This window comes from Nocardia araoensis NBRC 100135, assembly GCF_000308435.1.
GTDB lineage: Bacteria > Actinomycetota > Actinomycetes > Mycobacteriales > Mycobacteriaceae > Nocardia > Nocardia araoensis.
The window spans coordinates 1-54,844 of record NZ_BAFR01000132.1; the positions used below are offsets into that span (position 1 = coordinate 1).

Annotated in this window: 60 protein-coding genes and 2 tRNA genes (1 of these 62 cut by a window edge); 23 read left to right on the forward strand and 39 right to left on the reverse strand. The window is 69.4% G+C overall.

All coding sequences use genetic code 11. From position 1 onward, the window contains the following. The 4 genes from ON21_RS37185 to pgsA all read right to left on the reverse strand — a co-directional run. The coding region (locus ON21_RS37185; protein ID WP_174372180.1) for a PspA/IM30 family protein at positions 1 to 205 on the reverse strand (205 nt) is incomplete at its 3' end. Between the two features lie 199 nt (positions 206 to 404). Continuing rightward, complete coding sequence (locus ON21_RS17910; RefSeq protein ID WP_039799309.1) at positions 405 to 857, reverse strand: helix-turn-helix domain-containing protein; 453 nt, start codon at positions 855 to 857, stop codon at positions 405 to 407. A gap of 112 nt (positions 858 to 969) precedes the next feature. Further along, positions 970 to 1,497, reverse strand: a complete 528-nt coding sequence (locus ON21_RS17915; protein WP_039799310.1) for a CinA family protein — start codon at positions 1,495 to 1,497, stop codon at positions 970 to 972. Then, positions 1,494 to 2,153, reverse strand: a complete 660-nt coding sequence (gene pgsA, locus ON21_RS17920) for a CDP-diacylglycerol--glycerol-3-phosphate 3-phosphatidyltransferase (RefSeq protein ID WP_039799311.1) — start codon at positions 2,151 to 2,153, stop codon at positions 1,494 to 1,496. Before pgsA ends, ON21_RS17915 begins: the two co-directional genes overlap by 4 nt. A 142-nt stretch (positions 2,154 to 2,295) precedes the next feature. Between pgsA and ON21_RS17925 the strand changes: the two genes are divergently transcribed. Both ON21_RS17925 and ON21_RS17930 read left to right on the forward strand, forming a co-directional pair. Continuing rightward, positions 2,296 to 2,862 carry an amino-acid N-acetyltransferase gene (locus ON21_RS17925; RefSeq protein ID WP_083880702.1) on the forward strand — a complete coding sequence of 189 codons (567 nt, stop codon included), beginning with the start codon at positions 2,296 to 2,298 and terminating at the stop codon, positions 2,860 to 2,862. Between the two features lie 26 nt (positions 2,863 to 2,888). Then, entirely contained in the window at positions 2,889 to 3,173 is a 285-nt protein-coding gene (locus tag ON21_RS17930) for a YciI family protein (RefSeq protein WP_039799314.1), read from the forward strand. Between the two features lie 3 nt (positions 3,174 to 3,176). Here the strand turns inward: ON21_RS17930 and ON21_RS17935 are convergent, their stop codons facing one another. Next, positions 3,177 to 4,157: a TerC family protein gene (locus tag ON21_RS17935; protein ID WP_039799315.1), complete on the reverse strand. Its 981-nt coding sequence runs from the start codon at positions 4,155 to 4,157 to the stop codon at positions 3,177 to 3,179. A 128-nt stretch (positions 4,158 to 4,285) separates the two neighbouring features. Between ON21_RS17935 and ON21_RS17940 the strand changes: the two genes are divergently transcribed. Beyond that, positions 4,286 to 5,110, forward strand: a complete 825-nt coding sequence (locus ON21_RS17940; protein WP_039799317.1) for a class I SAM-dependent methyltransferase — start codon at positions 4,286 to 4,288, stop codon at positions 5,108 to 5,110. Positions 5,111 to 5,403: 293 nt separating this feature from the next. Then, positions 5,404 to 5,480: transfer RNA gene (locus tag ON21_RS17945), tRNA-Leu, on the forward strand. Between the two features lie 6 nt (positions 5,481 to 5,486). Here ON21_RS17945 and ON21_RS17950 read toward each other — a convergent pair. Together ON21_RS17950 and ON21_RS17955 are read right to left on the reverse strand one after the other, a co-directional pair. Then, positions 5,487 to 8,066: a DNA translocase FtsK gene (locus ON21_RS17950; protein WP_039799319.1), complete on the reverse strand. Its 2,580-nt coding sequence runs from the start codon at positions 8,064 to 8,066 to the stop codon at positions 5,487 to 5,489. A 116-nt stretch (positions 8,067 to 8,182) separates the two neighbouring features. Then, positions 8,183 to 8,806, reverse strand: coding sequence for a TIGR03085 family metal-binding protein (locus ON21_RS17955; protein ID WP_039799321.1), 624 nt, complete (start codon positions 8,804 to 8,806; stop codon positions 8,183 to 8,185). A gap of 411 nt (positions 8,807 to 9,217) precedes the next feature. Here ON21_RS17955 and ON21_RS17965 point away from each other — a divergent pair, with 411 nt between their 5' ends. Continuing rightward, entirely contained in the window at positions 9,218 to 9,598 is a 381-nt protein-coding gene (locus ON21_RS17965; protein ID WP_245562643.1) for a DUF4189 domain-containing protein, read from the forward strand. 294 nt (positions 9,599 to 9,892) lie between these two features. Next, on the forward strand, positions 9,893 to 10,186 hold the full coding sequence (locus tag ON21_RS40180; RefSeq protein ID WP_245562644.1) for an MTB12 C-terminal domain-containing protein: 294 nt from the start codon (positions 9,893 to 9,895) through the stop codon (positions 10,184 to 10,186). A 64-nt stretch (positions 10,187 to 10,250) separates the two neighbouring features. Here ON21_RS40180 and ON21_RS17975 read toward each other — a convergent pair whose 3' ends face one another. Both ON21_RS17975 and dapA read right to left on the reverse strand, forming a co-directional pair. Continuing rightward, positions 10,251 to 12,221 (reverse strand): ribonuclease J, encoded by a 1,971-nt coding sequence (locus tag ON21_RS17975; protein ID WP_039799327.1) that lies wholly within the window; start codon positions 12,219 to 12,221, stop codon positions 10,251 to 10,253. Then, positions 12,218 to 13,126: a 4-hydroxy-tetrahydrodipicolinate synthase gene (gene dapA, locus ON21_RS17980; RefSeq protein ID WP_039799328.1), complete on the reverse strand. Its 909-nt coding sequence runs from the start codon at positions 13,124 to 13,126 to the stop codon at positions 12,218 to 12,220. The genes ON21_RS17975 and dapA overlap by 4 nt, the downstream gene beginning before the upstream one ends. Positions 13,127 to 13,274: 148 nt before the next feature. Between dapA and ON21_RS17985 the strand changes: the two genes are divergently transcribed. After that, positions 13,275 to 13,718, forward strand: a complete 444-nt coding sequence (locus ON21_RS17985; RefSeq protein ID WP_039799330.1) for a hypothetical protein — start codon at positions 13,275 to 13,277, stop codon at positions 13,716 to 13,718. Positions 13,719 to 13,727: 9 nt separating this feature from the next. On the opposite strand, the gene ON21_RS17990 is transcribed toward ON21_RS17985, so the two are convergent. The 8 genes from ON21_RS17990 to ON21_RS18025 all read right to left on the reverse strand — a co-directional run bounded on the left by ON21_RS17990 (position 13,728) and on the right by ON21_RS18025 (position 20,327). Further along, the gene (locus tag ON21_RS17990) at positions 13,728 to 14,927 is read right to left on the reverse strand and encodes a winged helix-turn-helix domain-containing protein (RefSeq protein WP_039799370.1); all 1,200 of its coding nucleotides are present in this window, start codon (positions 14,925 to 14,927) and stop codon (positions 13,728 to 13,730) included. Positions 14,928 to 14,958: 31 nt separating this feature from the next. Further along, complete coding sequence (locus ON21_RS17995) at positions 14,959 to 15,978, reverse strand: DUF8320 family protein (RefSeq protein WP_039799331.1); 1,020 nt, start codon at positions 15,976 to 15,978, stop codon at positions 14,959 to 14,961. Continuing rightward, a complete protein-coding gene (locus ON21_RS18000) occupies positions 15,971 to 17,263 on the reverse strand; it encodes an ATP-binding protein (RefSeq protein ID WP_039799333.1) in 1,293 nt (430 codons plus the stop codon). The genes ON21_RS17995 and ON21_RS18000 overlap by 8 nt, the downstream gene beginning before the upstream one ends. Then, positions 17,260 to 17,979, reverse strand: coding sequence for a response regulator transcription factor (locus ON21_RS18005; RefSeq protein WP_051020914.1), 720 nt, complete (start codon positions 17,977 to 17,979; stop codon positions 17,260 to 17,262). Before ON21_RS18005 ends, ON21_RS18000 begins: the two co-directional genes overlap by 4 nt. A 75-nt stretch (positions 17,980 to 18,054) precedes the next feature. Beyond that, positions 18,055 to 18,507, reverse strand: coding sequence for a flavodoxin family protein (locus ON21_RS18010; RefSeq protein ID WP_039799335.1), 453 nt, complete (start codon positions 18,505 to 18,507; stop codon positions 18,055 to 18,057). Positions 18,508 to 18,535: 28 nt separating this feature from the next. Next, on the reverse strand, positions 18,536 to 19,036 hold the full coding sequence (locus ON21_RS18015) for a hypothetical protein (RefSeq protein ID WP_083880703.1): 501 nt from the start codon (positions 19,034 to 19,036) through the stop codon (positions 18,536 to 18,538). Between the two features lie 52 nt (positions 19,037 to 19,088). Continuing rightward, a complete protein-coding gene (gene dapB, locus ON21_RS18020) occupies positions 19,089 to 19,835 on the reverse strand; it encodes a 4-hydroxy-tetrahydrodipicolinate reductase (RefSeq protein ID WP_039799337.1) in 747 nt (248 codons plus the stop codon). 81 nt (positions 19,836 to 19,916) lie between these two features. Beyond that, positions 19,917 to 20,327: a winged helix DNA-binding protein gene (locus tag ON21_RS18025; protein WP_039799372.1), complete on the reverse strand. Its 411-nt coding sequence runs from the start codon at positions 20,325 to 20,327 to the stop codon at positions 19,917 to 19,919. A 76-nt stretch (positions 20,328 to 20,403) separates the two neighbouring features. Here ON21_RS18025 and ON21_RS18030 point away from each other — a divergent pair, with 76 nt between their 5' ends. Beyond that, positions 20,404 to 20,838, forward strand: coding sequence for a MarR family winged helix-turn-helix transcriptional regulator (locus tag ON21_RS18030; protein WP_039799338.1), 435 nt, complete (start codon positions 20,404 to 20,406; stop codon positions 20,836 to 20,838). 34 nt (positions 20,839 to 20,872) lie between these two features. Here the strand turns inward: ON21_RS18030 and ON21_RS18035 are convergent, their stop codons facing one another. Next, complete coding sequence (locus tag ON21_RS18035) at positions 20,873 to 21,985, reverse strand: alcohol dehydrogenase catalytic domain-containing protein (protein ID WP_039799340.1); 1,113 nt, start codon at positions 21,983 to 21,985, stop codon at positions 20,873 to 20,875. A 91-nt stretch (positions 21,986 to 22,076) separates the two neighbouring features. Between ON21_RS18035 and ON21_RS18040 the strand changes: the two genes are divergently transcribed. Continuing rightward, complete coding sequence (locus ON21_RS18040) at positions 22,077 to 22,469, forward strand: DUF4440 domain-containing protein (protein WP_039799374.1); 393 nt, start codon at positions 22,077 to 22,079, stop codon at positions 22,467 to 22,469. A 350-nt stretch (positions 22,470 to 22,819) separates the two neighbouring features. On the opposite strand, the gene ON21_RS18045 is transcribed toward ON21_RS18040, so the two are convergent. After that, on the reverse strand, positions 22,820 to 23,308 hold the full coding sequence (locus tag ON21_RS18045) for an FBP domain-containing protein (protein ID WP_039799341.1): 489 nt from the start codon (positions 23,306 to 23,308) through the stop codon (positions 22,820 to 22,822). Positions 23,309 to 23,506: 198 nt separating this feature from the next. Between ON21_RS18045 and ON21_RS18050 the strand changes: the two genes are divergently transcribed. Both ON21_RS18050 and ON21_RS18055 read left to right on the forward strand, forming a co-directional pair. After that, positions 23,507 to 24,463: a YihY/virulence factor BrkB family protein gene (locus tag ON21_RS18050; protein ID WP_086006442.1), complete on the forward strand. Its 957-nt coding sequence runs from the start codon at positions 23,507 to 23,509 to the stop codon at positions 24,461 to 24,463. Between the two features lie 173 nt (positions 24,464 to 24,636). Further along, positions 24,637 to 25,020: a low affinity iron permease family protein gene (locus ON21_RS18055; RefSeq protein ID WP_039799377.1), complete on the forward strand. Its 384-nt coding sequence runs from the start codon at positions 24,637 to 24,639 to the stop codon at positions 25,018 to 25,020. Between the two features lie 49 nt (positions 25,021 to 25,069). On the opposite strand, the gene ON21_RS38490 is transcribed toward ON21_RS18055, so the two are convergent. After that, positions 25,070 to 25,219, reverse strand: a complete 150-nt coding sequence (locus tag ON21_RS38490) for a hypothetical protein (RefSeq protein WP_157170868.1) — start codon at positions 25,217 to 25,219, stop codon at positions 25,070 to 25,072. Positions 25,220 to 25,590: 371 nt separating this feature from the next. Here ON21_RS38490 and ON21_RS18060 point away from each other — a divergent pair, with 371 nt between their 5' ends. After that, positions 25,591 to 26,544 (forward strand): helix-turn-helix transcriptional regulator, encoded by a 954-nt coding sequence (locus ON21_RS18060; RefSeq protein ID WP_039799342.1) that lies wholly within the window; start codon positions 25,591 to 25,593, stop codon positions 26,542 to 26,544. A gap of 18 nt (positions 26,545 to 26,562) precedes the next feature. Here the strand turns inward: ON21_RS18060 and ON21_RS18065 are convergent, their stop codons facing one another. The 5 genes from ON21_RS18065 to ON21_RS18085 all read right to left on the reverse strand — a co-directional run bounded on the left by ON21_RS18065 (position 26,563) and on the right by ON21_RS18085 (position 30,300). Then, positions 26,563 to 27,384 (reverse strand): RNA polymerase sigma factor SigF, encoded by an 822-nt coding sequence (locus tag ON21_RS18065; protein ID WP_051020916.1) that lies wholly within the window; start codon positions 27,382 to 27,384, stop codon positions 26,563 to 26,565. An 87-nt stretch (positions 27,385 to 27,471) separates the two neighbouring features. Beyond that, on the reverse strand, positions 27,472 to 27,762 hold the full coding sequence (locus tag ON21_RS18070; protein ID WP_039799344.1) for a hypothetical protein: 291 nt from the start codon (positions 27,760 to 27,762) through the stop codon (positions 27,472 to 27,474). A 163-nt stretch (positions 27,763 to 27,925) separates the two neighbouring features. Then, positions 27,926 to 28,603, reverse strand: a complete 678-nt coding sequence (locus ON21_RS18075) for a PAS and ANTAR domain-containing protein (protein ID WP_245562645.1) — start codon at positions 28,601 to 28,603, stop codon at positions 27,926 to 27,928. A gap of 414 nt (positions 28,604 to 29,017) precedes the next feature. Further along, complete coding sequence (locus ON21_RS18080; protein ID WP_157170869.1) at positions 29,018 to 30,019, reverse strand: PfkB family carbohydrate kinase; 1,002 nt, start codon at positions 30,017 to 30,019, stop codon at positions 29,018 to 29,020. After that, positions 30,019 to 30,300 carry a hypothetical protein gene (locus ON21_RS18085; protein ID WP_039799346.1) on the reverse strand — a complete coding sequence of 94 codons (282 nt, stop codon included), beginning with the start codon at positions 30,298 to 30,300 and terminating at the stop codon, positions 30,019 to 30,021. Before ON21_RS18085 ends, ON21_RS18080 begins: the two co-directional genes overlap by 1 nt. Before the next feature lie 203 nt (positions 30,301 to 30,503). Between ON21_RS18085 and ON21_RS18090 the strand changes: the two genes are divergently transcribed. After that, complete coding sequence (locus ON21_RS18090; protein ID WP_051020918.1) at positions 30,504 to 31,601, forward strand: glycosyltransferase family 9 protein; 1,098 nt, start codon at positions 30,504 to 30,506, stop codon at positions 31,599 to 31,601. A 168-nt stretch (positions 31,602 to 31,769) separates the two neighbouring features. Here ON21_RS18090 and ON21_RS18095 read toward each other — a convergent pair. Both ON21_RS18095 and ON21_RS18100 read right to left on the reverse strand, forming a co-directional pair. Then, positions 31,770 to 31,845, reverse strand: a tRNA-Gly gene (locus tag ON21_RS18095). Between the two features lie 71 nt (positions 31,846 to 31,916). Beyond that, positions 31,917 to 33,185 (reverse strand): MFS transporter, encoded by a 1,269-nt coding sequence (locus ON21_RS18100; protein ID WP_157170870.1) that lies wholly within the window; start codon positions 33,183 to 33,185, stop codon positions 31,917 to 31,919. 39 nt (positions 33,186 to 33,224) lie between these two features. On the opposite strand from ON21_RS18100, the gene ON21_RS18105 reads away from it, so the two are divergent. Next, positions 33,225 to 33,554 carry an ArsR/SmtB family transcription factor gene (locus ON21_RS18105; protein WP_051020926.1) on the forward strand — a complete coding sequence of 110 codons (330 nt, stop codon included), beginning with the start codon at positions 33,225 to 33,227 and terminating at the stop codon, positions 33,552 to 33,554. A gap of 21 nt (positions 33,555 to 33,575) precedes the next feature. Here the strand turns inward: ON21_RS18105 and ON21_RS18110 are convergent, their stop codons facing one another. The 5 genes from ON21_RS18110 to ON21_RS18130 all read right to left on the reverse strand — a co-directional run bounded on the left by ON21_RS18110 (position 33,576) and on the right by ON21_RS18130 (position 39,959). Continuing rightward, complete coding sequence (locus tag ON21_RS18110; RefSeq protein WP_157170871.1) at positions 33,576 to 33,992, reverse strand: hypothetical protein; 417 nt, start codon at positions 33,990 to 33,992, stop codon at positions 33,576 to 33,578. A 145-nt stretch (positions 33,993 to 34,137) separates the two neighbouring features. Next, a complete protein-coding gene (locus ON21_RS18115; RefSeq protein ID WP_051020919.1) occupies positions 34,138 to 35,436 on the reverse strand; it encodes a M16 family metallopeptidase in 1,299 nt (432 codons plus the stop codon). An 80-nt stretch (positions 35,437 to 35,516) separates the two neighbouring features. After that, positions 35,517 to 37,793, reverse strand: coding sequence for a polyribonucleotide nucleotidyltransferase (locus ON21_RS18120; RefSeq protein WP_039799350.1), 2,277 nt, complete (start codon positions 37,791 to 37,793; stop codon positions 35,517 to 35,519). A 653-nt stretch (positions 37,794 to 38,446) separates the two neighbouring features. Next, on the reverse strand, positions 38,447 to 38,716 hold the full coding sequence (gene rpsO / locus ON21_RS18125) for a 30S ribosomal protein S15 (RefSeq protein ID WP_039799352.1): 270 nt from the start codon (positions 38,714 to 38,716) through the stop codon (positions 38,447 to 38,449). Between the two features lie 271 nt (positions 38,717 to 38,987). Continuing rightward, positions 38,988 to 39,959: a bifunctional riboflavin kinase/FAD synthetase gene (locus tag ON21_RS18130; protein WP_051020927.1), complete on the reverse strand. Its 972-nt coding sequence runs from the start codon at positions 39,957 to 39,959 to the stop codon at positions 38,988 to 38,990. Positions 39,960 to 40,350: 391 nt separating this feature from the next. Here ON21_RS18130 and ON21_RS18135 point away from each other — a divergent pair, with 391 nt between their 5' ends. The 4 genes from ON21_RS18135 to ON21_RS18150 all read left to right on the forward strand — a co-directional run bounded on the left by ON21_RS18135 (position 40,351) and on the right by ON21_RS18150 (position 43,298). Next, a complete protein-coding gene (locus ON21_RS18135; protein ID WP_051020920.1) occupies positions 40,351 to 40,803 on the forward strand; it encodes a cupin domain-containing protein in 453 nt (150 codons plus the stop codon). 1 nt (position 40,804) lies between these two features. Then, a complete protein-coding gene (locus ON21_RS18140) occupies positions 40,805 to 41,992 on the forward strand; it encodes an aminotransferase-like domain-containing protein (RefSeq protein ID WP_039799385.1) in 1,188 nt (395 codons plus the stop codon). Positions 41,993 to 42,029: 37 nt separating this feature from the next. After that, entirely contained in the window at positions 42,030 to 42,449 is a 420-nt protein-coding gene (locus ON21_RS18145; protein ID WP_051020921.1) for a hypothetical protein, read from the forward strand. Between the two features lie 180 nt (positions 42,450 to 42,629). Beyond that, positions 42,630 to 43,298, forward strand: a complete 669-nt coding sequence (locus ON21_RS18150) for a metal-dependent transcriptional regulator (RefSeq protein ID WP_174372183.1) — start codon at positions 42,630 to 42,632, stop codon at positions 43,296 to 43,298. 151 nt (positions 43,299 to 43,449) lie between these two features. Here ON21_RS18150 and ON21_RS18155 read toward each other — a convergent pair whose 3' ends face one another. Together ON21_RS18155 and ON21_RS18160 are read right to left on the reverse strand one after the other, a co-directional pair. Next, positions 43,450 to 44,583 carry a tartrate dehydrogenase gene (locus tag ON21_RS18155; protein WP_051020923.1) on the reverse strand — a complete coding sequence of 378 codons (1,134 nt, stop codon included), beginning with the start codon at positions 44,581 to 44,583 and terminating at the stop codon, positions 43,450 to 43,452. Then, positions 44,543 to 46,015 (reverse strand): NAD-dependent succinate-semialdehyde dehydrogenase, encoded by a 1,473-nt coding sequence (locus tag ON21_RS18160; RefSeq protein ID WP_086006441.1) that lies wholly within the window; start codon positions 46,013 to 46,015, stop codon positions 44,543 to 44,545. Before ON21_RS18160 ends, ON21_RS18155 begins: the two co-directional genes overlap by 41 nt. A gap of 135 nt (positions 46,016 to 46,150) precedes the next feature. Here ON21_RS18160 and ON21_RS18165 point away from each other — a divergent pair, with 135 nt between their 5' ends. After that, entirely contained in the window at positions 46,151 to 47,392 is a 1,242-nt protein-coding gene (locus ON21_RS18165; protein ID WP_039799355.1) for an aspartate aminotransferase family protein, read from the forward strand. A gap of 63 nt (positions 47,393 to 47,455) precedes the next feature. Beyond that, complete coding sequence (locus tag ON21_RS18170) at positions 47,456 to 47,950, forward strand: DUF3830 family protein (protein WP_039799357.1); 495 nt, start codon at positions 47,456 to 47,458, stop codon at positions 47,948 to 47,950. A gap of 48 nt (positions 47,951 to 47,998) precedes the next feature. Here the strand turns inward: ON21_RS18170 and ON21_RS18175 are convergent, their stop codons facing one another. Both ON21_RS18175 and ON21_RS18180 read right to left on the reverse strand, forming a co-directional pair. Beyond that, positions 47,999 to 49,399, reverse strand: a complete 1,401-nt coding sequence (locus ON21_RS18175; RefSeq protein WP_083880705.1) for an amidase — start codon at positions 49,397 to 49,399, stop codon at positions 47,999 to 48,001. 12 nt (positions 49,400 to 49,411) lie between these two features. Further along, complete coding sequence (locus ON21_RS18180; RefSeq protein ID WP_039799358.1) at positions 49,412 to 50,377, reverse strand: D-2-hydroxyacid dehydrogenase; 966 nt, start codon at positions 50,375 to 50,377, stop codon at positions 49,412 to 49,414. Positions 50,378 to 50,463: 86 nt separating this feature from the next. On the opposite strand from ON21_RS18180, the gene ON21_RS18185 reads away from it, so the two are divergent. The 3 genes from ON21_RS18185 to ON21_RS18195 are packed head-to-tail and all read left to right on the forward strand — an operon-like array spanning position 50,464 to position 52,602. After that, positions 50,464 to 51,204, forward strand: a complete 741-nt coding sequence (locus ON21_RS18185; RefSeq protein ID WP_039799359.1) for a maleate cis-trans isomerase family protein — start codon at positions 50,464 to 50,466, stop codon at positions 51,202 to 51,204. Between the two features lie 14 nt (positions 51,205 to 51,218). Beyond that, positions 51,219 to 51,950 carry a maleate cis-trans isomerase family protein gene (locus ON21_RS18190; RefSeq protein ID WP_039799360.1) on the forward strand — a complete coding sequence of 244 codons (732 nt, stop codon included), beginning with the start codon at positions 51,219 to 51,221 and terminating at the stop codon, positions 51,948 to 51,950. Then, the gene (locus tag ON21_RS18195; protein WP_039799361.1) at positions 51,937 to 52,602 is read left to right on the forward strand and encodes a GntR family transcriptional regulator; all 666 of its coding nucleotides are present in this window, start codon (positions 51,937 to 51,939) and stop codon (positions 52,600 to 52,602) included. Before ON21_RS18190 ends, ON21_RS18195 begins: the two co-directional genes overlap by 14 nt. A gap of 110 nt (positions 52,603 to 52,712) precedes the next feature. Here the strand turns inward: ON21_RS18195 and truB are convergent, their stop codons facing one another. The 3 genes in view from truB to ON21_RS18210 are tightly spaced (at most 57 nt apart) and all read right to left on the reverse strand, a layout consistent with a single transcriptional unit that may run on beyond the window. Continuing rightward, a complete protein-coding gene (gene truB, locus ON21_RS18200; RefSeq protein ID WP_039799362.1) occupies positions 52,713 to 53,612 on the reverse strand; it encodes a tRNA pseudouridine(55) synthase TruB in 900 nt (299 codons plus the stop codon). Continuing rightward, positions 53,612 to 54,280, reverse strand: coding sequence for a 4'-phosphopantetheinyl transferase Npt (gene npt, locus ON21_RS18205; protein WP_039799363.1), 669 nt, complete (start codon positions 54,278 to 54,280; stop codon positions 53,612 to 53,614). The genes truB and npt overlap by 1 nt, the downstream gene beginning before the upstream one ends. 57 nt (positions 54,281 to 54,337) lie before the next feature. Next, positions 54,338 to 54,844 carry the 3' portion of a metallophosphoesterase family protein gene (locus tag ON21_RS18210; protein ID WP_086006443.1) on the reverse strand. Its footprint extends 453 nt past the window's final position, so 507 of the gene's 960 nt are visible here — the last part of the coding sequence; its start codon lies beyond the right edge, outside the window — the gene reads right to left on this strand; the stop codon is at positions 54,338 to 54,340.

Below are 54,844 nucleotides of genomic sequence, written 5' to 3' on the forward strand. Positions count from 1 at the left end.
CTTCGTCCAGCTGCCGGTTCAGCTTCATCTCCAGCTGACGCTGGTTGCCGATGACCGACGCGGCCTGCTGCGAAAGGGCCTGGTGCTGCCGCTGGGCTTCCTCGATAGCCTGCTGAATCTGGACCTTCGGATCCGCGTGCTCCTCGATCTTCGCATCGAAGAGGGCCATCAGGTATTTCCAGGCCTTGACGAACGGATTAGCCATCGATTGATCCCGCCTCCATCTGACATGCCGCGCTCGGGCGCGACTCCAGTGCGCGACCGTCACGCACTCGATATGTGCCTATCCTCCACCATCCGGCACCCGGGCCGGGCGAACCCGGCCCAACCGACGCCTACGGAGAATCTATCCGCTTTCCGCCCCCGCCCGCAGCGTTGCCGGCGTGGCCGCGCCCCTTCGCCCGTCACGCACCCTTCACCAGGACCAACATGTCCGATCGTGGCGCGGGGATGACGATCCGGGTGTCCTCCGCCAGCGGCAGCGGCCGCGCGGGCGCATCGGCCACCGACATGGTGGCCGTCGCGGGCGCGGGCTCGGCCTGCGCGGCGGGTTCGGCCGCCGTCCGCTCCGGCTCGGACGCGGGCGTGGCAGCCGCGTCCGCGGGCGCACCGGCCGTCGCACCGTCGATGCCGGCCATGATCGTGCTCACATCCCACAGCACCCGCGATAGCGGCACGTCCAGCGCTTCGCAGATGGCGGCCAGCAATTCGCTGGAGGCCTCCTTGCGGCCCCGCTCGACTTCGGAGAGATAGCCGAGGCTCACCCGCGCCGACGTCGACACCTCGCGCAAGGTCCGGTTCTGGGCGAGACGCGCACGCCGCAGACTGTCCCCGATCGCCTCTCGCAGCAGCGTCATCTCGTTCTCCTTCGCTCCCGGTCGCCGGGCCGACGCGATTCTCGACCCCACGCATGCCGTTCTTTCTGGCACAACGTCGGAACCGGGGCGGATGGTTCCCGCCGGGGTCACCTCAGCCGCTCCGCCCGACGCGGTCGGCCGAGTCCGTGCCCGCCTCCCGCACACACCGCAGCAATTCCGCCACCGCCGTGCGCGTCGCACCGATTCTGATCGTCCACCGGTCGCCGGGGAGTTTCAACCGCATCACCTCGGTGTGCCCGGGACCGGCCAGTCCGAGGAAGACCGTGCCGACCGGGTGCCCGTCCTGCGAATCGGGACCCGCCACGCCGGTCAGCCCGACACCCCAGTCCGCGCCGCAGCGCGTGCGAGCGCCGACGGCCAGCTGTTCGGCGGTGCTCGCCGCCACCGGACCTTCGGCCGCGAGGACCTCCGCGTCGACGCCCGCCAGGCTGTGCTTGAGATCTGTGGCGTACACCACCAGGCCGCCACGCAGCACGGCACTCGCGCCCGGCACCCCGGCGATTGTCGCGGCGAGCAGGCCCGCGGTCAGCGATTCCGCGGTAGCCACTGTTTGCCGCACGGTCACCAGCGCACGAACGAGTTCGATGGCGGGCACCTCGGCGACCAGTGGATCGCTCATGCGCCGCGGTTCCGCCCCTGGCCGCCTGCGAACCACACCCGCCCCGCCTGACCGACGTAGTCCAGGCCGGTGGCCACGGTCAGCGCGACCGCCGAGTACATCAGCAGCATGCCGAGCCCGGCGATCCAGCCCGAAAGCGGCAGCAGCAACATGGCGATGGCCAGTGATTGCACCAGTGTCTTCAGCTTGCCGCCGCGCCCGGCGGGGATCACTCCGCGCCGCACGACGATCAAGCGCAGCAATGTGACGCCGATCTCCCGGCCGCAGATCACCAAGGTGATCCACCAGGCCAGATCCCCGAGTACCGACAGGCCGATCACCGCGGAACCGATCAGCGCTTTGTCCGCGATGGGATCGGCCAGTTTCCCGAAATCGGTCACCAACCCGTATTTGCGAGCCAATTGCCCGTCGAACCGGTCGGTGATCGCGGCGAGGCCGAACAGCGCCGCGGCGGCGATTCGCCAACCGGTCTGGTGACCATCTACCGCGAACAGCGCGAGGACGAACAGCGGCACGATCGCGATGCGCAGCATGGTGAGCACGTTCGCGATGTTGAACAACGGCGGCCCGCTCTCCGCCTGCGCGGGCGCGAAGCCCGGACGGGCCGGGGCGGGCGCGCTCCAGGGGCGGTCCGTCTCGTCGGGTTGCACGCTCATGCCTTCGCCCCACCGGCGGTCGGCGCGCTCACGGCCGCCTCGTCATACCGCCGCACCGCCCGGCGCGATGCGGTGAGCTGAACGAGTGGATCTGCGGCACACGTTCAGACTATCGGTAGCCGGGCCGACTACTGTGCACCCCATGACCTCTCGGGGACCACTAGGTGGTTCGACCAGCGACGCGTATCGGGGCGCGGCTTCGGCCGCGCAGAGTTCCCTCCCGGTCGTCCGACGCGCGCGAACCTCCGACGTGCCCGAGATCAAGCGCCTCGTCGACGTCTACGCGGGCCGCATCCTGCTGGAGAAGAACCTGGTCACCCTCTACGAGGCGGTGCAGGAGTTCTGGGTCGCCGAACTCGACGGTCACGTGGTCGGCTGCGGTGCGCTGCATGTGCTGTGGGCGGATCTCGGGGAGGTGCGCACGGTCGCGGTGCACCCCGATGTCAAGGGCGCCGGTGTGGGCAAACTCATCGTGCAGCGGCTGATCGCGGTGGCCCGCGAGCTCGAACTGGAACGGGTGTTCGTGCTGACCTTCGAGGTGGAGTTCTTCGGCAGGCACGGCTTCGTCGAGATCGACGGCACGCCGGTCACCGCCGAGGTGTACGCCGAGATGTGCCGGTCCTACGACACCGGTGTGGCCGAGTTCCTCGATTTGAGCTACGTGAAGCCGAACACGCTCGGCAATACTCGGATGCTGCTGACGCTCTGAGTCCGTCCCGACAGGAAGCGATACCCGTGCCGATCTTCGCCGTCCACTACGTCTACTCCGATGCCACCGTCGCGGGCCGCGACGTCCACCGCCCCGAGCACCGAGCCTGGCTGGCCGGTCTGCTCGAGGCGGGCGTCCTGCTCAGCAGCGGTCCGTACCCGGACGGGTCCGGAGCGCTGCTGCTGTTCCGCTCGCAGGACGAGGGACAGTTGAAGGACCTGCTCGCCCAGGATCCGTTCGCCCGGCAGAACCTCATCGATGACGTCCGCGCCGTGGAATGGGCCCCGGTCTTCGGCGCCTTCGCGCCCTGACGGCTACCGGTCCGCTCGGACCCGTGTGCGCAGCAGGCTGGCGACCGTCGCGACCACCAGGATGACCAGGATCACGCCCAGCGAGACGGGCGTGGAGATCTCCGGGACCGCGACGTGCTCGCCGCCGTTGACGAACGGCAGCGTGTTCTCGTGCAGGGCGTGCAGCACCAGCTTCACGCCGATGAACGCGAGGATCGCCGCCAGCCCGTAGGACAGGTACACCAGCCGGTCGAGCAATCCGCCGATCAGGAAGTACAGCTGTCGCAAGCCCATGAGCGCGAACGCGTTGGCGGTGAAGACCAGGTACGGCTGCTCGGTCAGGCCGTAGATGGCCGGGATCGAATCCAGCGCGAAGAGCAGGTCGGCGAACCCGATGGCGAGCAGCGCCAGCAACAGCGGCGTGACCACCCGGCGTCCGTCGACCCTGGTGATCAGCTTGTCGCCGTCGTACTCGTCGGTCGTGGGCAGCACCCGCTTGGCCAGCGCGACGATCCGGCTGTCGCGTTTCTCCTCGACCTCGACCTCGTGTCCGCTCTCGCGCAACAACTTGACCGCGGTGTAGACGAGGAACAGACCGAACAGATAGAACACCCAGCTGAACGCGCTGATCGCGGCCGCGCCGACGGCGATGAACGCACCGCGCATGGCCAAGGCGAGCACGATGCCGATCAACAGCACCTTCTGCTGGTAGATCCGCGGCACCGCGAAGGTGGACATGATGATCAGAAAGACGAACAGATTGTCCACCGAGAGCGCCTTCTCGGTGACGAAGCCCGCGTAGTACTCCCCGGCGTAGGTCGAGCCCCACTGCCAGGCGACCACGCCGCCGAACACCAGCGCCAGCCCGATGTAGACCGCGGACCAGAACCCGGATTCCCGGAACGTCGGTTCGTGCGGGGTGCGGACATGGGCGAAGAAGTCGAAGACGAACAGGCCGAGGATCACCACGACGGTGATCGCCCATTCGAGTGCGGTTACGTGCATACGGTGTGCCGATCGAAGAACATGATGTCCATAATGCCCGATTTGTCCGTTACTGCGTGATAGCGGATTGATTGCCGCCCATAATTCCACATGCGTTCACCCGGTCGTTCGTGCCACAGTCGTCGCTTGTGGCCGACGACTACCGCACCCTCAACCGCGCCAACTGGGACGAGCGCGCTCCCGCGCACGCCGCCTCCCGCGAATACGCGGTCGACCGCTTCGTCACCGACCCCGCCTTCCTCAGCGACGTCGTGCGCTTCGATCTTCCGCTGCTCGGTGACATCTCCGGCCTGCGCGGCGTGCACCTGCAGTGCCACATCGGCACCGACACGCTGTCCTTGGCGCGGCTCGGCGCGACGATGACCGGACTCGACTTCTCTCCCTCCTCCTTGGCGCAGGCTCGGTTGCTGGCCGAGCGGACCGCGACGCCGATCGATTTCGCCGAAGCGGACGTCTACGACGCGGTCGACGCACTCGGCGGCGCGCGATTCGACCTGGTGTTCACCGGCATCGGCGCGCTGTGCTGGCTGCCGAGCGTCGCCAGGTGGGCGGAGGTCGTCGCCGAACTGTTGCGGCCGGGCGGACGGCTGTTCCTGCGGGAAGGCCATCCCGCGCTGTGGTCGATGGACGACGACCACGGCGGCAGGCTCGTCGTCGGCTACCCGTACTTCGAGACGCCCGAGCCGATGGTCTTCCAGGACGGCACCACCTACGTCGAGACCGATGTCCGGTTCACCCGGATCACCACGCACGAATGGAACCACGGGCTCGGCGAGGTCGTCAGCGCACTGCTGGCGGCGGGCCTCACCCTGACCGGCCTGGTCGAACATCGCAGTGTCCCGTGGAACGCGTTGCCCGGCTTGATGTCAGCGGGCCAGGACGGTGAATGGCGGCTGACCCGGCATCCGGAGAGGCTGCCGTTGAGCTATACCCTCCAGGCACGCAAGAACTGAACCGGGTAGGGTCGTCCGCGACGCAAAAGCGGTTCCCAACACCGGCATCCGGTGCTAATTTCTGAGCCGCGAAGATCACAGACCACAGGAAGGCGCGACGATGACCACGACGGCTGGGCGGCAGGGGTTGCCGAGCGGTGCGTCGTATGCCCGCGCCGGGCTATGGGTCTCGTCCGTCCTCCGGCGGATGAGCGCGCGGAGCCGCCCCTGAAACGTGTCTTTCGCAGACCCGTAGCGAGAAGGGGTCACTCCGCGGCGAACAGCCTGGAGTGACCCCTTTTTCGTGCGACCGATCCCTCGTAGCCCAACAGGTAGAGGCGCCGGACCTAGATTCCGGTAGATGCGAGTTCGAATCTCGCCGAGGGAACCAGCCGGATCACTCCGATGACTCGGCGGGGTCGCCGCCGTCCCCGCCGCCGCGGATCGACCACAGCAACCCTTCCAGCTCATCGGGTTTCACCAGCACGCCGCGCGCCTTGGAACCCTCGCTCGGGCCGACCACGCCTCGGGTCTCCATGAGGTCCATCAGCCGCCCCGCCTTGGCGAAGCCGACGCGCAACTTGCGCTGCAGCATGGAGGTGGACCCGAACTGCGAAGTGACCACGAGTTCCACCGCCTGCAGGAAGACGTCGAGATCGTCGCCGATGTCGGGGTCGACGTCCTTCTTCTCGCCCGCCTTCGCTGCGGTGACGCCCTCTTGGTACTCCGGCGCCGCCTGATTCTTGGTGAACTCGACGACGCCGTGGATCTCCTCGTCGCTGATGAACGCGCCCTGCAACCGGGTCGGCTTGCCCGCCCCCATCGGCAGGAACAAGCCGTCGCCCATGCCGATCAACTTCTCCGCGCCGGGCTGGTCGAGGATGACGCGCGAATCGGTCAGCGAGGAGGTGGCGAAGGCGAGCCGGGAGGGGACGTTGGTCTTGATCAGACCGGTCACCACGTCCACCGAGGGCCGCTGGGTGGCCAGCACGAGGTGGATACCGGCCGCACGGGCCTTCTGGGTGATGCGGACGATGGCGTCCTCCACGTCGCGCGGAGCGGTCATCATGAGATCGGCCAACTCGTCGACGATGGCCAGGATGTACGGGTAGGGCCGGTAGACCCGTTCGCTGCCCAGCGGCGCGGTGATCGCCCCCGACTTCACCTTCTTGTTGAAGTCGTCGATGTGGCGCACCTTGTTGGCCTGCATGTCCTGGTAGCGCTGCTCCATCTCCTCGACCAGCCAGGCCAGCGCGGCCGCCGCCTTCTTCGGCTGCGTGATGATCGGCGTGATCAGGTGCGGAATGCCCTCGTAGGGAGTCAGTTCCACCATCTTCGGGTCGATCAGGATCATCCGGACCTCGTCCGGTGTCGCCCGCTGCAACAGCGACACCAGCATCGAGTTCACGAAGCTGGATTTACCCGAGCCGGTGGAACCCGCGACCAGCAGGTGCGGCATCTTGGCCAGATTCGCGGAGACGAACTCGCCCTCGATGTTCTTGCCCAGACCGATCACCAGCGGATGGTGGTCGTTGCGGGTGGCGGGCGCCTTGAGCACGTCGGCGAGACGGACCAGCTCACGGTCGGCGTTGGGCACCTCGATGCCGACGGCGGACTTGCCGGGGATCGGGGCGAGCAGCCGGACGTTCTCGGTCGCGACGGCGTAGGCGATGTTGCGCGCCAGCGCGGTGATCTTCTCCACCTTCACGCCGGGACCGAGCTCGACCTCGTAGCGCGTCACCGTCGGGCCGCGGACGAACCCCGTCACCGCGGCGTCGATCTTGAACTGCACCAGCACCTCGGTGATCGCCTCGATCATCGATTCGTTGGCGGCGCTGCGTTTCTTGGGCGGATCCCCGTCGGTCAGCAGCGACAACGGCGGCAGCGTGTAGTCGCCTTCGACCTCGCGGTCGGTGACGAACTCCAGCTGTTTCGGCGGCGGCGGTGTCTGATCCTCCACCACCGCGGCGGGGCGCTGCTTCTTCGGCTTCGGTTTCGGCGCGGGTTCCTCGGCCGCGATCTGCTTGGCGTCGCGCAGCGGTGGTTCGCCGAGCGATTCGGTGACCGCGTCGGGATCGCCGAACTCGTCGGGCGGGTAGTTCTCCGCGGGCGTGCGGCCGCGACGCTTGGTGGTGGCGCGATGCACCGGGAATCCGTCGGCGTCGTAGTCGGCCGGGTCGTAGTCCCTGCGCTCGCCGTCGAATTCGCCGGTCTCGGTACCGAGGTAGCGACGCAGCTTGGCGGGCACCTCGCGCACCGTCGTCCCGGTCACCAGCAGCGCGCCGAAGACGATGGCCAGCAACAGGATCGGTACCGAGAGCCAGGCGGTGAGGCCGTCGGTCAGCGGACCGCCGGTCACGAGGCCGACGAAACCGGCCGCCCTGGAACGCCCGTGCGCGTCGGTGGGGGCGCCCGCGGCGATGTGCCACAGCCCGAGGACCGGCAGGCCGATCAGTAGGCCACCCAGCACCAGCCGCGGCCGGATCTCGGGGCGCGGTTCGGTGCGCATCAGGACGACGGCGATGCCGGAGGCGACGAACGGCAGGGCGGCGGAGGCCGATCCGGAGATCGCGCGGATCACGTCCTCCACCAGGTGGCCGATGGGGCCGCCTGCCGACAACCAGACCGCCGCCGCGATCACGGCGCTCAGCGCGATCAGCGCGAGCGCGACGCCGTCGCGCCGATGTCCGTGTTCGATCTCGCCCGCGCGGCTCAGGGCGCGCGTGGTCGCACCGAGCCCGCGGGCCAACATCGTCCAGCCGCTGCCGATGCCCTGGGTGATCACCGTGAGCGGAGCCGTGTTGGAAGGACGGCGCACCGGGCGCCGGGCCGAGGTGGTGCGCCTGCGGGGCGTGGCGGTCGCCCTGGGCGTCGCCGTGCGGGGGGTGGCCGCGCGAGACCGCGCCGTGGTAGTCCTCCCCCGCGCCGATCCCGCCCGCGCCCGACTGGTCGTGGTGCTGCGGGACTTACCTGCCATGGCCCCAGGCTAGCCGCAATCGCCCCATCCGGACCATCCGCAACACTGGTGCCGTTCCGCCTCGCACGGCTTTTCGCCGGTCACCGGTTCCCCGGGACGGGGCGATGGCAGTGAAATCAGACCGATCGGTCCGACTCGGCCAGCGCCCGGACCGCCTCCGGGGATCCGGCGGTCTGCAGCCGCACTTCGTCCCGGCCGAAGGCGTGCAACACCAGTTCCGACGGCCTTCCGGTGAGCGTGACGACGTCGTCGGACGCGGACCGCACCACCGTGCGTCTGCCGTCCGGCGTCACCAACTCGACCGTGACCGGCGCCTTGCGGTAGGCCATCCTGGCCATCTTGCGCAGCACCGACCACAGTTGATCCTCGTCGGCGGCGGGCAGTTCGCGCGGCTGCCAACCGGGCTCGGCGCGGCGCACGTCCTCGTGATGGACGAACATCTCCGACAGATTGACCACGGCGTCGACCGGCCGCAGCGGCGACCACCACGGCGGGCCGATACGCACCTGCTCCAGCAGTTCGGGGAACGGCTTGCCTGCCGCCTTCGCCCGTACACGCTCGAGATACCCCGCGAACGGCTTCAGCAGGATGCCCGGCGCGGCATCCGGCCGCCGTTCGCGGACCACCAAGTGCGCGGCCAGATCCCGCACCGTCCAGGTGCCGCAGAGCGTCCGCGCCTCCGGTCCCGCCGCCGCCATCGCCTCGACGATTCCCCGGCGTTCCCGCTGTGCCATGGTCACACCCCGAACATACCGACCACTCGGCCGAGCCGTCGCGCGGCACGACGCACCGCGCTCACCGCAACCGCGGCGCACCGGGCGATCCCGGCATCGGGATCTCCCCGCGGCGCGCGGCCGACCACGGCACCGAGGGCCGTGCCGCGCTGCGGCGCCGTTCGGAACGGAGATCCGATGACGTTGCACAACATCGAGTTTCACCCGCAGGAGGGCCGCGGAAGCATCGGCGTCCCAGTTGCGGGGCGGGTGCCCGTGCGCCACACTGGGCACCACGCCGACCGATACGCGTCCGTATCACGACGTTCGCCACTCTCCCTGCCGGGAAATCTCCGGCTAGCGTAATGAGAATCGGCTCTGTACCTTGTCACTCGGTCCATCGGGTCGTGGGCCAATGACAAGAAGGGGCAAATCCTCGTGAAGAAGTTTGCTACCGGTGTGGCCGCGCTCGCGGCGGTAGGCGCCGCGCTGGCTGTCAGCGCGCCCACCGCGAACGCCTACACCAACAACTACGGCGCGATCGCGCTGTCCACCTCCACCGGTTTGATCGGGTACTCCTACGACTACCCGAGCTCGGCCGCCGCGGAGCAACGCGCGATCAGCTCCTGCGGCGCAGGTGATTGCCAGTCGGTGGTCTGGTTCCGCAACGGCTGCGGCGCCGTGGCGTACTCCAGTGGCACCGGCACCTGGAGCTGGGGGTATGCGTCGTCGCGGCGCAGCGCGCAGGGCCAGGCTCTGGCGCACAACGATTCCGATGCCTACATCGTGCACTGGAACTGCACGTCCAACCACGGCTGACGCCCGGACTTCGAGTCGAAGGAAACAACGTGAAGCACCGCACTTTCCGGACCACCGTGGCCGTCGTCCTCACCGCACTGGCCTGCTCGCTGACCGCCTGCGCATCCAACGACGACTCCTCGTCCACGAGCACCAGCCCCAACCCCGGCCACGCGGCTGGTGAGTTGGAGGGCGGCTCGGACAAGGGCGACAAGGAGGCCGGCTCCGCGCCGACCACGCCGTCCTCGCCCGCACTGCCGAAGCCCACCGCGCAGCAGCTCAACGAGCGGCTGCGAGAAGGCGTTCGACCCCAACGTGCCGAACACCGAGAAGATCAGCTGGATCCAGGCCGCCGAGCAGGATCCCTACCTGGTGGCCAATCTCGTCGACGCCGCGAAGAAGCAGAAGGTCACCGTCGAGGTCACCAACGTCGGCGACCCGAAGGACGGCAAGCTCAAGGCCGACGCCAAGGTCACCATCGACGGCACCCCGGTGGACGACGCCTTCATCCAGTTCGTGTCCGAGGGCGGCCAGTGGAAGGTCGACCACACCTTCGCCTGCAACATCGTCAAGAGCGCGAAGATCGAGTCCGCGGCCTGCCAGGAGTAAGGCCCGCTGATGCTCGAAAGCGCCGGACAGCTGAGCTGTCCGGCGCTTTTCGCTGTCGAGGAGATCAGACCCCGATGACGGTCGGCACGATCATCGGACGACGACGGTAGGTTTCGGCCACCCAGCGACCCACCACCCGGCGCACGCCCTGCGCGATGCGGTGGGTATCGGTGACGCCTTCGCCCGCCAGCCGCAGCAGTTCGGCTTCCACCAGTTCCGCGGCGTCGAGCAGTGCGGTGGGATCGTCGGAGAAGCCGCGTCCGCTCAGCTCCGGAGTGCTCACCGCCTTGCCGGTGGTCTCGTCGATGGCGACGGTGATGGCGATGAAACCGCCCTCACCGAGCACCAGCCGGTCCGACAGCGTCGATTCCCCGACATCGCCCACCGACAGCCCGTCGACGTACACGTGGCCCACCGGCACCCGGCCGACAATCGAGGCGATGCCGTCGACCAGGTCGACGACCACGCCGTCCTCGGCGAGCACCACCCGCTCCTGCGGCACCCCGGTCGCCACCGCCAGAGCCGCGTTCGCGCGCAGATGGCGCCACTCGCCGTGCACCGGCATCGCGTTGGTCGGCCGCACCGCGTTGTACAGGTACAGCAACTCGCCCGCCGAGGCGTGCCCGGAGACGTGCACCTTGGCGTTCTGCTGGGTGATCACCGTGGCTCCGAGCCGAGCCAAGCCGTTCACCACCGCGAACACCGAGTTCTCGTTCCCGGGGATGAGCGAGGAGGCCAGCACCACCAGGTCGTCGGGACGGATGTTGATCTGCCGGTGGTCGCCGCGCGCCATGCGCGACAGCGCCGACAGCGGCTCGCCCTGCGAACCCGTGGAGATCAGCACCAGGCGGTGGCTGGGCAGGGTGGCGGCGACATCGAGGTCGACGACCACGCCCTCCGGCACGGTGAGATAGCCCAGGTCCTGGGCGATCTGCATATTGCGGACCATCGAGCGGCCGACGAAACACACTCGCCGCCCGTACTTCTGGGCCACGTCGACGACCTGCTGGATGCGGTGCACATGACTGGCGAAGGACGCGACGATGACCCGGCCGTTCGCCTTGCCGATCACCGAGTCCAGCACGCCGCCGATCTCGCGCTCCGGCGTGACGAAACCGGGGACCTCGGCGTTGGTGGAGTCGACCAGGAACAGGTCGACGCCCTCGTCGCCGAGCCGGGAGAACCCGGCCAGGTCGGTGAGCCGCCCGTCCAGCGGAAGCTGGTCGAGCTTGATGTCACCGGTGTGCAGGGCGACGCCGGCCGGCGTGCGGATGGCGACGGCGAGCGCGTCGGGAATGGAGTGGTTGACCGCGAAGTACTCGCAGCCGAACGGGCCGTGTGTGGTGTGCTGCCCCTCGGTCACTTCGATCAGCTTCGGGTGCAAACGGTGCTCCCGGCACTTCGCGGCGACCAGCGCCAAGGTGAACTTCGAGCCGACGACCGGGATGTCCGGCCGCAGCCGCAGCAGGAACGGCACCGCGCCGATGTGGTCCTCGTGTCCGTGCGTGAGCACGACGGCCACCACGTCGTCGATCCGGTCCTCGATGGGGCGGAAGTCCGGCAGGATCAAATCGACGCCCGGCTGCTGGTCCTCCGGGAACAGCACGCCGCAGTCGACGATCAGCAGCTTGCCGCCGTACTCGAAAACCGTCATGTTGCGGCCGATTTCGCCGATGCCGCCGAGGGCGACCACGCGCAGGCCGTTGTCGGGCAGGGCGGGCGGAGCGCCGAGCCGGTCGTGCGCGGCGACCGGATGCGGTTGCGCCGCAGGCTCTTCGACCCGTCGCGCGCCGGACTGTCCCCGTCCGCGACCCGCTCGACGTGGCCCCGCATCCTTGGCGCCTCTGCGCGCCTGCACGCGCGCGGGCTCCTCGGCCGGTACCGCGGCCGCCGTCGTCTCGGCGCGCGGAGCCTCGGGCAGCGCGGCGGCCTCCGCGGGCACGGCCGGTGCCGCCTGCTCCACCGGTGCGGCGGGGGCGGGTGCTCCCGCGGGACGGGACGCGCCGCGGCGGCGCCGGGGTAGGGACTCGCTCACGAAAGCACTCCGACCGCTCGCAGGTCCGCGGCAAGCCCCTCCAGCTGCGCGCCGGTCGGCATCAACTGCGGCAGCCGCGGTTCGCCGACCTCCACACCGAGCAGCCGCAATCCGCCCTTGCTCATCGCGACGCCGCCCAGCCTGGCCATCGCGGCGTGCAGCGGCAGCAGGGTGGTGTTGATCTCGCGGGCGCGTACGACCTCGCCCGCCGTGTACGCCTCCAGCAGCGCGCGCAGCCGTTCGGGCACGAGATGCCCGATGACGCTGATGAATCCGGCCGCGCCGACCGACAGCCAGGGCAGGTTGAGCGCGTCGTCGCCGGAGTAGAACGTCAGACCGGTGCTCGCGATGAGCTCGGCGCCCATGTTCAGGTCGCCCTTGGCGTCCTTGACCGCGACGATGCGGGGGTGCTCGGCGAGCTTGCGGATGGTGTCGCTGGCGATCGGCACCACCGACCGTCCCGGGATGTCGTACAGGGTGACCGGCAGATCGGTGGCATCCGCGACGGCGGTGAAATGAGCGACCAGCCCCTCTTGGGAGGGCCGGGAGTAATACGGCGTCACCACGAGCAAACCGTGTGCACCCGCCCGCTGCGCATTGCGGGCGAGCTCGATCGAATGCGCGGTGTCGTAGGTGCCGGCACCGGCGATCACGGTCGCGCGCTTGCCGACGGCGTCGACGACGGCACGCAGCAGATCGGCCTTCTCCGATTCGGTGGTGGTGGGCGATTCACCGGTGGTTCCCGAGATCGCGAGCAGGTCGACGCCGCGATCGACCAGGCGGGCCGCGAGCGCGACCCCGGCATCGACGTCGAGCTTGCCGTCGGCGCTGAAGGGGGTCACCATCGCGACACCTACCGTGCCGGACGCACGCAGCTCCGTTGGCGTCGATTCACCGTTCTTCATGGTCAGAAAGGCTACCCGGTCTCGGACACGCCCTCGACACCGTCGTCGGCGATCAGGCCGCAACAAGGACGCGAATCCATATCGCCGACGGCGTGATGATGTCATATTGCCGCTTTCCCGACATCAGAAATGATGTCACACTGGCGTCATGGATTTGAACAAGTACACCAGTCAGCTGCGGGACAACCTGATCGCCGCCGCGGCGCTCGGTGACGAGAAGACCCAGGCCACGGCGGCCGCACTGGCCGCGGCGACGGAAGGCCCGGCCCGCTTGGTGCTGCTTGCCGCGCTGTCGGACCTCGCCGCCGAGGTCAGCGCCGCGCTCGGCGACCGCACGGTACACGTCTCGGTGGACGGCACCGACGCCTCCATCGATGTGCGCAAGAGCACCGTGGGCGAGGAGTCCCCCTCGTTCGAGGAGATGACCGGAGACATCAGCAGGGTCACGCTGCGGCTGGTGGAACAGATGAAGGCGCGCGCGGAAGAGGCTGCCGCACAGAGCGGTCAGTCCCTGAACTCGTGGCTGTCCAGCGCCGTCCACGGGGCCTTGCGCGACCAGATGCGCGGGTACGGGCCCAAACGAGACATCTGACCGGTCGCGCTACAGCAACGCGGCGAGATTGCCGCGATCGCCGATGACGACCTCGTCCAGTTCGAGCCAGTCGGCGAGTTCGCGCAGCGCGCCGCCGAGCGCGTGCGCGGTGGCCGCGGTGTCGTACCCGGGCTCGGCGAACGCGGCGGGCACCCACAACCGGCCGTTCGCGCGTTCCGCCCGCAGATCGACGCGGCCGACGAGTTCGCCGTCGAGCAGGAACGGGAAGACGTAGTACCCGTGCACCCGTTTGTGTTCGGGGGTGTAGATCTCGATGCGGTAGTGGAAATCGAAGATCCGCTCCGTGCGGGCGCGGAAGAAGATGAGCGGGTCGAACGGGCACAGCAGTGCGGTGCCTTCGATACGACGCGGCGTCGGCGTGCCCGCCCGCAGATAAGCCGGTTTCCCCCAGCCCGCCACCTCCACCGGGATCAGTTCCCCCGCGCCCACCAGATCGGCGATGGCCGGTTCGGTCTGCGTGCGTTGCAACCGGTAGTAGTCGCGCAGGTCCGCTTCGGTGCCGATGCCGTGCGCGGTGGCGGCACGCAGCACGAGTTCACGGACGGCGTCCGGCTCGGCGACGTCGCGGGCCAGCACGTCCGCGGGTAGCACCCGCTCGGTCAGGTCGTAGTGCCTGGTGAACCCCACGCGCGTGGCCACCGACAACGCGCCCGCCGCGAAGAGCTGCTCGCAGATCATCTTCGTATCGCTGAGATTCCACCAGGAGCCCTTCGGGCGCGGCTTGTCCAGCTCCAGGTGACGCTCCACCTCGCCCGCGGTGGCCGGGCCGACCGCGGTGATCACGTCCAAGATGTCCTTGCCGAGGGTGGGGTTGCGCTCGACCACCTTGCGCATGCCCGACCAGCGCCCGTGCTCGTACCGCCGCATCCGCCAGCGCAGCAGCGGCCAATCCTCGACCGGGATGAGCGCGGCCTCGTGCGCCCAATACTCGACGAGCGACCGTGGCCGCCGCGAGCCGTTGCTCCACGCGGCCTGATCCAGGAGCGTGCGGTCGTAGGGCCCGATCCGGCTGAACACCGGCGCGTAATGCGCCCGCACCACCGCCGACACCGAATCCAGTTGCAGCAGCTGCGTTCGGTCCACGACCCCGAGCACCGTCCGCCGCGTGACCCGAGCGGGCCTGCGTGCCCCGAAGCCCTGCGCCGCCAACGCCGTTCGCCGCGCCGCCGCAGCACCCATCTTCCGCATGCGGGAAACGATGCCATGCCCCACCGACACGTCAGGTCGACACCGTGACCGTACCCGTGGCGTCGATCTCGGTGCGGCGGTCGCGGTCCGACGCGGTGGCCAGGACGGTGGCCAGGATGCGGCGGCCGGTGGGGAGGATGCGGACGGTGACCGAACCGTCGTTGGCGGCGTCCAGTTCCCTGGTGGCGGCGTCGATCACCTGCTGCCGCACCCGGTGCGGAACGCCGGTGAAGCCGCCGTCGTCGAGCAGGACCACCTCGACACCGCGGGAGCGTGCCCCGCGGGCGGCACTGCTGAGCTGGTCGGTGGCCAGCTGCGGGGCCCGAAGTCCATCCCGGAGTTCGGCTTCCAGGAGCCTGCACTGTTCCCGGTCGGCGGCGGTGAGTTCGTCGCCGTCGGCGATGCGTTCCAGGATCGGGCGCGCCACCGCGTCCAGCCGAGCCAGCTGACGGGTGCGTTCGGAGTTCTCCGCCACCATCGCGGCCTCGGCGGCGGCGCGCATGGCCGCTTCCTCGCGCAGCAACCGCAGCGACCGCTGGGTGGGCCGCATGACCGCGGCGAACAGGGAAACCCCGGCGACCGTCGCGACCGGCACGATCGAACCGACGACCACGCCCACCCGCAGGCCCGCCACCACACCGACCACCGCGATCACCACGCCGATGCCCGCGACACCGAGCCAGGCCGCGGCCAAGCGACCGCGCAGCACGAGCACGGCCAGCACATAGGACGCGGCGAACGCCGTCCATACCTGCTTCGACCAGCCGTGCTCCACATCGAACGAGGTCAGGATGGTCGCCAGCGGGCCGGAAGCGGCGACGAACACGGTCGCGCGCCATGGCAGCGGGTCGGTCGGCGCCGCCACCACCACGACACCGGCCAGCGCCAGCACCACCAGCGCCGCGACCGCCGCGGCCACCGGCGATTCCGAGAAGTTCCGGACCATGTACAGCACGATGGTCGCTTCGAGCACGACCAGGAACAACCAGGCCGCCCGGTCGCGGAGCCCGAGCAGATCGCGCAGCGCGAATTCGGTTTCCGGCTCAGCCATTTCCGCCCCACACCAGCGTCACGGTCGTGCCCTCGCCCGGCTCGGATTCCACGAACCCGGCGCCGCCGGCCAGCTGACGCATCCGGCCCAGGATGCTCACGGAGATGCCGAGCCGATCGACGGGCACCCGACTCAGGTCGAAACCGGCGCCGTCGTCGCGGAACACCACACGGATCCCGCCCGCGCTGATCGTCACTGTGACAGTCCGGCGCACCTCCCGCCCGACGACGGTGGCGTGCCGCAGACTGTTGCGCACCGCCTCGGCCAGCGCGGCCGCGATGGTGCTCGCGGCATCTACCGGCAGGTGCAGATCGTCGAATCCGGCCCAGCGCCGCGTGGTGAACCGAATGCCGGGGTTCACCTCGTGCACGGCCGAGCGGAGGAACCCGATCGCGGATTGCGCGTCCAGGCGGTCGGGTTCGGTCTCGGCGACCCGGCATTCGTCGAGTTGTTCCAAGGTCCGTTCGGCTTGGCGGCGTAGCACCGGAGATTCGGTCCCGGCCCGCGAGGCATCCAAGAGGGTGGACAGCACCGCGTCGTGGATCAGAGCGGCGAATCGCGCGCGCTCCCGTTCCCTGGCCGCCGCGCCCGCGACCGCCGCCGCGCGGCTGCTCTCGATCGCCGACTCACGATCCACTCGGGCCGCCGCCGCCCTGGCATAGATCACACACCACAGGAACAGCGCGCTCAGCCCGGCCGCCCTGGCGAAGTCGCCGAGCAGCGCGAGCGCGGTGGTCTCCCGCAGCACGACCAGGTTGGCCAGCGCGCTGAACGCCGCGCCCACCACCAGGTAGGCCACGGCCAGCGGCGGACGCCAGGCGAGCACGGCGGCGAGAACGCCCAACGCCAGCACCCGGTACAACCACACCGACGCCGCCCCTTCGGCATTCGGCACCGCATACGCCAGCGGAACCACCGCCATCGCCCCGAGGAAACTCACCGCCGCCGCACCGGCCACCCGCTGGATCACGCGCGTGCTCATGCCGACCGAGACGATCGCGAGCACCGGGAACGGCCCGAAAGCCAGGGCCACCTCGACGACCGTCCACCGTACGGGCACGAAACGGCTCTGATCGGCGATCTCGGGCAGCTCCACGATCGCGGCGATCACGCCCGCGACGCCGATGGCGAAGCCGAACCGGCGCAGGATGCGGTCGGCGGCGCCCTCGGAGGCTTTCTCCCTGGACAGCGCCATGACTCCGCGACGCCAACGGCTCGCGCGCGGCCGGTCGCGCGGGAGGGAGCGCGGGTGTTTCGGGGTGTCCAGCATGCTGGACGTGATCATCCGCGCGACTGCCGCTCGGGAACCGGCAACCACCCGTCCTCCACCGCCCGCTTGTACAGGTCGGTCTTGGTGGGCGCCGGACGACCGGCATCGGCGTACTTCTGGCGGATCCGGCCGAGATAGTCGTTGACCGTCTGCTCGGACAGACCGGTCAACCGCGCGACCCGCGATGCCTTCTCACCGGACGCGTACAGCGTGAGCACTTCCTCCTGGCGCGGGCTCAGACCCACGTCGGACAACTGCGGATCGCCATCGATGGCGGCCGCCCAGTCGGTGGTGACCACCTGTTCGCCGCTGGCCGCACGGCGCACGGCGGCGACGACGGTCGGCACGTCCTCGGACTTGCGCACCACACCCAGCACGCCGGCGCGCGCGGCGGAACGCACCAGGAAAGCGTTGTCCGCGCCGGTGAAGACCAGCACCTCGATGCCGCGGTCACGCAGGGCGCGCACGTTGTCCTCGGGCGAGGACCCGTCGGCCAGCCGCAGGTCCAGCACCACGAGATCCAGCTTCGGCGCGCCGTCGGCGGCGGCCAGCAGTTCCGGGACGGTGCCCGCGGTCAGCACCAGATCGAGATCCTTTTCCCGCGCGAGCATCGCGGCGAGACCGATCGCGACCGATTCGTGGTCCTCGACCAATCCGATTCGCCGCGGGGTGTTCTCATTGCCTTCGGCCCAGGTCACCTGGTTCTCCCATCCCGAGCTACTCGTCCTCATCCCCACCGCGACAACAATCGCAGACAGTATGCCGGGCAATGGTGTGCCATGGTCAGACACCAGAATTCGGGGGCTTCACGGCATGAGCCCGGCCGCGAGCGTGGCGCCCAGCTCCCAGCATCGCTGCACGTCCTCCTTGGCAGGCGGACCGGAGACCACGACCGCGGCTGCGGCTTGCTCCCACCCCAGACCGGTGGTGATGCTCGCCACCCCGCGCTCGGCGCCCTCGGTGCCTTCGTTGCCGTGCAGGTACAAGCCGTACGGACGCCCGCGCGTGGAGTCGAGGCACGGGTAATAGAACGTGTCGAACGCGTGCTTGAGCGCGCCACTCATGTATCCCAGGTTCGCCGGGCTGCCCAGCAGGTATCCGTCCGCGGCCAGGACGTCGGAGGCGGTGACGGCCAGCGCGGCGCGGCGCACGACCTCCACGTTCTCGATCTCGGGGTCGGTGGCACCGGAGACGACGGCCTCGAACATCGCCTGCATGTGCGGGGACGGCGTGTGATGGATGATCAGCAACCGGGCCACCCTGCGATGGTATCGGCCCGCGCGAGCGTCAGGCGGTGCCGCGCTCGTGCCGTTCCAGCGCGACCGCGCGGCGCATGGTCTCGCGGGCTCTGGTGCGGTCGCCCGCGTAGTCGTAGGCGCGCGCCAGGCGGTAGGAGACGCGCCAGTTGTCCGGGTCGGCCTCCCACTCCGCCTTGACCGTCGCGAACAGCTCGTCCGCCGCCGCGCGTTCGATACGGCCGGACGGCAGGCGCGCTAACGCGGAGGTGTCGAGTTCGAGGCCCTCGTCGTGGATGCGCCGCGCCAAGTGCTGATGCGCCAGGGCCGCGCGCACCGTGGCCACGACGATCCAGACGCCCAGCAGGGGCAGGATCAGCACGCCCACGCCGATCACGATCGCCGCCACCTCCCCGGAACCGATCAGGCTGAACGCGATCCGGCCGAGCAGCAGGAAATAGAAGCCGAGCACCAGGACGAGCACGGCGATCGGCGCGACCACCCTGACGATCTCCGCGCTGCCCTTCCGCTCGGCAGGTTCAGGGCCGCTCACGGTCGCGCTCCACTGCGGTCCGGCACGACCGGGTGCGGCGCAGACCGCCGGCTCACAGGTCCAGGAACGGGTCGAGTCCGACGGTGAGACCGGGGCGGTTCGCGATCTCACGCACGCCGAGCAGCACACCGGGGGCGAACGAGGAGCGGTCGATCGAGTCATGCCGAATGGTGAGCGTCTCCCCCTGCGTGCCGAACAGCACCTCTTGGTGGGCGACCAGACCGGCGAGCCGCACCGAGTGCACCCGCACCCCGTCCACGTCGGCGCCGCGCGCACCCTCCAGCTCGGTCGTCGTCGCGTCGGGGCTGCGGTTCAGGCCCGCTTTGTCCCGAGCGGCGGCGATGAGTCCGGCGGTGCGGTAGGCGGTGCCCGACGGCGCGTCCGCCTTGTTGGGGTGGTGCAGCTCGATGACCTCCACCGATTCGAAGAACCGGGCGGCCTGCTCGGCGAAACGCATGGACAGCACCGCGCCGATGGCGAAGTTCGGCGCGATCAGCACGCCGACCTCGGGACGACCCGACAGCCAGCTCCGCACCTCCGCCAACCGCGCCTCGTCGAAACCGGTGGTGCCGACCACGGCGTGGATGCCGTGCTCCACCAGGAACTTCAGATTCCCCATCACCACGTCCGGGTGGGTGAAGTCGACGACCACCTGGGTATCCGCCGCGGCGAACCGATCGAGTGGATCGTCCTTGTCGACGGCGGCGACCAGTTCCAGATCGTCCGCCGCCGTCACCGCCGCGCAGATCGCCTGTCCGACTTTGCCACGCGCTCCGAGCACTCCGACCCGAATGGCCACCGCACCTCCTCGTTCCGCTTCCGGTCGAGGTTCAGCCTAATGGGCCGAGCGAAGGCGAGGCAGCCGCCTCTTCCTCCGAATTCACGCACCCGCGAGATTCGCGACCATCCGTTGCAGGATGCGCACGGTTTCGGCGAACTGCTCATCGCTGATCCCCTCCGCCAATTGCCTTCTGCGCCGGGCGATCCGGACGAAGGCCTCGTCGTGGGTACGGCGGCCACGCTCGGTCAGCGACAGCACGCCCGCGTCGTCGCAGACCAGTCCATCGGCGAGCAGTCCGGCCAGCTCGGCAGGCCATTCGGAGTCGTCGTCCCAGAAGGTGTCGAGTGCGTCTCGGACGTCGTCGGCGCGCTGTGGGCCGTCGGCCAGCGAATGCGTCACCTGCCAGCGCCTGCGACTGAACCCGCCCGAGGCGAGATCTTCGTCGAAGCGCTGGTTGATCAGTCGATCGAGCTCCACCAGCCAGTACCCGATGCCGCGCTGAATGGCCATCACCACTCCTTATGCATGTCTAAGAACAATTACATGTATTCTTACATGTAATTTTCGGGCATGGCAAAGTGGGCGAATGGACGAGCACGATGCGATCACCGCTGCCGTCGAAGCGGCGATGGTGCGGATCCGGCGCAGGCAGACGCGTGGGGCGCTGAGCGACGGCGCGATTCCCATCGCGGTGTTCCGCGCACTGGACGCCGTGGCCGACGGCGCGGCCGACACGGTCGGCGCACTCGCTCCCGCACTCGGCGTGGATCAGCCGAGGGCCAGTCGCCTGGCCGCCCAGGCGGTGTCCTCCGGGCTGCTGGAGCGCGTCGCCGACCAGCGCGACGGACGGCGTTCGGTCCTACGTCTGACCCCCGCGGGAAACCAGGCGGTGGCCGAGGCCAGAGCGGGCAGGCGCGCGGCCATGGCCGCCGCCATGGCGGACTGGACTCCCGCCGAGCGCGCCGAGTTCGCCCGCCTGCTGGAGCGATTCGTCGACCGCATGGACCGCCGCGCGGACTGAGCGGCCCGCGCCGGACGTTCGGCGGCGGAACGGGTCAGTCGAAGACGATGACCTGGCGCAAGGCGTGACCGGCGGCGAGTTCGTCCATGGCCCGGTTGATCTCGTCGAGCCCGACACGCGCCGAGACGAGCCGCTCCACCGGCAGACGTCCCGCCCGCCACATGCGGACGTACTCGGGAATGTCCCGCGCCGGGACCGCCGAACCGAGGTAGCTGCCGACGATGGAACGCCCCTGGGCGACCAGGGCAAGCGGCGAGATACTGGCGCGAGCATCGGGAGCGGGCAGTCCGACCGTGACGGTCGTGCCGCCCGCGGCGGTCGCTGCGACGGCGGTCTCGAAGGCGCGGACGTTGCCCGCTGCCTCGACCACCACCTCGGCCTGCACACCGAGTTCGGCGACCTCGGCCGGGGTGTACGCCGCGTGCGCGCCCAACTCCCGGGCGAGCGCCAGCTTCTCCGGCACGGTGTCGACCGCGATCACCTCGTGTCCCTCGGCGGCGAGCGACACCGCGACCAGCACCGCGGCCATACCGACGCCGCCGAGGCCGACGACCATCACCCGGTCACCGGCGCCCGGCCGCGCCGAGTTCAACAGGGCGCCACCGCCGGTCAGCACGGCGCAACCGAGGACGGCGGCGACCTCGGCGGGCACGTCGTCCTCGACCGGCACCACCGACCTGCGATCCACCACCGCGTGCGTCGCGAAAGCCGACACACCCAGGTGGTGGTGCACCTCGGCGCCGGCACGGGACAACCGCCGACCACCGTTGAGCAACTCGCCCGCGTTGTTGGCCACACTGCCGGGCACGCAGGGCGTGCGCCCGTCGGTCGCGCACCCCGCGCACTCGCCGCATCGCGGCAGGAACGTCATGACCACGCGCTGCCCGACGGCGATGTCACCGTCCCCCGGACCGACCGCTTCCACCCGGCCCGCGGCCTCGTGGCCGAGCAGCATGGGCACCGGCCGGACCCGGTTGCCGTCCACCACCGACAGGTCCGAATGGCAGATCCCCGCCGCCTCGATCCGGACCAGCAGTTCTCCCGGCCCCGGCTCGCGCAGCTCCAGATCGCACACGGTGATCGGCGCCGACTCGGCGAACGGCGCCGGTGCCGCGATCTGCTCCAGAACCGCTCCACGAATCTTCATGCCGCCGACGCTACCGCGCGCGGTGGTTCGGGCACATCGGACGGTCGTCGCTGCCCGACCCGACATGTGCGGCCTGCGTACGATGCCACGCATGGGTGTGGATCTGGTCGCTGTGGTCGAGCGGTTGCATGCCGACCTCGCGACGTGGTTCGGGTCGGAGGCTCCTGCCGAGGTGTTCGAACGGTTCGCGGCGGCGCAGCACGAGCGGTTCAGCATGGTGACGACCGGTGGCGAAGTACTGGGGCGCGGCGCGTTGCTCGCGGGGGTGCGCGGCGCGCGAAACGCTTTGCCAGGCATGACCATCGACGTCTCCGAGATCGAAGAACTCACGTGGTCCGGCGGCATCGCGGTGATCCGGTTCCTGGAGACGCACCGAGCGGCGGGCAACGTCACGAGACGTCGGGTGACGGCCGTGCTGACCACCGAGGAGCCCGGCGGCGTCCGCTGGCTGACCGTGCACGAAACCGACGCCGCACCGGCCTGACCATTCCCCGCACCGGGATGCGCGCGGTGCGGCGGTGTCCCGGCGTGGCGGACAATCTCTGCTTCGACGGTCCGAGACGACGTGGACTCGAGGAGGTCGGTGCCGGTGGACCGGTGGGAACGCGACGGGCTGAAGCGCCCGGGTGTCCGGCGCCGCGATTCCTCACCGGACGGGACGGCCCGGCCGATCCGGGCCGACTCGACCGGCGAGGAATCACGGCCACCCCGAGTTCAGCCGCAGTGTAGGCGACTCGGGGTGGCTCGATCGCGTGGTTGTCGAATGTCGGCACATGGCATCTACCTCCGTTCTGGCGGGCAGCGCACCGGCTGCCGGTGGATGGGCGAACGCGATCAGGCGTAGAGCTTCGCCAGGAACGTGTTCAGGTTGTCGCGCACGCGCTCGACCTTCTCTTCCGGCGTGAGATCCTCGCGATACCTGCTCCCGAGCGCGGGGCGCTTCTTGTTGCGCGCGTACAGCGAGCAGGCGAGGTCGGTGCACATGTAGGTGCCCACCGAGTTACCCCTGCGCCCGGATTCGCCGGCCTTGTGCGCGGTCATCAGCGAGACGCCGCCGCCGGTGTGGGTGGTCAGGCAGATGGTGCACATCTGCGCCCGGCCGGTGCCGCCGGTGGCGTAGCGCAGTGCCACACCCACCAAGCGGTCGTCCTGCGGGACGACCAGGTAGCCGCGCCCGGGCAGGGACGGATCGCTCCAGCCCAGGAAGTCGAGGTCCGCCCAGGGCCGTTCGTCCAGGTCCTTGGGCACCGGCAGCCGTTTGGCATCGCCTTTCGAACAGTTGACGAACGACGACCTGATGTCGCGTTCGGTGACGGGTTCCACGAAGTGTCTCCTTCGGTCGATCGGTGGGCAAACCGAAGTGACGTTACGGTTTCGTGGTGCGGGGAACAACGGATTTTCCCACCTCCGAGCACTGTGCCCAGCATTCACCGACGGCGCAGGCATCGCCGAACTCTCTGGCTCCGAAGCCGTTTCGTGGCCCGCACGCCGGGTATCCGCGCGCCAGCGGGAGGTGTGCGGGTGGCGCAAGAGAGGCAGAAGAGGTTCGCGGCGCGGCACCGGCTGCGGGGTCCGGCGGATCTGTCGTGGCGGTCGTGGTGGGGCGTGGTCGTGCGGTCGATCGGCGAGTTCCAAAGGGACAATCTCACCGACTGGGCGGCGGCACTGACGTACTACAGTGTGCTGTCATTGTTTCCGGGGTTGATCGTGTTGACCGCCGGATTGGGCATGCTGGGACGCGACGACACCAGGGCGCTGGTGGACACCATGCGCGAGATCGCGCCGGGCAGCGGCACCGATCTGCTCGTCGACGCGGTGAACAACATCGAGGAAGCGCAAACCCCGGCCGGACCACTGGCGTTGGTCGGGTTGGCGTCGGCGCTGTGGACCGCGTCCGCCTACATCGGCGCCTTCATGCGCGCGACCAATGCCATCTACGACATCGAGGAGGGGCGGCCGGTCTGGAAGACCGTCCCGGTGCGAGTCGCCCTGACCGCGGCGGTGGTGGTCCTGCTGGGTGTCTGCACCGTCGGGGTCGTCGTCAGCGGATCGCTGGCCGAACAGCTCGGCCGGTGGCTCGGGCTCGGGCACGCCACGATCACGGCTTGGGGCGTCGTCAAGTGGCCGGTGATGATGGCACTGATCGGTCTGGTCTTCGCGCTGCTGTACTGGGCGGCGCCCAACGTGCGGCAGCCGGGATTCCGCTGGCTGACTCCGGGTAGTGCGCTGGCCGTCCTGGTCTGGGCGGGCGCGTCCTGGGGATTCTCCTTCTACGTCGGCCATTTCGGTTCCTACAACCAGGTCTACGGCTCCCTGGGCGGCGTCGTCGTCTTCCTCGTGTGGCTGTGGATCTCGAATATCGCGGTCCTGCTGGGCGCGGAACTCGATGCCGAGCTCGCGCGGGCGCGCAACATCGCCAGCGGCCACCCCGAGGAGGCCGAGCCCTACCTGCCGCCGCGCGACGAGCCCGACGAATGATCAACGAGGGCAACGGCGGAAGCAGCACCAGCGCGTCTGTGACCCCACCGGATCGATCGCCGCGTTTGAGCGGGGCCGGTCGCGGTAACCGAAATCCGTCTGGATCGGGCATTTTCGAGAGGACTCGTATGGCTCAGCACGCTGGAGACACGGTCGCCGGAAGGCCCGCGACCATGCCGTCGGATGTCAGAGGGAAATTGTCGGTGTTCGACCGCTTCGCGACAGCGGCCAGCGCACTGGCCTCGAAGGCGGGATTCTTCGTGTTCTGCGTGATCCTGGTCCTGGTGTGGGCGCCGACGATCTTCCTCCTGCCGAGCGTCGACACCTGGCAACTGGTCATCAACACTGCCACGACGATCATCACGTTCCTGCTCGTCGCCTTGCTACAGAACACCCAGAGCCGCTCCGACGCCGCCGTCCAGCAGAAGCTCAACGCCATCGCCGACGGTCTGGCCGATCTGATGCGCGAGATGAGTGCCGAGCATCCCGAACTGCTGCGTCACCGCCGCGAACTCACCGACGCCGTCGGGCTGGAGAACCGGGAGAGCGCAGGATGATCGGCGGCTGGCCGACGGCACCTCGCGCCGCAGGCCCGCCGCCGATCCGTCACCGCTGCTGGGTGTCGCCGCTCTTGTCGGCTTCCCGTAGCGCTTCGGCGAGCTCTCGGCGCAGGCGTTCGGCATTCGCCTCGTCGCCCGCGTCCGAGGCGGTGGTGATGTCCTGGCGCAATTGAGCGATCGTGTCCTGCGAGACCATAGGACCTCCCTTGTCGGATTCCAGCGGAAGAGCGCCGCAGCGCCCCTCGTGATCAGGGTGGCCGCTCGGGTGCGGACGAAACACGGCGAGGCACGCACGATCGACGGCCGCCGCTGGACTCGCCTCGATGTCCTCGCAGCGCGGCGGTAGAGTGAAGGCAAGTCCCACGGTTGAAAAGCAGCCGGAACGGGTATTCGTCCTCGCGGTGTCTCCGGGATTCCGACCCTTGCCCCGCCACGTGGTATCAACCGCGCCCACCTGCCTGATACGACACGGTCGTGATCAGTCCGTACGTCGAGCGAAGCAGCTCGACACATTCCCTACGACTGCTGGGCGGGATGCCCTATTCGAAAAGCAGGAGCGTCGCAGCAATGAAGTCATTGGCCTTCCACAGCGACAGTTTGGGCGACACCGAGGACTTCCTCAATCTCAACTACACGAGGATGCGGATCGGCAACAGCACCGGTGTACCGGTGCGGACGGACATCACCCGGAAGATTCTCGGTCCGATCAGCTTGGACCATCTGGCGTTGACCTTCGACATGCAGTACGACGCCGAGCCGCTGGGCAAGATCTGCCTGTGCGAGGTGGACTCGGGGTCGATCGAAGAGAACTACTCCGACGGCAGCACCGACTTCTTCCAGCCGGGCGAGGTCGGGTTGCTCACCCCACCCGACCTGCCGTATTCCGGGGTCATCCATCACGCCCGGTACAGCATCACGATGTTCGACCCGGCCCTGCTGACCCAGGTCGCGGCCTCGGCCCCCGACCACGACCTGGAACCGGTCCGGCTGACCGGTCATCGGCCCGTCTCCGCCGCCGCGGGGCGGCACCTGTCCAACGTGCTGGAGCACCTGCGTGGTCTCGCCGCCGATCGCGTGGCGTGCGAGCAACCGCTGATCGTCTCCACGGCTACGCAGTACCTGGCCGCCAGCGTGTTGCACGCCCTCCCGAGCACGGCGCGCACCGATCCGACGGCGAGCGACCGCAACGACGCCCATCCCGACACCGTGCGGCGCGCGTTGGCGTACCTCGAGTCGAGCGTTCGCGACGACATCAGCGTCGCCGACATCGCCGCGGCGTCCTATGTCACCGTTCGTGCGCTGCAACTGGCGTTCCGTCGCCATCTCGACACCACGCCCATGGCGTATCTGCGGCGGCTTCGCCTGCGCGGGGCGCACGAACAACTGCGCGACTGTACGCCCGACGCCGGGCACACCGTCACCTCGATCGCCGCGGCTTGGGGCTTCGCCCATCCGGGACGATTCGCGAACGCGTACCGCGACGCGTACGGCCGAGCTCCCCATACGACTCTCAACGCATGAGTTCGAGGCGCTCCGCCGTCAGTCCCGCATAGCGCGCTGCCGAAGATCGGCCAGGGTTCGCGCCAGGACCCGGGAGATGTGCATCTGTGACACGCCGAGCACCGCAGCGATCTGCGCTTGCGTGCGACCCTCGAAGAATCGCATGTGCAGCACGCGCCGCTCGCGCTCGGGAAGCTCGGCCAGCAACGGTGCGACCGCGAGGGCCTCGTCGGTCAGCTCGTAGGACGGATCCTCGTCGCCGAAGGTTTCCGCGACCCGAACCGAGGCGCTGCCGCTGTCGTCGTCCTCGACGACCGCGTCGATCGAATTCGTGGAGTAGGCGTTGCCCGCCAGCAGCGCCTGCGTGACTTCCGTCAGGTCGAGGTTCAATTCCACGGCGATCTCGACGGCGGTCGGCATCCGTTCCAATCGCTGCGACAGCCGCTCCACGGCCGGGCCGATGGTCAACTGGATCTCCTTGATCCGGCGCGGCACCCGCACCGCCCAGCTGTGGTCGCGGAAATGGCGCCGCACCTCGCCCATGATCGTGGGAACCGCGAAAGAAAGGAACGACGGCCCCCGCCCCGGATCGAAGCGATCGACCGCGAGCACCAATCCCACGGCGGCGATCTGGTACAGATCGTCGTAGTTCTCACCGCGGCCGACGAAGCGACGGGCGATGTGCTCGGCCAACGGGAGGCAGCGGCGGAGGATGTCTTCGCGCAAGCGGGCGCGTTCGGGGTTGTCGTCCTCCATCGCGGACAACTTCTCCAGCCACGGTTCTATGCCGTCGTAGCTGTCGGTTCCGCGCCGCGTCCGGCGGGGAGTGGCGGTCCTGTGGTTCGTGGTCGCCAGTGACATGAGCTCCTCGTTTCGCCTTCTCCAGCGTCGTCGCGCTCGCCATAGGGCACAACGTGACGATCGCTGGAATACCGCCCGACGGCTGTGTCAAGCGTTCGTGGATGGCCTCGTTCGTATTTCGGACGGCCATCGGTGCTCGGGTGCGTTTTCGGGACAGTTGGTGTCGGCGAGATGTCGGCAGGCCTGGGAAAGGAAACGCACCCGGCACGGATCGATGACGATCGAAGTGGTCTCCGCCGTTGCGCCGCAATGCTTCTCGGCGATTTCAGTGAGCGCGATGAACCACTCGTCGACGGTCGCCGCGTCCAGCTCACCGTGCGTGACGAGCAACAGACCGTCGGTGGTCCGGATGCCTTCCACGCCGTTCTGACAGCTCATGCGCACACCTCCGGCGGTCGGGTGGTGGGCACAGGACCGCAACTTCGAGCCTGTCAGTCGTTTTCGACGATGTCAGTGCGATAGACGAAGTCGCCCGCGGCATCGGTCCGGAATACGAACTCCCTGCACCGTGCCGGTGCTCTCGATTCCGGGGCCGCGATGGTCAGTCGCGGGGTATGCGGTGGTGGACGGTGAGCAGGATGTGGTCGAACGCGGCGACCAGATCCACGGGCGGCGGCGGCACGAGCGGAAGTTCGGCGATCAGTTGCTGGGCGAGCGCACGCAGTTTGGTGTTGGTTTCCTGGGACCGCCAGCGCAGCACCTGGAACGCCTGATCGGCGCTGATCTGATAGATCCGCATGAGCACTCCCTTCGCCTGCTCGATCACCGCGCGGTTCTCGTAGAGGCCGGGCAGGGTGGCGGCGAGCATGGCCTGGTGCGCTTCGGCGATGGTGTCGGAGAGGTCGACGTAGAAGCCGGACGTACCGACGGCGGTGCCGGTGTCGTCCAGGATCCGGTCGGCGACGACGAGCACGGTGTGTTCCTGTCCGGACAGGTCGATGAACCGATGCCTGCTCGAAAAGGTATCCCCGCGGTCGATGGCGCGCTCGATGATCTCGGCGACGTGCATGCGGTCGTCGGGGTGCTTGTGCGCGAGCAACAACTCCGTGGTGGGCTCGATCTCACCGGGCCGATAGCCGTGCATGCGATAGACCTCGGGCGACCACTCCCAGCGACGGGTGGCGAACCAGAACCGGAAGCTTCCCACCGCGGGCTGGTCCGACGATCCGGGACTGTCGGTGGTCACGTCGGACACGCGGGGTTGCATGTGTTGAGTCATGATGCAATACCTCTCCGAGGTACAGGGGGTTTGCGGCCGCGACGCCACCCGGGCCCCGTCCCTTCGACAGGATCCCGCGGACACGGGCGCGACCGGCCGAGAATCCGCTGTTGACTCAACGGCCGGCACACGCGCACATGGTGGCGGCAGCCGGTGACCTGCGACCAGTATGTCATCCGCGACGGACTCGGGCAGGAGGAGGCTCGGTTACCGCCGGAAAACCGAGGCAGGACCGAGTTTCACGGTTTGGCGGTGATCACCTGGCACACAAGGACTTCGAGGCCGCCGACAACTGCGGACGCACGAGCCGGCGCGCTACCGGCGAACATCGTCACACGCAGATCTCCCCGCAGCACCACGGTCACGCCGAGCCGCCGGGACTCGAGCTCGGCAGGCTCAGTGCCCGAGCGCGGATCAGATCCACAGCGGGTCCCACGGGGCAGACGCTCCCGGCGCTGTGACCGGTTCCGTCTCCGAGAACGCGGCGGCGGCGCCCGACCCGACGAACTCGGCTGCCGCGAGCACCGCACGGCGCACCGCGCTCTCCGGTCCTCGGCCCTCGGCCAAGCGGGCTGCCGCGGCGACGGCGAAACTGTCGCCCGCACCGCAGGTGTCACTGCCATCCGGCGCCCTGGCCACGGACGGTAGCGGGATGCGCAGGCGTTTGCCCGACGCTCGCAGGCACACCAGCGCCCCTTCCGTTCCGAGGGTCACCGCGATCGCCCCGACGGCCCACCCTTTGGCGAGCTTCCACAGATCCGGTCCGTCGTCCAGACGCCCGGACAGCAGGGTGAGCGCTTCCGCGCGATTGGGTGTGACCAGCGCCGCACCGGGGACCGGTACGGGTCCGCGCGGATGGGGATCCCAGACGATCGGAACGTGGTCGGCGTTGGCGCGCAGCAGCCCACGGATCTGCGGGTGCGCCGCGGCGCCGCCACCGTAATCCGAGACCAGGACGGCGCGCGCCGCCGCCAGCACTCCGACCGCCTCGTCGGGAAGCAGATCGGTCCCGACCCGCCCGGTGCCCGAGTCGACTCTGGTGATCAGGACGGGCCGCCTCGGGTGCCGGGCCCTGGTACGGCCGCTGGAGGCGGCCCACGGGCCGATCGCCCGCACTCGCTGCTTGCAGACCGTCGAACCGCGGACGGGAAGGGCGATGACCCGCACATGCGGGTCCAGCAGCCCGCGCAGCCTGGCCGCCGCATCGTCGGCGGCGAAGCCCGCGATCAGCACGACCTCCCGCTCCTCTGCCGCGGCGAGCCTGGCCGCCAATCCCGCGCCACCGGGGCGCAGCGTCCGGTGCGCGACGTCGACCACGGGAGCCGCCGTGTCCGGACTGCACCGGTCGGCGCGGCCGTCGACGTCGATGTCGAGCAGCGCATCGCCGATCACGACGAGCGGGTCGCCCGCCGCCATCACAGCGGCTCCGGCGCCGGGCACGGCCCGTGCGCGAGCCTCGGATCGCTCTCGGCGTCGGGTTCGATGCCGATCGCGTCGTCGCGCGGCATCACAGGCGGGTTCGAAGACGACCTCGTGCCGATCGTCACTTCGCGCTCGATAGCCGGCCCGTCGTACCGCGTGACGTCGTACTCGACAGCCGCTGTCAGCGCCACGACGTGGAGATCTCCTGCACCGGCGGCGACACCACCGCGCCCGATCGGCAGGCCCGCGAGCTGGGACACCATGGTGATCTGCACTGCTTGCTCCGTTCGTCGAGGACGACTGGATCGAACGCGCAGTAACCGATCAGGGCCTCACGGTGAAGCCCGCACGTGCGGACATGCCCGAACCGACCGTGCCGAAACACTCGATCGCGCATGCGGTGCGGTTTGCGCCGTCGGTCCCCGGGTAGAACGACGACATTCGTTCCGGGCCGTCGGATCATCCCGCAGGAGGTCGCATGGCACAGGCGAGCGGCGCGATCGCCCGCGCGGAACCTGTCCCATCCCGTCCGGCGCTCGGCCCGCTCGGCGAGGTCTTTCCCGATGTGCGGCGCATCGCGGTACTGCGCGGCGGTGGTCTCGGTGATCTGCTGTTCGCCCTACCCGCGATCCACGCCCTGGCCGCGACGTATCCCGGCGCCCGCATCGTCCTGCTCGGTTCCGCCGACCACGCCGAACTCCTCCGCGACCGGCCGGGCCCCGTCGACGAGGTGGTGGTCGTCTCCGAGCAGGGCAACGCCGGGGACGCGGTCGATTACCGGCTGGGACCGATCGATCTGGGTGTACAGCTGCACGGCGGAGGCGCGTGGTCGAATCCATTCCTGACCAGCCTGCGGCCACGGTGGACGGTGGGTTCACGCGCCGAAGGGGCGGCTCCCCTGTCCCGTGTGCTGCCGTTCCGCTACTACCAGCACGAGACATTGCGTGCGCTCGAGGTGGTCGGTCTGGCCGGCGCGGCGCCCGTACTGCTCGAGCCGCGCCTCGAGTCGACGCAGGCGGATCGGTCCGCCGCCGACCTGGCACTACGCGGCCTGTGCGAGCCGATCGCGGCCGTTCATCCGGGAGCCAGAGATCCCCGCCGCCGGTGGCCTCCGGAGCGCTTCGCCGAGGTCGCCGCCCACTGTCTGGACCGGCGCATGGGTGTCGTCCTCCTGGGCTCGGAGCCCGATCGCGAGCTCGTCGAGGACCTCCGCTCGCGCATCGGCGCACACAACCGGCGGGTCCGCACGCTGATCGGCGCGCCGCTGCCCACGCTGTGCGGCATCCTGGCCCGCAGTGCGATCTTCGTCGGCAACGACAGCGGGCCCCGTCATCTGGCCAGGGCGTTCGGTACGCCGACCGTGGGTATCTTCTGGATCGGCAATGTGATCAACGCCGGACCGCTCGGCCGCGCCCGTGACCGCGTGCTGATGTCGTGGACCACGGCCTGCCCGGTCTGCCACCGCGACTGCACCGACGAGGAACTCCCCCGCTGCCCGCACGACGTCTCATTCGTCGCGGGTGTGCGGGCGGACGACGTCCGCCGCGACATCGATGACCTGCTCGAGGACCGCTGACCGGCGCCTCACGGTGCACATCGGTGTGCGGCGATCCGCGATGTGCAGTACCGCCCACCGCAGAAAGGTTCATGCCGAGTGACGGGAAGGATTGCCGCGGCGACACCAAAACTCTTGTGTGAGAAGGACCGTCCAGCGTGACCCTTGCCGTGCGGCTGGATGATTTCGTGGAGCGGATGACGGGATTCGAACCCGCGACCCTCACCTTGGCAAGGTGATGCGCTACCAGCTGCGCTACATCCGCATTCGCATCGCGGTGACCGTGATGCGACACAGAACATTAGCGGACACCCGTGGCAAAAAGCCAATCGCCGCTCATGCCCGCCCGACCGCCGACCGGTCGCGGCGCAGGCCGAGACCGGCCGCGATCAGGCAGGCGACGGCGACGACACCGACGAACCACGGGAACACCGCGCTCAGACCCCAGGTGGTGGCGGCCCAACCGGCCAGGATGGTGGGCAGGGCCATGGCCGAGTACGCGAGCAAGTAGTACGCCGACATGGTCTCGCCGCGCTTGTGTTGCGGCACGACCTCCGACAGGTGACGCAGCGATCCGCCGAAACCCAGGCCGAAGGTCGCACCCAGCGCGACGCCCGCGGCGAGCACCGCGACCCAGTTGTGTGTCGCCAGCGCGGGCACCGTCAGCACCAGCGACAGCGCCATGCCGGTGTCGCCGAGGATCGCGGCCCGCCGGGCGGGCACGCCGGTCGCGAACAGCTGCGCGGTCGCGCCGGAGAGCGCGGTCGACGCGACGACGGCGCCGCCGAAGACCAGGTTGTGGATGCCGGTCTGCTGCGTGGCCAGCGAGGGGTACAGCGACAGCAGCACGCCCAGCACCGACCAGGCCGCCATCACGCCGATCGCCGAGAACCAGAAGTCGCCCCGAATCTCCGGCGGCACAGCCGGTTTCGCGATCCGGATGCGTCCGGCCACCCGGGCCGAATGCGGTTCGCGCAGAGCGAGCACGCCGCCCCCGATCGCGAGGCAGACGACGGTGATCACGACATACGGCGTGCGCAACGGATGCGGCGCGTACTGCGCCAGCAACGCCGAGCCCAGGATCGCCACCGCCATCCCCACATTGAAGGCGACACCGCTGAGCTGGCCGGACCGCGCGCCGCGGTGCGGACGCAGATCCAGCAGCGCCGCCGCGCCCGCGACCACGGTCGAGCCGACCGCGACGCCGTGCAGCGCACGCGCCAGCAACAGCATGGGCACGCTGTCGGCGAGGACGAACACCAGCAACCCGGCGACCATCGTCGCGAAGGCGCCGAGCAGCACCGGCTTGCGGCCGACCACGTCGGAGATCCGCCCGGACACCAGCACCGCCGCGAGGGCGGCCACCGCGTAGACCGCGAACACGATGGTCGTGGTGAGCGGCGAGAGGTGCCACTGCTTCTGATAGATGCCGTAGAGCGGCGCGGGCACGCCCGAAACCCCCAGCGCCACACCGCTCGCCGCCAGTACCAAGGCGTAGGCCCAGCGCTGTGTGGTCTGCTCCTCGACGGCCACCGCCATCGTCGCTGCCATCGGAACTCCGATCAGGTAAGTTTGATGATGATCGAACAGCAATCGACGATACATCCGGTACGACTATCATCAAACCTGGAAGTGAGCCAGATCATGGCCGATGTCCCAGACGCGGACCAGCAGACGCCCCCGGTGGCCGCGCTGCCCGCGGTGCTCAGCGCGCTGCAGGACCCGGTGCGCCTGGAGATGGTGCGCCGGCTCAGCAACGCGGGAACGGCGGTCCGCTGCGGCGCGCTCTACGAGGTGATCAACAAGTCGACCGCCACCCACCACTTCAAGATCCTGCGCGACGCGGGTGTGATCGAGCGCTTGGTCATCGACGGCCACACCTGTCAGCGCCTGCGCAGCGACGATCTCGAGTCCGCCCTGCCCGGGCTGGTGCCGACGATCGTAGCGGCGGCCAACCGCGCTCGCCGGGATTGATCCGGCCGAGCGGGTCTGAGATCAGCAGGCGTCGAAGCGCCACTGCCCGTCGACGAACGTCCAGGTCTTCGGCTTCGCGTCGTCCTCGGACGCGCGAGCGTCGAAATTCTTGACCGTGACCGTTCCGGTCGATCCGGAGGTGGTGACGGTGATCTCCGATGGCTTGGACTTCAGGTCCCTGCCGTCGTAGAGCTGCGCCATGGACGCCGCGAAGTCGTCCTCGTTGAGCGTGAGCCTGCAACGCGCGGAACGGAATTGATACGCGGCCGCGTAGTCGTGGTTCGCCAGCGCGTCGTTCATCTTCGTGGCGTCCGCGCGCAGCGCGGCCGCGGTCGGCTCACCCGGCTTGCCCGCGTCCGTTCCGCCGCACCCGGCCAGCGCGACGACGGGCAGCGAAACCGCGCAAAGCACGCGAAGGACACGACTCGTTCGGTTCATCTCGACTCCTTGCCAGAGATCGCCGGATCCGACACCCGGACAATCGAGTTCAGCGCCCTCCGGCGAAGACCGACGGCCGGGCGGCCGAAACAGTATCGCGGCAACGGATGCACCGCCAAGCCGCAACCCGGCGCCCGCGTCGAGATCAGCTCGGCACCAGCCGGCGGACGGCGGCGGGCAGATCGCGGGTGCGCTTGTACGGTCCGGCGACCGACGCCGCGAACGGCCGTGCCAGCAGCGTCCGTGCGACGGCCGATACTTCGTCGGTCGTGACGGCGTCGATGCGAGCCAAGGTCTCCGACACACTGCGATGGTTGCCGTAGCTGAGTTCGCTGCGCCCCAGCCGGTTCATGCGCGAGGCCGAGTCCTCCAGACCGAGCACCAGCCCACCGCGCAACGAGCCCTTGGCGCGGGCGCACTCGGCGTCGCTGATGCCGTCGGCGGCCACTTCCTCCAGCACGCCGCGGGCCAGTGCCGCCACCTGCCCGAGGTTCTCCGGCTGGCAGCCGATGTAGACCGAGAACGCCCCGGTGTCGGCGAAGGTGTCCACGCTGGAATACACCGAATAGGCCAGCCCGCGCTCCTCCCGGATGCGCTGGAACAGACGGGAACTCAGCCCGCCGCCGACCACGGTGTTCAACACCGACAGCGGCCAGCGCCGGTCACCTTCGTGCCGCCCGAAGGCGCGCACGCCGAACGCGAGATGCGCCTGCTCGCTGTCGCGATGGCTCCAGTGCAGCTGCGGGCTGCCATGCGGCCGGAACCGGCCCTCGCGCCGCCGGGCGGGCGCCGCCGCGGGGTCGAGCCGGTTCTCGAACGCGCGATGCACCAATTCCACGGTGTGGTCGTGCTCCACGTTGCCGGCGACCGCGACCACCATCCGGTCCGGCCGGTAGCGCCGCAGATGGAACGACCGCAGCTGCGCGGCCCGCATCCCCTCGATGGATTCGATCGAGCCGATCACCGGACGCCCGATCGGATGGTCGCCGAACAGCGCGGCCAGGAAGGAGTCACCGACCAGGTCCTCGGGATCGTCGTCGCGCATGGCGATCTCCTCGAGCACCACCTGCCGCTCCACATCCACGTCCGAAGCCCGGCACAAGCCGTTGAGCACCACGTCGGAGACCATGTCGACCGCCAAGGGCAGGTCGTCGTCCAGGACGTGTGCGTAGTAGCAGGTCTGCTCCTTCGCGGTGAACGCGTTCAGTTCACCGCCGACCGCGTCCATCGCCTCGGCGATGTCCAGGGCCGACCGCGTCGGCGTCGCCTTGAATAGCAGATGCTCCAGGAAGTGCGCGGCCCCCGCGACGGTCGGCCCTTCATCGCGCGACCCGACGCCCACCCAGACGCCGACGGACGCCGAGCGCACCCCGGGGAGATGCTCGGTGACCACCCGCAATCCGCCGGGCAGCACGGTGCGCCGCACGCCGCTGTCCGCGTCCATCCGCAGCTCGAGTGACGAACCCCCCTGCCCGGTGCTGAGCAGAGGGGTTGTCGTCTTCTTCTTCGTCACAGAGACAAGTACTACTCGGTCCCGGCCGAGCCCGCATCGGCGGCGTCGTCGCCGGTCTCCTCGGCGTTCTCCTCCACCGGAACGAGCGAGATCTTGCCGCGGTTGTCGATATCGGCGATCTCCACCCGCAGCTTGTCGCCGACGTTCACCACGTCCTCGACCTTGGCCACACGCTTGCCGTTGCCCAGCTTGGAGATGTGCACCAGACCGTCGCGACCGGGCAGCAGCGAGACGAACGCGCCGAAGGCGGTGGTCTTGACGACCGTGCCCAGGAAGCGCTCGCCGACCTTCGGCAGCTGCGGGTTGGCGATGGCGTTGATCGCGTCGATCGCGGCCTGCGCGGACGGGCCGTCGGTCGCGCCGACGAACACGGTGCCGTCGTCCTCGATGGAGATGTTGGCGCCGGTGTCCTCGGTGATCTGGTTGATCACCTTGCCCTTGGGGCCGATCACCTCGCCGATCTTGTCGACCGGGATCTTGATCGCGGTGACGCGCGGCGCGTACGGGCTCATCTCGTCCGGGGTGGCGATGGCCTCGGCCATCACGTCCAGGATGGTGGTGCGCGCGTCGTGCGCCTGGCTCAGCGCACCGGCCAGCACCTGCGACGGGATGCCGTCGAGCTTGGTGTCCAGCTGCAACGCCGTGACGAACTCGCGGGTGCCCGCGACCTTGAAGTCCATGTCGCCGAAGGCGTCCTCGGCGCCGAGGATGTCGGTCAGCGCGACGTAGCGGACCTCTTCCTCGCCCTGATCGTTGGTGAGGGTGTCCGACACCAGGCCCATCGCGATGCCCGCGACCGGCGCCTTCAGCGGCACACCGGCGTTCAGCAGCGACAGGGTGGAGGCGCACACCGAACCCATCGACGTGGAGCCGTTGGAACCCAGCGCCTCCGACACCTGGCGGATGGCGTACGGGAACTCCTCCTGGCTGGGCAGCACCGGGATCAGCGCCCGCTCGGCCAGCGCGCCGTGGCCGATCTCGCGGCGCTTGGGCGAACCGACCCGGCCGGTCTCGCCGGTGGAGAACGGCGGGAAGTTGTAGTGGTGCATGTAGCGCTTGCTGGTCTCCGGGCCGAGCGAGTCGACCTGCTGGGCCATCTTCACCATGTCCAGGGTGGTGACGCCCAGGATCTGGGTCTCGCCGCGCTCGAACAGCGCCGAGCCGTGCGCCCTGGGCACCACCGCCACCTCGGCGGACAGCGCGCGGATGTCGGCCAGCCCACGGCCGTCGATGCGGAAACCGTCGGACAGGATGCGCTGGCGGACCAGCTTCTTGGTGACGGAGCGGAACGCCGCGCCCAGCTCCTTCTCCCGCCCGGCGTAGTCGTCGGCCAGGCGGTCGAGCACGGCGAGCTTGATCTCGTCGATCTTCTCCTCGCGCTCCTGCTTGCCGGAGATGCTCAGCGCCTCGCTCAGCTCGCGCTTCGCGGTGCCCTCGACGGCCTCGTAGATGTCCTGGCCGTACGGCGGGAAGAGCGGGAACTCCTCGGTGGGCTTGGCGGCCAGTTCGGCGAGGTCCTGCTGCGCGCGGCACAGGCGGGCGATGAACGGCTTGGCGGCCTCGAGCCCTTCCGCGACCACGGCCTCGGTCGGCGCCTGCGCGCCGCCGTCGACCAGCGCGATGACGTTCTCGGTGGCCTCCGCCTCGACCATCATGATGGCGACGTCACCGGAGTCGACCACGCGGCCGGCGACCACCATGTCGAACACGGCGCCCTCGAGCTGCTCGGTGGTCGGGAAGGCCACCCACTGGCCATCGATCAGGGCGACGCGAACGCCGCCGACCGGGCCGGAGAACGGCAGGCCGGCGAACTGGGTGGACGCGGACGCGGCGTTGATGGCCACCACGTCGTAGAGGTCCTTCGGATCCAGGCTCAGCACCGTGACCACGACCTGGATCTCGTTGCGCAGGCCGTCGACGAACGACGGACGCAGCGGACGGTCGATCAGGCGGCAGGTCAGGATCGCGTCGGTGGAGGGACGGCCCTCGCGGCGGAAGAACGAGCCGGGGATGCGGCCCGCGGCGTACATCCGCTCCTCGACGTCGACCGTCAGCGGGAAGAAGTCGAACTGGTCCTTGGGCTGCTTGCCCGCGGTGGTGGCCGACAGCAGCATGGTCTCGTCGTCCAGGTAGGCGACGACCGAACCGGCGGCCTGCCGGGCGAGGCGTCCGGTCTCGAACCGGATGGTGCGGGTGCCGTAGCTGCCGTTGTCGATCAGCGCGACGGATTCGAACACGCCCGGCTCGACCTCGACGGCGGAGCTCTTGCGTTCAGTTGTTTCGGTCATTCTTCTCTCTCAACCTCTCGTCTTCGCCGGCTCGAGCGCACGCTGGCGCGATCCGGCTGTCGTCAGCCGTACCGGGTACGGACGCGCGGCAACCCTCCTGGCTGCGACGCGCACACCCGGCCGAATCCCCTTGGACACGGCGACGCGGAGGCGGTCATCGATCGAAGCCCGACGGCGCCAACTCGCTGCCGATAGGCCACTACCGAAGACCGACGCCACGCGACGGGTGCATACGGCTGTGCAATGTTGTCGTGCGACGGGGGCAATCCGCACCCCTGTACACATATAACCAACGGTGCGATTGTACGTCTCCCCGTTGGCCGAACCAGCGACCCCTCGGACACCCCCGTGTCGAGCAGCCGCGCCGCATCCCCCGGACAGCGAACGAACAAACCGACGTGGCTGCGCCGGATAACTCCGAACAACGCGACCCCGCCACGACAGGCATGCACCCGGACCGCACCGTCACCACAAGACGCGCCCAGCTCACCTCGACCACGTCTTTCGAGCGAAGCGAGACCGAGCCTGTCCCGTTCCCGGCCCGGCTCGCGCCGAGTGGCCGCTGCGTCCGCGACGAAGTCGCCAGCAGCGGTCGCTCGGACGCGAGCCATGAAGGGGCCGCGAACACCCAGCGCCGCAGGCGCTGGAAAAAATTACCGACGCAGCCCGAGCCGCTCGATCAGCGAACGGTAGCGGTTGATGTCGTTGTCCTGCAGGTACTTCGACAGCCGCTTGCGACGACCGATCAGCGCCATCAGGCCGTGGCGGGTGTGGTGGTCGTGCTTGTGCTTCTTCAGGTGCTCGGTGATGTCGGCGATGCGCTTGGACAGCAGCGCGATCTGCGCCTCCGGCGAACCGGTGTCCTTCTCGTGCAGGCCGTACTCGGCGAGAATCGCCGACTTCTGCTCGGTGGTCAGCGCCATGGGGCATCCACTCCTGTTTCTCAGTTCCGCGCTCGAATGTCCGGTTACCCGGGTAGGGGCGCCACCGCGGACCGCAGCAAACCCGAGGGACCACCCTACCGGACCGGCATCTTCCAGCCGAAATCGCGGGCCCGCCGAGGCGCCCCGGCTCCGGTCACACCGCCGAGGGAAGCATCGGCATTACCTTCCGGGTAATCGACTCGCCGCATTCCGGCTGCGAATCTTCGAGCAGCTCGACAACGACCTGCTCGAGGTCATGAAGTCCTGACGCTCAGCGGGCGTCGGCGGCGGTGAGGATCTTGCGCGCGGTCTCCACGTCGCGGCCCATGGACTCGATGAGCTCGTCCACCGAGTCGAATCTGCGCTGGCCCCGGATGTGCTCGACGAAGTCCACCGCGACGTGCTGACCGTAGAGGTCGGCCTCACCGTCGAGCACGTACGCCTCGACGGTGCGGGCGCGTCCGGAGAAGGTCGGGTTGGTGCCCACCGAGACGGCGGCCATCGCCCGCTCGCCCGGGGTGACGGTGCCGATGGTGGGGCCGGGGCCGAGCACGGTGAACCACCCGGCGTACACGCCGTCGGCCGGAATGGCGGCGTGCATCGGCGGCGCGACGTTCGCGGTGGGGAAGCCGAGTTGCTTGCCGCGGCCGTCGCCGTGCACGACGACGCCTTCCACTCGGTGCGGACGGCCCAGCGCCTCGGCCGCGGCCGCCATGTCGCCCGCGTCCACGCAGGCGCGGATGTAGGTCGAGGAGAAGGTCACGGCGTGCTCGGCGAGCAGCGACACGCCGTCGACCTCGAAGCCGAAACGGTGACCGAGCTCGCGCATGGTCTCCACCGTCCCCGCGGCCTTCTTGCCGAAGGTGAAGTTGTCGCCGACCACCACTTCCACCACGTGCAGCCGCTCCACCAGCAGATCGTGGACATAACGCGCCGGAGTCAGCTTCATGAACTCCTGGGTGAAGGGCATGACGCAGAACACGTCCACGCCCAGTTCCTCGGCCAGTTCGGCGCGGCGGGTGAGGGTGGTCAGTTGCGCGGGGTGCGAGCCGGGGCGGACCACTTCCATCGGGTGCGGATCGAACGTCATCAGCACCGCGGGCACGCCGCGCGCGGCGGCGGACTTCACGGCCCGGCTGATCAGCTGCGCGTGGCCGCGGTGCACACCGTCGAACACACCGATCGTGAGGACACAGCGCCCCCAGTCCGCGGGCACCTCGTCGAGACTTCGCCATCTCTGCACAGTGCGCAGCCTACGCAAATCAGGTAGCGAACAGTATTCGGGCGTGCTGATCTCACACAACGGTTCCGCTGCCGTGAGCCGACGCGCAGGCGCGAGCCGCCGAGCGCCGATCGGTCGGGCCACCCTCAGCCGCGGCACGACGCAGGCCGGGGCGGCTGCGGAGGGATAACCGGCATGTGGCCGTGGCCGCCGCACGACGGCGCGCCGCTGCGCCGCGACGTCGGGGTCGACGACATCGCCGAGGAAATCTTCGCTCACCGGAAAGCAGCCGTACGGATTCGCGAAAGAGCCGATACACCCCCGGTTTTCCGCGGGCACACAAGCTCGTCTCGCCAGCAGCGGGAATGGTCTAGCGTCCAATTCGTCGGTGACGGAGTGCCCCGGAGTAGCCATGAAAAGTGCAGTCAAGCACGTGCGTGTGATCAAGCCGTCCGATTCGGCCGAAACAATCGGAAGGCAACGACAACGCCTCATTCCTTGCGTCACCACCGAAACCTGTGGCGCCACCGGCATCTCGGCGGGCATGGTCAACATGGCCCCGGGTGCGATGTCGAAAGCGCATTATCACGCGCACAGCGAGATCGTGGTCGTCTGCCTGCGCGGGCGAGCGGTCACCCTGATCGGCCCGGAACTGACACCTCATTTCCACGGTCCGGGCGAGTTCATCTACATCCCCGAAGGCGTCGTGCACGTGGCGGTGAACCTCGACGAGGCCGAGGATCTGGTCGCGGTGGAAATGCGGACCGATCCGCTGTTCAACGACGACGTGGTGCTGACGCCGGAATACGACGCCGGCGTACCCGATGTCGTCGCCCGCCTGCGGCGACTCGATCCGGTCGGCTGACGTGGCCGTCGGCAAACGCAGCCGCGGCGCGGCCGAGGTGACCAGCGGGCCCATCGACGACATCTTCGCTGCGCTGGCCGGCCGCCCCGACGTGGTGTCCTTCGCCGTCGGTGCGCCCGACCCCGCTCTGCTGCCGAGCGAACTCGTCGCCACGCTGGCGCAGACGGTCGTCGGCAGATACGGCAGCGCCGTGCTCCAATACGGGATGACCCAGGGATTCGCCCCGCTGTTGGACCAAGCGCGAAACCTTTTGCACAACCGCGATATTCGGTGCACACCCGATCGCCTGCATATCTCGACCGGCGGCTCCGGCGCATTGCACAATGTGTGTTTGGCGCTGCTCGACCCGCAGGACGTGGTTCTGGTCGAAACCCCCACTTACGGCCCGGCGGTCAAGGAATTCCGCAGCCACGGAGCGACCGTCGTCGCGGTGCCTTCCGACGAATTCGGCATCGTGCCCGAAGCGCTCGCGGAAGCCTTGACCCGATTCGACGCGGCATTCGTCTATCTACTGCCCACTTTCCAGAATCCGACCGGGCGGACGATGCCCGCCGATCGACGGGAACGAATCGCCGAGATCGTCATCCGGCACGGCACACTGGTCGTCGAAGACGACGTCTACACCGATCTGCGCTACCGCGGCGCGGCACAGCCCGCACTGTCGTCTTTCGCCCCGGACAACTCGGTCTACATCACGTCCCTGTCGAAAACGCTCGCTCCCGCGATCCGTGTCGGAATCACCGTCATGCCCCCGGATCTCCTCCGGACGGTGCTCGCGTTGAAGCAGGGCATCGATATGCAGACCTCGACGTACTGCCAGGCGATTGCCGCCGAATTCCTGGCCAGCGCGGCCGGGGTGGCGCACCTCGCTCACGTCGTCGACGCCTATTCGGCCAAGCTGGACGCGTTGTCGGTGGCGCTCGAGCGGCATTTCCCGGCCGGGTTCCGCTGGATCGAGCCGGAGGGCGGGATGTTCCTGTGGGTCGAGGGCCCGCCCGATTTCGATGCCGACGCGCTGCTGGCGCGGGCACTGCGGCAGGGGGTCGCGTTCCTGCCCGGCAGCGCCTTCTACGCCGACGACGTCGCGGAGCACCGCAACACCATGCGGCTGAGTTTCGCGAACGTGCCGCGCGACGACATCGATCGCGGCATCGCCGCGCTCGCGGCCGTCTGCGGGGACACGGCATGAGTGGTCAGGCCCGAAGGCGGCAGCGCAGGGGCACGGCATGAGCGAGCGGCATCCGGTGCTCGGCACGTGGGAGGTGCACGCCGACGGCGCTCCGTTCGGCTACCACGTGATGCAGTTCCACCCCGGCGGCACGATGCTGCAATCGAACCCCGACCACGGCAATCGCACCACGAGCGACAGCAACGGCATGGGCACCTGGCGCTGCGCGGGCGACCGGGTCATCGGCGCCTTCCTGGAGTTCACCGTCGATCGCGCCGACCCCGACGTGGTGCGCAAAGGGATCGTCGCCTTCGACCTCGACGTGACCGGCGACGAGTTCACCGGGCTCGCCACGGCGACGTTCTACGAGTTGTCCGGCGAGCCGGTGGGCGCACCGGCGACCGCCCGGTTGACCGGTCGCCGATTCGACGGCGTGGCCGCGCATCGGAACGCACTCGACCTGTCGAGAACGGTATGACCCGGCGGGTGAACGGCGCATAGCGATTCGTTGTCGATCCGCCCACTACAGGTCGAGGATGTGTGTATCGGCACGCCAGTGCCTAAGCTCGGGTATGTGCCAGGTAAACGAGATATCGCCACTCGACGCGAGTTGGCCGACGCCCCGGCGCCGGGCGATGCGCACGGCGGTACCGCGACGATCGCGCCTGTGCTCTCGTCGGTCGCCCAGGACTACCTGAAGGTCATCTGGACCGCGCAGGAGTGGTCGCAGGAGAAGGTGACCACCAAGTTGCTCGCCGAACGGATCGGCGTGTCCGCCTCGACCGTGTCCGAAGCCGTCCGCAAACTCGCCGACCAAGGGCTGGTCGAGCACGCCCGCTACGGCGCGATCGCCCTCACCCCGGAGGGCCGCCGGGCCGCCGTCGCGATGGTGCGCAGGCATCGGCTCATCGAGACGTTCCTGGTGAACGAGCTCGGTTACGGCTGGGACGAGGTGCACGACGAAGCCGAGGTGCTCGAGCACGCGGTCTCCGAGCTGCTGATGGCCCGGATCGACGCCAAACTCGGATACCCCGATCGCGACCCGCACGGCGACCCGATCCCGTCGGTCGACGGCGCGGTGCCCACCCCGCCCGCGCGCCAGCTCAGCGACTTCCACGCCGGTGAATCCGGCCGGGTCGCGCGCATCTCCGACGCCGACCCCGACATGCTGCGCTACTTCGACTCGGTCGGCATCGCCCTGGACACCACCATCGCGGTCGTCGAACGCCGCGACTTCGCGGGCACCATCGCGATCCGCATCGGCGCCACCGACGCACCGACCGACCTCGGACGCCCCGCCGCCGAGGCCATCTGGCTCACCGCCTGATCGGTCCCCGTCGGCGAGATCTCGAGGCCGAGGCAGGGTCTCCGGCTCCGGGAAGTCTCGAGTCGGGGCGATTGCCACCCTGGGCCACATTCCCGGTCGAAGCAGACGGCCGCGTTCACTGCCGTGACATCGTCGCCCCGTCGAGGACGAGTCAGCCGCGGCCGGCTGTGGCGGCACGCCGGGCGAGCTCGGCCGCGCGGGTGGCGATCGCGTCGCCGAGTTCGGCGGTGGTGCCGGTGCCCCCGAGGTCGGGGGTGCGAACCTCTCCGGCGGCGAGCACGTCGCAGACCGCTCGATCGACGGCGGCGGCCGCGGCGGACTCGCCGAGATGCTCGAGCAGCATGGCGCCCGCGAGGATCTGCGCGACCGGGTTCGCGATGCCCTGACCGGCGATGTCGGGGGCGCTGCCGTGCACCGCCTCGAACATCGAGGGACCGGTGCGTTCGGGGTTGATGTTGCCCGACGGCGCGAGGCCGAGCCCGCCGGTCACGGCGGCGGCGAGGTCGGAGAGGATGTCGCCGAACAGATTCGAGCCCACGATCACGTCCAGCCGGTCCGGGTGCAGCACGATTTCGGCGGCCAGCGCGTCGACGTGCATCTGCCGCGTCTGCACCCGCGGATACTCGGCCGCGATGCGTTCGAACACGCTGTCCCAGTACGGCATCGAGTGGATGAGCCCGTTCGACTTGGTCGCCGAGCACAACCGCCCGGATCGTTCGGCGGCCCGCTCGAACGCGTAGCGGATGATCCGCTCGCATCCGGTGCGGGTGAACACCGATTCCTGGAGCACGAATTCGTCGGGGCGGCCCTCGTTGTGGATGCCGCCTATCCGGGAGTACTCGCCCTCGGAGTTCTCCCGCACGATGAGGATGTCCAGATCCTCGGCGGTCCGGCCGCGCAGCGCCGATTCCGTACCGGGCAGCAGGCGCACCGGGCGCAGGTTGACGTACTGACCGAACGCTCGGCGCAGCGGGATCAGCAGGCCCCACAGCGAGACGTGGTCGGGCACACCGGGAAAGCCGACGGCGCCGAGCAGGATCGCGTCGAAGCCCGCGAGCCGCCGAACTCCGTCCGGCGGCATCATGGCCCCCGTGCGCAGGTAGTTCTCGCAGGACCAGTCGAATTCGGTCCAGGCAAGACCGGGCAGCACGGCGTCGAGCACGCGCACCGCCGCCGCGGTGACGTCGACTCCGATCCCGTCACCCGGGATGGCGGCGATGCGGTACTCGCTCACTGGCACTCCTTCACAGTCGCACTCCGATGTACTTGGTCTCCAGGAATTCATCGATCCCGGTCAACCCGCCTTCGCGTCCGAGCCCGGATTCCTTGACGCCGCCGAAGGGTGCGGCCGGGTTCGACACCACACCCTGGTTGAGGCCGACCATCCCGGTTTCCAGCGCCTCGCACACTCGCAATCCGCGCCGGAGGTTCTCGGTGAACACATAGCTGACCAATCCGTAGGGCGTGTCGTTGGCCCGGCGCACGGCCTCCTCCTCGGTATCGAAGACGCCGATCGCGGCGACCGGTCCGAAGATCTCGGTGTGACACAGTTCGGCGTCGTCGGGGACGTCGACCAGGACGGTCGCGGGATAGAACGTGCCGGGTCCGTCCCACGCCGTCCCCCCGGTGAGCACCCTGGCGCCGCGGGTGCGCGCGTCGGCGACCAGGCGCTGCACCTTGGCGACGGCCTCGGTGTCGATCAGCGGACCGACCACCACATCCGGCTCGGTGCCCCGGCCCATCGGCAGGGCCGCCATCCGGTCGGCGAGCCTGCGCGCGAACACCTCGGCGACGCCGCGCTGGACGAGGATGCGATTGGCGGCGGTGCAGGCCTGGCCGATGTTGCGCATCTTCGCCGCCACCGCGCCCTCGACCGCCTCGTCGAGGTCGGCGTCGTCGAATACCAGCAGCGGCGCGTTGCCGCCGAGTTCCATCGAAGTGCGCATCACCGTCTGCGCGCACTGCGCGAGCAACTGCTTGCCGACCGCCGTCGAACCTGTGAACGACAACTTGCGCGAGCGGTCGTCGAGGATCAGCGGCGTCATCACCGCGGCGGGATCGGCTGTCGTGACGACGTTGACCACCCCGGCGGGCAACCCGGCGTCCGCCATCACCTGGGCCAGCGCGAGCATCGAAAGGGGCGTCTGCTCAGCCGGTTTCACCACGCAGGTGCAGCCGGCGGCGAGCGCGGGCGCGATCTTGCGGGCGCCCATGGCGACGGGAAAGTTCCAGGGCGTGATGAGCAAGCTCGGACCGACCGGCTGCCGGGCCACCAGAAAACGCGAACCGCCGGTCGGTGCGGGCATATACCCGCCGTCCAAGCGCACGGCCTCCTCGGCGAACCAGCGGAAGAACTCGGCGGCGTAGGCGATCTCGCCGCGCGCCTCGGCCAGCGGCTTGCCCATCTCCAGGGTGGCGATCAGCCCGAGCCGGTCGGTTTCGGCCAGCAACGCGCGATGCACGCGCATCAGCAGATCGCTGCGCTCGCGGGGCGCGGTGGCCGCCCAGTCCGGCTGCGCCGCGCACGCCGCGTCCAGCGCCGCGCGACCGTCGTCCGGGGCCGCGTCGGCGACCTCGCACAGCAGCTCACCCGTGGCGGGATCGAAGACCGGCAGCGTCCTGGCCGCCGTCCGCCACTGCCCCTGGATGAACAAGCCGCGCGGCACCGTGTCGATCGCGGCGCGTTCGGCCGCGCTCAGCGCGCTCTCGGTGAGCATGGTCGGTGGCTCCTTTCGACACCGCGCAGCGTCCGGCCATTGCTGCGACCCGTTCGGCCATGTTATGCATATTGTCGACAATCCGACAATAGACAGACTCCGGACCACCCCACCCGCACCGGGAGGCGAATCACCATGACCGAGCTCTCGCCCATCCTGAAACAGGCCACTCCGGTGACCGTCGACCACGGCGCGGGGTGCTACCTCTACGGCACCGACGGACGCCGCTACCTGGACTTCACCGCGGGCATCGGGGTGACCAGCACCGGGCACTGCCACCCGAAAGTGGTCGCCGCCGCGCAGGCCCAGGTGGCTTCGCTCATCCACGGCCAGTACACGACCGTGCTGCATCGGCCCCTGCTGGAGCTGACCGAACGGCTCGGCGCGGTGCTTCCGGAAGGACTCGACACGCTGTTCTTCGCGAACTCCGGCAGCGAGGCGGTCGAGGCCGCACTGCGACTGGTGCGCCAGGCCACCGGGCGGCCGAACGTCGTCGTCTTCCACGGCGGCTTTCACGGCCGCACCGTGGCCGCCGCGACCATGACGACCTCCGGTACCCGTTTCTCCGCCGGGTTCAGCCCGCTCATGCCCGGCGTGCACGTCGCGCCCTTCCCCACCGCCTATCGCTACGGCTGGAGCGAGCGGGAAGCCACCGCCTTCGCGCTGCGCGAACTCGACTACCTGTTCGCCACGCTCACCTCGCCCGCCGAGACCGCCGCGTTCATCGTGGAGCCGGTGCTCGGCGAGGGCGGTTACGTCCCCGGCAACACCGAGTTCTTCCACGGGCTGCGCGAACGCGCGGACCGGCACGGCATCCTGCTGGTCTTCGACGAGATCCAGACCGGATTCGGGCGCACCGGGAAGTTCTTCGGGCATCAGCACTTCGGCGTCCGGCCCGACGTGATCACCATCGCGAAGGGTCTGGCCAGCGGCTTCCCGCTGTCCGGCATCGCGGCGTCGCGCGAACTGATGGCGCGGGCGTGGCCGGGCTCGCAAGGCGGCACCTACGGCGGCAACGCGGTGGCCTGCGCGGCGGCGATCGCCACGCTCGAGGTCATCGAATCCGAAGGGCTGGTGGACAACGCGGCAGCCCGCGGCGCGCAACTGCTGCGCGGTCTGCGCGACAGCGCCACCAAGTCGATCGGCGACGTCCGCGGCCTCGGATTGCTCGTCGGCGCCGAATTCACCACGGCCACCGGCGAGCCCGATACCGCCACCGCCGCGGCCGCGCAGCGCGCCGCGGTGGACAAGGGACTGCTGCTGCTGACCTGCGGAGCGTACTCGAACGTGGTGCGGATGATTCCGCCGCTGATCGTGACCGATACACAGATCGAGGATGCTCTGGCGATCTGGTCCGAGGTGCTCGCCGAGTTGTAGCTCGCGCACCCCCTACCCGTCCGCTGCGCCCGCCCGGCGGGCCCGATCAGGAAGCAGGACCGCATGGCCCGCTACATCACCATCACGCTCACCAAAGCCGCGGTGACCTGCCGCGCCCGTCTGCTCGACGAGGAAGCACCCCAGACCTGCGCCGCGGTGTGGAACGCACTGCCGCAGGAAGGCGACGCCTTCCACGCCAAGTACGCCCGCAACGAGGTGTACACCTTGCTGCCGCGGATCGGCGCGGCGCCGCATCGGGAGAATCCGACGGTCACGCCCATCCCCGGCGACGTGTGCCTGTTCGATTTCGAGCCGTGGGAGATCGGCAACCCGGCCTACGGCTACGAGGCCGGCTCCGCGGCCGAGCACGAGCGCGGCGCGACCGATCTCGCGCTGTTCTACGGCCGCAACAATCTGCTGATCAACGGCGACCTCGGGTGGGTGCCGGGGAATGTCTTCGCCACCATCGAGGAGGGGCTCGCCGAGATGGCCGCGGCGTGCAACACGTTGTGGTTGCACGGCGTGCAAGGCGAGACGCTGGCCTTCGCTCGCGCCTGAACGACGGCGAACCCTGGCCCCGCGGTCTTCCCGCGGGGCCGTTCGCGTTCAGGAGGCCAGCACGAATTCGGCGTAGCGGGCCACCGCGAGGATCAGATCGTCGGAGTGGCGCGGACCGACGATCTGCAGTCCGACCGGCAGCCCCGCGCGCGTGGTGCCCGCCGGGATGCTGATCGCGGGTTGCTGGGTGAGATTGAACGGGTAGGTGAAGGGCGTCCACTCGGGCCAGCTGCGCAGGCCGCTGTCCGGTGGCACGTCGTGTCCCGCTTCGAACGCGGGAATCGGCACCGTCGGGGTGATCAGGACGTCGTAGTCGTTGTGGAAGGCGCCCATGGTGATACCGATCTGCGCCGCCACGTTGCGCGCGGTGAGATAGTCGACCGCGGTGACGGTTTCCCCGCGCTCCCATACCGCGCGCAGACCGGGATCCACGCGTTCGCGCGTGCCCGCCGGGAAGCCGGACAGCATCGTGGCCGCCCCGGCCGCCCAGAGCAGTTCGAACGCCTCACGCGGATCGTCGAATCCAGGATCGGCGACACTCACCCGGAGTTCGGCGTCGGCCAGCCGGGTGACCGCCGCCTCCACGATCGCGGCGACTTCGGGGTCGACCGTGGCGTAGCCGAGCGCCGGTGAGTACGCCACGCGCAATCCCCGCACGTCGCGGTGCATTTCGGCGCGGAAGGCGGTGAGCGTGGGAGCCAGCGCGGTGGGATCGCGCGGATCGGGGAGCGACAGGATGTCCATCAGCAGCGCCGCGTCCTCGACGGTGCGCGTCATCGGGCCCGCGTGCGCCAGCGGACCGAACGGGCTGGCCGGATACAGCGGAATCCGGCCGTAGGTGGGCTTGAACCCGACGATGCCGCAGAAGGCGGCGGGAATGCGCACGCTGCCACCGCCGTCCGTGCCCACCGAGACCGGGCCCATGCCCGCCGCGACGGCCGCGGCGCTGCCGCCGGAGGAGCCGCCCGCGGTGGTGGCCGGGTCGGCCGGATTCCGGGTGATGCCCGCCAGCGGGCTGTCGGTGACCGCCTTCCACGCGATCTCCGGAGTGGTGGTCTTGCCGAGGAAGACCATGCCGTCCTCGCGCAGCCGCGCCGCCACCGGACTGTCCACCAGCCACGGGCCGGCCGGGTCGATGGACGTGGAGCCGCGCCGGGTGGGCCAGCCCTCGGTCAGGAAGACGTCTTTGATCGAGATCGGCACGCCGTCGAGCAGGCCCCTGGCATGACCGGACTGCCAGCGCGCCTCGGAATCCTTCGCCTGCACCAGGGCTCGATCGTGATCGACGAGACAGAAGGCGTTGAGCGCGTCGTCGCGGTCGGCGATCGCGCGCAGGATCGCCTCGGTCGCCTCGACCGGCGACAACGCGCCGGCCGCGTAGGCCGAGACCAGCTCGACCGCGGTCATGGCGGTCGGGTCGGTGGGTTGGTTCTTGTCGGGGTAGCTCATGGATGGGCTCCTTCAGCCGGGCACGTACCCCAGCCTTTTGTCGACCACGTTGTCCAGCGGACGGCCTGCGATCCAGTTGTCGAAGTTCTCGGTGAACGCGTCGACGATCTCGGTGCGCCACCCGATGAAGTCACCGGAGTTGTGCGGGGTGATCCGGACGTTCGGCAGTTCCCACAGGGGGTGATCGGCGGGGAGCGGCTCGGGGTCCACCACATCGAGCGCCGCCGCGGCGATCGATCCGGTGCGCAGCGCGGCGACGAGATCGTCGGTCACAACGAGTTCCCCGCGCCCGACGTTGACAAACCTGGCGTGCGGCTTCATCGCGGCGAAGGCGGCGGCGTCGAACATGTTCCTGGTGCGGTCGGTGAGCGGAGCGATCGCGACGACGTAATCGGCGCGGGCCAGTTCGGCGTGCAGATCGGTGGTGATCTCGCCGAAATCCGGGTCCTGCGCGCGCTCCCGCCTGCCCACGGCGCGCACGGTCATCCCCACCGCACGCAGCAGTCGGGCGATATGACGCCCGATCGAACCGGTGCCGACGATCAACGCCGTCGAGCCCGCGACCCGTTCGGATTCCCGATGCCGCCACTCGTGCCGCTGTTGCAGCAGCAGCGAACCGGACAAGTCTTTGGCGAAACCGAGAATCTGCCCGAGGACGTACTCGGCGATCGCGGCATCGAAGACGCCCCTGGTGTTGGTCACCACCACGTCGCTGGCTCGCAGTTCGGGGAACATCGCCGGGTCGACGCCGGTGGATCCCATGTGCACCCAGCGCAGACGGTCGGCGGCATGCCACGCGCCGGGCAGCGCCCGGGTGCGAAAGTCGTAGACGAACAAGACCTCCGCTCCGCGCAGGGCATTCGCCAACCCGGATGCCTCGGTGTACCGGATGGTGGCGCGGCCTGCTACTCGGTCCATTCGTTCGGCGTCGGGCACACTGTCACTGTGCAGGACGACGACAATCGGGCCCTGTTCCACATTGACACACTAAGAGGGCATCGTATGATTGTCAACAATCCGATCGTGTTCGGAGGTCGTCCCGGCTGAGCGCGAGAGGGGCCGTAGTGGATCTGAGCTTTCCCGACCTCGAGGGGCCCGTTGCACAACGGGGTATCGGGATCATCGCACCGTTCGACCTCGCCCTCGAACGAGAGCTCTGGCGCTGGGCGCCGCTGGAGGTGAGTCTGCACTTGGCCCGCACCCCCTACGAACCGGTCCCGGTGTCGCTGGAGATGGCCGAATTGGTCTCCGACGCGGCCCATCTCACCGCGGCCACCCGCAACGTGCTGCACGTGGAACCGGAAGTCGTGGCCTACCTGTGCACGTCGGGCAGCTTCATCAAAGGCCTCGCCTACGAGAAGTCGTTGCGCGACACCATCTGCCGGGCCGGGGCGCAGGACGCGGTCACCACCTCGGGCGCCTTGCTCGAAGCGATCCGCCATCTGGACCTCACCCGCATCTCGGTGCTGACCCCGTACGACGAGATCCTGACCCACCGCCTGCACGAGTTCCTCGCCGAAGCCGGGTGCTCGGTGGTGCGCTCCGACCACCTCGGGCTCGGCGGCGGCATCTGGAAGGTCAGCTATCGCACGATCGCCGAACGCATCGTCGGCGCCGACGATCCCGAGGCCCAGGCCGTCTTCGTCAGCTGTACCAATTTGCCCACCTACGACGTGATAGAGCCGCTGGAGAAGGCCCTCGGCAAGCCGGTGCTCACCGCCAACCAGCTCACCATGTGGGCCTGCCTCGGCCGGATGAAGCTCCCGATGATGGGCCCGGGCAAGTGGCTGCTCAACGTTTTCTGAAGGAAGAACATCGCATGCACGCACCCACTGTCGGATTCATCTATCCGGACCACGCGGCGGAGGACGACTACCCGCTCGCGGCGGCGGCGCTCGGCGCGCACCTTCCGGTGGCCCACATCTACGGCACCGATCTGCACGCCGTCCCCGAACTGCTCGAGCTGGGCAGTCCGGAGAAGTTGCGCCTCGGCGCTTCGCTGCTCGCGCGGCATCGCCCCGAGGCCGTCGTCTGGGCCTGCACATCCGGCAGCTTCGTCTACGGGCCCGCCGGGGCGCGCGAGCAGGCGCGCGCGCTGGCCGAGGTCGCGGGCGTCCCTGCGACCAGCACCAGCATCGCGTTCGCCGACGCGGTGCACGCGCTGGGGCTGCGCACCGTCGCCGTCGCCGCCAGTTATCCCGACGACGTCGCCCGGCTGTTCGTGGAGTTCCTCGCCGACGCGGGCATCGACGTCGTCTCGATGTCCAGCGCGGGGATCGACACCGCAGCCGAGGTCGGTACCCTCACCCCGGGCCGGGTGCTGCGGCTGGCGGCGGACAACGACCATCCCGATGCCGAGGCGCTGCTCATCCCCGACACCGCGATGCACACCATGGCGGTGCTGCCGGACCTGGAGGCTACGCTGGGCAAACCGGTGCTGACGGCCAATCAGGTCACGATCTGGGCGGGGCTGCGGCTGGCCGGCGCCGAGCCGGTCGTTCCCGGACTCGGGACCTTGTTCGCGGAAAGGCAGATCGATGTCCGTCGTTGATTTCGAGCCGGTGAACCGGCAGTCGACCGCGGAGATGATCGCCGATCGGCTCCGCGAGGCGATCATGCGCGGCAGTCTCGCGCCCGGAGCACAGCTCGGCGAGGCCGACCTCGCCGCGCGGTTCGCGGTCTCCCGCGGGCCGGTGCGCGAGGCGATGCAGCGCTTGGTCTCCGAGGGCCTGCTGCGCAGCGTCCGACATCGCGGGATCTTCGTCATCGAACTGAGCCTCGACGACGTCGTCGACATCTACCGGGCCAGGACGGCGCTGGAGGGCGGCGCGCTGGAGCTGATCCTCGACGGCCGCCGCCCGATCGCCTACGAGGCGCTCGGTCCCAGCGTCGAAGAGATGGCCGCGTGCGCCGAACGCGGCGACGCGGTGGGGGTGTCCGAGGCCGACCAGGCCTTCCATGAGGCCCTGGTGGAGAGCGCGGCCAGTCCGCGGCTGGTGCGCGCGGCCCGCACCTTGCTGATCGAGACGCGCATGTGCCTGGGCGCCTTGCAGACGACCTATCCGGACCTGCGGGAACAGGCTCGCGAACACATCGGCCTGCGCGAAGCGATCGGCGCCGGCGAGCCCGCGCGCGCCCGCGCTCTGCTCGTCGAGCACATGGACGACGCCGTGCAACGCCTCCGGCACCAGATCGGCTCCTGAGCGCGGCGCTGCGCAGTGAGTTCCCCATACCCGCGCGCGCCGACGGCATGGTCGGCAACCGGCGACTCAGCGGACGAGACTCTGATCCCGCGGCACGGGCCGCCACAGGATCAGAGGTTGGCGGGGCGGACGACCATCACCGAGGACGCGCGATTACCGGACTCCCGCAGCAGGGCGATAGCTCGGCCTGCCGGGTCCATGGCGGCGTAGACGCCGGGCATTCCGGCCGGGGCGAGCCAGCGTCCGTTGCGCAGGTCGTCGGCCTGCTGGTCGTCGATGTCGCGGTGCGGGAACGCCGTTCGCACCGCGGCATCGATATCGAGGCTCAACGGCGGCGCGCCGGACTCCGCGGCGGCGGCCAGATCGTCCAGGGTGCGGGCGTGCTCGAGGGTGAACGGACCGACCCTGGTGCGGCGCAACGCGGTCAAGTGGCCGCCGACACCGAGCGCGGCGCCGAGGTCTCTGGCCAGCGCCCGCACGTAGGTGCCCGACGAGCACTCGACCACCACGTCCAGGTCGACGAAATCACCGGCATCACGCCGGGCGAGCACGTCGAACCGCGACACCGTGACCGGACGCGCGGCCAGCTGCACGTCCTCGCCCGCACGATGGCGGGCATAGGCGCGTTCGCCGTTCACCTTGATCGCGCTCACAGTGGCGGGCACCTGCTCGATGTCCCCGGTCAGTTCGGCTGTGTGCGCGACGATGTCGGCGTCGGTGAGGTGACCGGCCGGTGCCGTGGCCAGCACCTCGCCCTCGGCGTCGTCGGTACTGGTCGCCTGCCCCAGCCGGATGGTCGCGGTGTACGCCTTGGTCGTCAGCGTGAGCAGGCCGAGCAGTTTGGTCGCGCGTTCCACGCCGAGCACCAGCACACCGGTCGCCATCGGATCGAGGGTGCCCGCGTGACCGATCTTCTTCGTGCGCAACAGCTTCCGGCATTTCGCGACGACGTCGTGACTGGTCCAGCCACCGGCCTTGTCGATGACGAGCAGCCCGCCGAGTCCGTCCATCAGACGTGCGCGATCGCGGTCAAGATGTACCCATCGGTGATCAGCCAGCGGCCGTCGAACGAGAGCAGCGGCGTGCCGCCGTCGGTGGTCTGCCCCGGCACCAGCAGTTCGGTGTGGAAGCTGCCGCGCCCGGAATCGGCGGAGCCGTCCTCGATCTCGAACGTGATGTGCGCGTCCTCGAAGCCGAGCCAGCGCAGTGTCAACGGGAACCACGCCTTGTAGGTGGCCTCTTTGGCGCAGAACAGCAACCGGTCCAGGTGCAATTCGGAATCGGTCGTCTTCAGCCACTCCCGCTCCGGCGGCAGGCTGACCGAGTCCAGTACGCCGTCCGGCAGCGTGGCGTGCGGCTCGGCGTCGATGCCGATCGAGCGGAATCGCAGCTTGTGGCCGAGCGCGGCGGCCTGGTAGCCGTCGCAGTGGGTCAGGCTGCCGACGATTCCGCGCGGCCACACCGGAGCGCCGCGCTCGCCCTTGCCGATCGCGACCGGCTGCTCGCCGAGCTGGGTGAGCGCCAACCGGGCGCAATGCCGCGCGCCGATGAAGTCCCGGCGGCGCTTCTCCACCGACTTGGCGATGAGATGCTCCTCCGCCGGATGCGGCCGCAGATCCTCCGGGTACGCCAGCAACTCGGCCGAGGCCACACCCGCGGGCAGAATGTTCTCGATCATCACCGACGAGCGTAGTCGAGCCGCACCGGGTGGGATCGCAGCGCCATGGGCCTCGGACTACGCCATCCCGCGCCGCTGCTGCGCTTTGCTGCGCATCTCCGCGGCGGCTGCTTCCATCTCGGGAGTCACCTGGAAGTGTCCACCCCACTTGTTGAGCGTGCCCGGCGGATACTGCGGGGTCGGCAGGATCTGGCGCAGCAACCGGTCGGGCAGGCCGCGGCGCTGCCATTCGCGCGGGTAGCCCAGCGACACCTCCTCGAACCGGACGCCGTCGTAGTGCGAGGTCCGCGGGATGTGCAGGTGACCGTAGACCGAGCAGACCACGTTGTAGCGGGTGTGCCAATCCGCGGTCAGTTCGGTGCCGCACCACAGCGCGAACTCCGGGTAGAACAGCACGTCGGTCGGCTGCCGCACCAGCGGGAAGTGGTTGATCAGGACGACCGGGGTGCCGGGGGCGAGCGCGTCGAGCTTGCGCTTGGTCACCTGTACCCGGGCGTGGCACCACGCGTCCCTGGTCAGGTAGGGATCCGGTGAGAGCAGGAATTCGTCGGTGGCCACCACGTT

Excerpts from the sequence above, each read along its gene's own strand:
- ON21_RS18115 (WP_051020919.1), bottom strand. The coding sequence starts at position 35,436 with ATGGACGCGGACAGCGGCGTGCGGCGCACCGTGCTGCCCGGCGGATTG.
- ON21_RS18035 (WP_039799340.1), bottom strand. The coding sequence starts at position 21,985 with ATGAAGATTCGTGGAGCGGTTCTGGAGCAGATCGCGGCACCGGCGCCG.
- ON21_RS18120 (WP_039799350.1), bottom strand. The coding sequence starts at position 37,793 with ATGACCGAAACAACTGAACGCAAGAGCTCCGCCGTCGAGGTCGAGCCG.
- ON21_RS18090 (WP_051020918.1), top strand. The coding sequence starts at position 30,504 with ATGGCACAGGCGAGCGGCGCGATCGCCCGCGCGGAACCTGTCCCATCC.
- ON21_RS17995 (WP_039799331.1), bottom strand. The coding sequence starts at position 15,978 with ATGGCTGAGCCGGAAACCGAATTCGCGCTGCGCGATCTGCTCGGGCTC.
- ON21_RS18065 (WP_051020916.1), bottom strand. The coding sequence starts at position 27,384 with ATGTCACTGGCGACCACGAACCACAGGACCGCCACTCCCCGCCGGACG.
- npt (WP_039799363.1), bottom strand. The coding sequence starts at position 54,280 with ATGATCGAGAACATTCTGCCCGCGGGTGTGGCCTCGGCCGAGTTGCTG.
- ON21_RS18055 (WP_039799377.1), top strand. The coding sequence starts at position 24,637 with ATGCCGTCGGATGTCAGAGGGAAATTGTCGGTGTTCGACCGCTTCGCG.
- ON21_RS18110 (WP_157170871.1), bottom strand. The coding sequence starts at position 33,992 with ATGAACCGAACGAGTCGTGTCCTTCGCGTGCTTTGCGCGGTTTCGCTG.
- ON21_RS17990 (WP_039799370.1), bottom strand. The coding sequence starts at position 14,927 with ATGCGGAAGATGGGTGCTGCGGCGGCGCGGCGAACGGCGTTGGCGGCG.
- ON21_RS17950 (WP_039799319.1), bottom strand. The coding sequence starts at position 8,066 with ATGGCAGGTAAGTCCCGCAGCACCACGACCAGTCGGGCGCGGGCGGGA.
- ON21_RS18100 (WP_157170870.1), bottom strand. The coding sequence starts at position 33,185 with ATGTATCGTCGATTGCTGTTCGATCATCATCAAACTTACCTGATCGGA.
- ON21_RS18155 (WP_051020923.1), bottom strand. The coding sequence starts at position 44,583 with ATGAATTCCTGGAGACCAAGTACATCGGAGTGCGACTGTGAAGGAGTG.
- ON21_RS17935 (WP_039799315.1), bottom strand. The coding sequence starts at position 4,157 with ATGCACGTAACCGCACTCGAATGGGCGATCACCGTCGTGGTGATCCTC.
- ON21_RS18075 (WP_245562645.1), bottom strand. The coding sequence starts at position 28,603 with ATGACTCAACACATGCAACCCCGCGTGTCCGACGTGACCACCGACAGT.
- ON21_RS18135 (WP_051020920.1), top strand. The coding sequence starts at position 40,351 with ATGAAAAGTGCAGTCAAGCACGTGCGTGTGATCAAGCCGTCCGATTCG.
- ON21_RS17925 (WP_083880702.1), top strand. The coding sequence starts at position 2,296 with ATGACCTCTCGGGGACCACTAGGTGGTTCGACCAGCGACGCGTATCGG.
- ON21_RS18105 (WP_051020926.1), top strand. The coding sequence starts at position 33,225 with ATGGCCGATGTCCCAGACGCGGACCAGCAGACGCCCCCGGTGGCCGCG.
- truB (WP_039799362.1), bottom strand. The coding sequence starts at position 53,612 with ATGGACGGACTCGGCGGGCTGCTCGTCATCGACAAGGCCGGTGGCTGG.
- ON21_RS17910 (WP_039799309.1), bottom strand. The coding sequence starts at position 857 with ATGACGCTGCTGCGAGAGGCGATCGGGGACAGTCTGCGGCGTGCGCGT.
- ON21_RS18080 (WP_157170869.1), bottom strand. The coding sequence starts at position 30,019 with ATGGCGGCGGGCGACCCGCTCGTCGTGATCGGCGATGCGCTGCTCGAC.
- ON21_RS17985 (WP_039799330.1), top strand. The coding sequence starts at position 13,275 with ATGGATTTGAACAAGTACACCAGTCAGCTGCGGGACAACCTGATCGCC.
- ON21_RS38490 (WP_157170868.1), bottom strand. The coding sequence starts at position 25,219 with ATGGTCTCGCAGGACACGATCGCTCAATTGCGCCAGGACATCACCACC.
- ON21_RS18025 (WP_039799372.1), bottom strand. The coding sequence starts at position 20,327 with ATGGCCATTCAGCGCGGCATCGGGTACTGGCTGGTGGAGCTCGATCGA.
- rpsO (WP_039799352.1), bottom strand. The coding sequence starts at position 38,716 with ATGGCGCTGACCACCGAGCAGAAGTCGGCGATTCTCGCCGAGTACGGC.
- dapA (WP_039799328.1), bottom strand. The coding sequence starts at position 13,126 with ATGAAGAACGGTGAATCGACGCCAACGGAGCTGCGTGCGTCCGGCACG.
- ON21_RS18160 (WP_086006441.1), bottom strand. The coding sequence starts at position 46,015 with ATGCTCACCGAGAGCGCGCTGAGCGCGGCCGAACGCGCCGCGATCGAC.
- ON21_RS18170 (WP_039799357.1), top strand. The coding sequence starts at position 47,456 with ATGGCCCGCTACATCACCATCACGCTCACCAAAGCCGCGGTGACCTGC.
- ON21_RS18000 (WP_039799333.1), bottom strand. The coding sequence starts at position 17,263 with ATGATCACGTCCAGCATGCTGGACACCCCGAAACACCCGCGCTCCCTC.
- ON21_RS18040 (WP_039799374.1), top strand. The coding sequence starts at position 22,077 with ATGGGTGTGGATCTGGTCGCTGTGGTCGAGCGGTTGCATGCCGACCTC.
- ON21_RS18030 (WP_039799338.1), top strand. The coding sequence starts at position 20,404 with ATGGACGAGCACGATGCGATCACCGCTGCCGTCGAAGCGGCGATGGTG.
- ON21_RS18190 (WP_039799360.1), top strand. The coding sequence starts at position 51,219 with ATGCACGCACCCACTGTCGGATTCATCTATCCGGACCACGCGGCGGAG.
- ON21_RS18005 (WP_051020914.1), bottom strand. The coding sequence starts at position 17,979 with ATGAGGACGAGTAGCTCGGGATGGGAGAACCAGGTGACCTGGGCCGAA.
- ON21_RS18175 (WP_083880705.1), bottom strand. The coding sequence starts at position 49,399 with ATGAGCTACCCCGACAAGAACCAACCCACCGACCCGACCGCCATGACC.
- ON21_RS18165 (WP_039799355.1), top strand. The coding sequence starts at position 46,151 with ATGACCGAGCTCTCGCCCATCCTGAAACAGGCCACTCCGGTGACCGTC.
- pgsA (WP_039799311.1), bottom strand. The coding sequence starts at position 2,153 with ATGAGCGTGCAACCCGACGAGACGGACCGCCCCTGGAGCGCGCCCGCC.
- ON21_RS17915 (WP_039799310.1), bottom strand. The coding sequence starts at position 1,497 with ATGAGCGATCCACTGGTCGCCGAGGTGCCCGCCATCGAACTCGTTCGT.
- ON21_RS18060 (WP_039799342.1), top strand. The coding sequence starts at position 25,591 with ATGAAGTCATTGGCCTTCCACAGCGACAGTTTGGGCGACACCGAGGAC.
- ON21_RS18145 (WP_051020921.1), top strand. The coding sequence starts at position 42,030 with ATGAGCGAGCGGCATCCGGTGCTCGGCACGTGGGAGGTGCACGCCGAC.
- ON21_RS18070 (WP_039799344.1), bottom strand. The coding sequence starts at position 27,762 with ATGAGCTGTCAGAACGGCGTGGAAGGCATCCGGACCACCGACGGTCTG.
- ON21_RS18195 (WP_039799361.1), top strand. The coding sequence starts at position 51,937 with ATGTCCGTCGTTGATTTCGAGCCGGTGAACCGGCAGTCGACCGCGGAG.